The sequence below is a fragment of the Acinetobacter sp. ANC 4648 genome, from assembly GCF_002135345.1.
Lineage (GTDB): Bacteria > Pseudomonadota > Gammaproteobacteria > Pseudomonadales > Moraxellaceae > Acinetobacter.
This window is the reverse complement of sequence record NZ_NEGI01000011.1, coordinates 1-51142: the sequence shown is the minus strand read 5'-3', so window position 1 is coordinate 51142 and position 51142 is coordinate 1. Positions and strand designations below refer to the sequence as shown.

General features: G+C 37.0%; 42 protein-coding genes. 20 read left to right on the top strand and 22 right to left on the bottom strand.

Annotated features, from left to right (window positions below):
• Positions 1–671: 671 nt before the first annotated feature.
• The 4 genes from B9T27_RS14485 to B9T27_RS14470 form a co-directional block, all read right to left on the bottom strand.
• Positions 672–1967, bottom strand: a complete 1296-nt coding sequence (locus tag B9T27_RS14485; protein WP_086207514.1) for a lytic murein transglycosylase — start codon at positions 1965–1967, stop codon at positions 672–674.
• 636 nt (positions 1968–2603) lie between these two features.
• Complete coding sequence (locus B9T27_RS14480) at positions 2604–3725, bottom strand: 5-(carboxyamino)imidazole ribonucleotide synthase (RefSeq protein WP_086207513.1); 1122 nt, start codon at positions 3723–3725, stop codon at positions 2604–2606.
• A gap of 26 nt (positions 3726–3751) precedes the next feature.
• Complete coding sequence (gene purE, locus B9T27_RS14475) at positions 3752–4264, bottom strand: 5-(carboxyamino)imidazole ribonucleotide mutase (RefSeq protein WP_086192221.1); 513 nt, start codon at positions 4262–4264, stop codon at positions 3752–3754.
• A gap of 282 nt (positions 4265–4546) precedes the next feature.
• Positions 4547–4891 (bottom strand): DMT family protein, encoded by a 345-nt coding sequence (locus B9T27_RS14470; RefSeq protein ID WP_086207512.1) that lies wholly within the window; start codon positions 4889–4891, stop codon positions 4547–4549.
• A 379-nt stretch (positions 4892–5270) separates the two neighbouring features.
• Between B9T27_RS14470 and mpl the strand changes: the two genes are divergently transcribed.
• Both mpl and B9T27_RS14460 read left to right on the top strand, forming a co-directional pair.
• Positions 5271–6638: a UDP-N-acetylmuramate:L-alanyl-gamma-D-glutamyl-meso-diaminopimelate ligase gene (mpl, locus tag B9T27_RS14465; RefSeq protein ID WP_086207511.1), complete on the top strand. Its 1368-nt coding sequence runs from the start codon at positions 5271–5273 to the stop codon at positions 6636–6638.
• Between the two features lie 776 nt (positions 6639–7414).
• A complete protein-coding gene (locus B9T27_RS14460) occupies positions 7415–8485 on the top strand; it encodes a zinc-dependent alcohol dehydrogenase family protein (RefSeq protein WP_086207510.1) in 1071 nt (356 codons plus the stop codon).
• Between the two features lie 36 nt (positions 8486–8521).
• On the opposite strand, the gene B9T27_RS14455 is transcribed toward B9T27_RS14460, so the two are convergent.
• Positions 8522–8806, bottom strand: coding sequence for a GNAT family N-acetyltransferase (locus B9T27_RS14455; protein ID WP_086207509.1), 285 nt, complete (start codon positions 8804–8806; stop codon positions 8522–8524).
• 172 nt (positions 8807–8978) lie between these two features.
• On the opposite strand from B9T27_RS14455, the gene B9T27_RS14450 reads away from it, so the two are divergent.
• Together B9T27_RS14450 and B9T27_RS14445 are read left to right on the top strand one after the other, a co-directional pair.
• Complete coding sequence (locus tag B9T27_RS14450) at positions 8979–10169, top strand: sugar transporter (protein WP_086207508.1); 1191 nt, start codon at positions 8979–8981, stop codon at positions 10167–10169.
• Positions 10170–10492: 323 nt separating this feature from the next.
• The gene (locus B9T27_RS14445; RefSeq protein ID WP_086207507.1) at positions 10493–11452 is read left to right on the top strand and encodes a TerC family protein; all 960 of its coding nucleotides are present in this window, start codon (positions 10493–10495) and stop codon (positions 11450–11452) included.
• An 88-nt stretch (positions 11453–11540) separates the two neighbouring features.
• On the opposite strand, the gene B9T27_RS14440 is transcribed toward B9T27_RS14445, so the two are convergent.
• Positions 11541–12119, bottom strand: coding sequence for a nucleotidyltransferase family protein (locus B9T27_RS14440; RefSeq protein WP_086207506.1), 579 nt, complete (start codon positions 12117–12119; stop codon positions 11541–11543).
• Positions 12120–12364: 245 nt separating this feature from the next.
• On the opposite strand from B9T27_RS14440, the gene guaD reads away from it, so the two are divergent.
• The 3 genes from guaD to B9T27_RS14425 all read left to right on the top strand — a co-directional run bounded on the left by guaD (position 12365) and on the right by B9T27_RS14425 (position 14881).
• The gene (gene guaD, locus B9T27_RS14435) at positions 12365–13684 is read left to right on the top strand and encodes a guanine deaminase (protein ID WP_086207505.1); all 1320 of its coding nucleotides are present in this window, start codon (positions 12365–12367) and stop codon (positions 13682–13684) included.
• 226 nt (positions 13685–13910) lie between these two features.
• Complete coding sequence (gene hpt / locus B9T27_RS14430; protein WP_086207504.1) at positions 13911–14438, top strand: hypoxanthine phosphoribosyltransferase; 528 nt, start codon at positions 13911–13913, stop codon at positions 14436–14438.
• Between the two features lie 191 nt (positions 14439–14629).
• Positions 14630–14881, top strand: a complete 252-nt coding sequence (locus B9T27_RS14425) for a GlsB/YeaQ/YmgE family stress response membrane protein (protein ID WP_086207503.1) — start codon at positions 14630–14632, stop codon at positions 14879–14881.
• 47 nt (positions 14882–14928) lie between these two features.
• On the opposite strand, the gene B9T27_RS14420 is transcribed toward B9T27_RS14425, so the two are convergent.
• On the bottom strand, positions 14929–15630 hold the full coding sequence (locus tag B9T27_RS14420) for a DsbC family protein (protein ID WP_086207502.1): 702 nt from the start codon (positions 15628–15630) through the stop codon (positions 14929–14931).
• Positions 15631–15984: 354 nt separating this feature from the next.
• Between B9T27_RS14420 and B9T27_RS14415 the strand changes: the two genes are divergently transcribed.
• Positions 15985–17157, top strand: a complete 1173-nt coding sequence (locus B9T27_RS14415; protein ID WP_086207501.1) for an MFS transporter — start codon at positions 15985–15987, stop codon at positions 17155–17157.
• 47 nt (positions 17158–17204) lie between these two features.
• On the opposite strand, the gene B9T27_RS14410 is transcribed toward B9T27_RS14415, so the two are convergent.
• The 7 genes from B9T27_RS14410 to rpmH all read right to left on the bottom strand — a co-directional run bounded on the left by B9T27_RS14410 (position 17205) and on the right by rpmH (position 24636).
• Positions 17205–17570, bottom strand: a complete 366-nt coding sequence (locus B9T27_RS14410) for a NirD/YgiW/YdeI family stress tolerance protein (RefSeq protein WP_086207500.1) — start codon at positions 17568–17570, stop codon at positions 17205–17207.
• A 399-nt stretch (positions 17571–17969) separates the two neighbouring features.
• A complete protein-coding gene (locus B9T27_RS14405) occupies positions 17970–20174 on the bottom strand; it encodes an OsmC domain/YcaO domain-containing protein (protein ID WP_086207499.1) in 2205 nt (734 codons plus the stop codon).
• A gap of 412 nt (positions 20175–20586) precedes the next feature.
• Positions 20587–21951 carry a tRNA uridine-5-carboxymethylaminomethyl(34) synthesis GTPase MnmE gene (gene mnmE, locus B9T27_RS14400; RefSeq protein WP_086207498.1) on the bottom strand — a complete coding sequence of 455 codons (1365 nt, stop codon included), beginning with the start codon at positions 21949–21951 and terminating at the stop codon, positions 20587–20589.
• A gap of 82 nt (positions 21952–22033) precedes the next feature.
• A complete protein-coding gene (yidC, locus tag B9T27_RS14395) occupies positions 22034–23746 on the bottom strand; it encodes a membrane protein insertase YidC (protein WP_086207497.1) in 1713 nt (570 codons plus the stop codon).
• A gap of 5 nt (positions 23747–23751) precedes the next feature.
• Entirely contained in the window at positions 23752–24072 is a 321-nt protein-coding gene (gene yidD / locus B9T27_RS14390) for a membrane protein insertion efficiency factor YidD (RefSeq protein ID WP_086207496.1), read from the bottom strand.
• A gap of 9 nt (positions 24073–24081) precedes the next feature.
• Positions 24082–24474: a ribonuclease P protein component gene (rnpA, locus tag B9T27_RS14385; protein WP_086207516.1), complete on the bottom strand. Its 393-nt coding sequence runs from the start codon at positions 24472–24474 to the stop codon at positions 24082–24084.
• Between the two features lie 27 nt (positions 24475–24501).
• The gene (gene rpmH / locus B9T27_RS14380) at positions 24502–24636 is read right to left on the bottom strand and encodes a 50S ribosomal protein L34 (protein ID WP_000831329.1); all 135 of its coding nucleotides are present in this window, start codon (positions 24634–24636) and stop codon (positions 24502–24504) included.
• 662 nt (positions 24637–25298) lie between these two features.
• Between rpmH and dnaA the strand changes: the two genes are divergently transcribed.
• The 5 genes from dnaA to B9T27_RS14355 all read left to right on the top strand — a co-directional run bounded on the left by dnaA (position 25299) and on the right by B9T27_RS14355 (position 32115).
• Positions 25299–26690 carry a chromosomal replication initiator protein DnaA gene (gene dnaA / locus B9T27_RS14375; RefSeq protein ID WP_086207495.1) on the top strand — a complete coding sequence of 464 codons (1392 nt, stop codon included), beginning with the start codon at positions 25299–25301 and terminating at the stop codon, positions 26688–26690.
• Positions 26691–26797: 107 nt separating this feature from the next.
• Entirely contained in the window at positions 26798–27946 is a 1149-nt protein-coding gene (gene dnaN, locus B9T27_RS14370) for a DNA polymerase III subunit beta (RefSeq protein ID WP_086207494.1), read from the top strand.
• Between the two features lie 23 nt (positions 27947–27969).
• Positions 27970–29052: a DNA replication/repair protein RecF gene (gene recF, locus B9T27_RS14365; RefSeq protein ID WP_086207493.1), complete on the top strand. Its 1083-nt coding sequence runs from the start codon at positions 27970–27972 to the stop codon at positions 29050–29052.
• Positions 29053–29104: 52 nt separating this feature from the next.
• On the top strand, positions 29105–31576 hold the full coding sequence (gene gyrB, locus B9T27_RS14360) for a DNA topoisomerase (ATP-hydrolyzing) subunit B (RefSeq protein WP_086207492.1): 2472 nt from the start codon (positions 29105–29107) through the stop codon (positions 31574–31576).
• A gap of 170 nt (positions 31577–31746) precedes the next feature.
• On the top strand, positions 31747–32115 hold the full coding sequence (locus tag B9T27_RS14355) for a hypothetical protein (RefSeq protein WP_086207491.1): 369 nt from the start codon (positions 31747–31749) through the stop codon (positions 32113–32115).
• A gap of 1140 nt (positions 32116–33255) precedes the next feature.
• Here B9T27_RS14355 and B9T27_RS14350 read toward each other — a convergent pair.
• Positions 33256–35193: an ATP-binding cassette domain-containing protein gene (locus tag B9T27_RS14350; RefSeq protein ID WP_086207490.1), complete on the bottom strand. Its 1938-nt coding sequence runs from the start codon at positions 35191–35193 to the stop codon at positions 33256–33258.
• Between the two features lie 182 nt (positions 35194–35375).
• On the opposite strand from B9T27_RS14350, the gene B9T27_RS14345 reads away from it, so the two are divergent.
• From B9T27_RS14345 to erpA, 4 genes are all read left to right on the top strand, one after another.
• A complete protein-coding gene (locus B9T27_RS14345; RefSeq protein ID WP_086207489.1) occupies positions 35376–36374 on the top strand; it encodes a putative solute-binding protein in 999 nt (332 codons plus the stop codon).
• 276 nt (positions 36375–36650) lie between these two features.
• A complete protein-coding gene (locus B9T27_RS14340; protein ID WP_086207488.1) occupies positions 36651–37658 on the top strand; it encodes a putative solute-binding protein in 1008 nt (335 codons plus the stop codon).
• A 283-nt stretch (positions 37659–37941) separates the two neighbouring features.
• Complete coding sequence (locus B9T27_RS14335; RefSeq protein WP_086207487.1) at positions 37942–38946, top strand: putative solute-binding protein; 1005 nt, start codon at positions 37942–37944, stop codon at positions 38944–38946.
• 134 nt (positions 38947–39080) lie between these two features.
• Complete coding sequence (gene erpA / locus B9T27_RS14330; RefSeq protein ID WP_086207486.1) at positions 39081–39416, top strand: iron-sulfur cluster insertion protein ErpA; 336 nt, start codon at positions 39081–39083, stop codon at positions 39414–39416.
• A gap of 57 nt (positions 39417–39473) precedes the next feature.
• Here the strand turns inward: erpA and B9T27_RS14325 are convergent, their stop codons facing one another.
• Positions 39474–40313, bottom strand: a complete 840-nt coding sequence (locus B9T27_RS14325; RefSeq protein WP_086207485.1) for an alpha/beta fold hydrolase — start codon at positions 40311–40313, stop codon at positions 39474–39476.
• Between the two features lie 126 nt (positions 40314–40439).
• Positions 40440–41567, bottom strand: coding sequence for an anhydro-N-acetylmuramic acid kinase (locus B9T27_RS14320; protein ID WP_086207484.1), 1128 nt, complete (start codon positions 41565–41567; stop codon positions 40440–40442).
• A gap of 62 nt (positions 41568–41629) precedes the next feature.
• On the opposite strand from B9T27_RS14320, the gene tyrS reads away from it, so the two are divergent.
• A complete protein-coding gene (tyrS, locus tag B9T27_RS14315; RefSeq protein WP_086207483.1) occupies positions 41630–42862 on the top strand; it encodes a tyrosine--tRNA ligase in 1233 nt (410 codons plus the stop codon).
• 632 nt (positions 42863–43494) lie between these two features.
• On the opposite strand, the gene B9T27_RS14310 is transcribed toward tyrS, so the two are convergent.
• From B9T27_RS14310 to B9T27_RS14290, 5 genes are all read right to left on the bottom strand, one after another.
• A complete protein-coding gene (locus tag B9T27_RS14310) occupies positions 43495–43872 on the bottom strand; it encodes a hypothetical protein (protein ID WP_086207482.1) in 378 nt (125 codons plus the stop codon).
• A gap of 115 nt (positions 43873–43987) precedes the next feature.
• On the bottom strand, positions 43988–44893 hold the full coding sequence (locus tag B9T27_RS14305; protein ID WP_228146229.1) for a matrixin family metalloprotease: 906 nt from the start codon (positions 44891–44893) through the stop codon (positions 43988–43990).
• A 220-nt stretch (positions 44894–45113) separates the two neighbouring features.
• Positions 45114–47057 carry a molecular chaperone DnaK gene (gene dnaK / locus B9T27_RS14300; RefSeq protein WP_086207480.1) on the bottom strand — a complete coding sequence of 648 codons (1944 nt, stop codon included), beginning with the start codon at positions 47055–47057 and terminating at the stop codon, positions 45114–45116.
• 119 nt (positions 47058–47176) lie between these two features.
• A complete protein-coding gene (gene grpE / locus B9T27_RS14295; protein WP_086207479.1) occupies positions 47177–47710 on the bottom strand; it encodes a nucleotide exchange factor GrpE in 534 nt (177 codons plus the stop codon).
• Between the two features lie 447 nt (positions 47711–48157).
• On the bottom strand, positions 48158–48580 hold the full coding sequence (locus tag B9T27_RS14290; protein ID WP_228146228.1) for a hypothetical protein: 423 nt from the start codon (positions 48578–48580) through the stop codon (positions 48158–48160).
• A gap of 181 nt (positions 48581–48761) precedes the next feature.
• On the opposite strand from B9T27_RS14290, the gene B9T27_RS14285 reads away from it, so the two are divergent.
• The gene (locus B9T27_RS14285) at positions 48762–49829 is read left to right on the top strand and encodes an alpha/beta hydrolase (RefSeq protein ID WP_086207478.1); all 1068 of its coding nucleotides are present in this window, start codon (positions 48762–48764) and stop codon (positions 49827–49829) included.
• 290 nt (positions 49830–50119) lie between these two features.
• Positions 50120–50686 (top strand): peptidylprolyl isomerase, encoded by a 567-nt coding sequence (locus B9T27_RS14280; protein WP_086207477.1) that lies wholly within the window; start codon positions 50120–50122, stop codon positions 50684–50686.
• The last annotated feature ends 456 nt before the right edge of the window (positions 50687–51142 follow it).

Here is a 51142-nt window from a genome sequence, read left to right as displayed (position 1 = left end):
AACATCACCGCCGATGGATACGCATTATAGGGGAAAAAATTTCCTACGCAACCCCTTTCTTTAATTAATTTATTCAAATGGTGGTTTTTTCTACCATTTCGCTAAAAAACTGCATTTTTATTCTATTTTTTAATCATTTTTATAAAAAAATTTCACATATTTCATATTTCATGCAGCTATTTTCTATCTATATTGCACTTTCAAAGCCAACTTAGCACCACTTACTATTATGTATTAAACAATTTTTTCAATATTGCTAAAAATTATCCTTAAACACTCTAAAAGTACATATTATTTACATAATCTAAATATAAGCAGCATCAAGCCCCTATAGATTTTCCGTACTTATATATAGACAAGACTCCAAATACATCACCTTCTCTAGTTTTCTATATTTAAATATCTCAATAATCTTAAATCCACCATTAAAGCAAAGCTAATTCCTCACAAAAAAGGAAAAAACAAAGGCCTCATCAACATCAATGAATTAAAGCAGTATTTTTCAAACCAAATAAACCACATTCATTAATATAAAAATCGTATTTATTATCGATAACCATATAAAGATATTGAAAAGCTCAGAATATAATGACACCCAACCAACTATATTCTTAAACCCAAAATAAAAAAGGCCGCCTTAAATAGCTGCCCCTTTATAGTACTTAATAAACCTATTTCATTATCTGCTTTGCTGAAGCCTGTCTAAAGACCTGTAAAACTTGCTGTCCTGCTCGCCCAGTGGGACTTAAACCAAGCTTTATCTGCTCCTGACGAATCGCCTGACGGGTTTTATCTCCAATCAATCCATCAGCATCACCAATGTCATAACCTTTTTGCAATAAGAACTTTTGAATTTCACGCCGCTCTGCACGTGAAGTACCTGCATCATCAGTTGGCCAAGCCGTCACAAATGCCCCCTTACCTTGTAAACGATCAGATAAATGTGCGATGGCCAATGCATAACTTTCCGCTGCGTTATAACCATAAATTGCATCAAAATTCTTAAAGACTAAAAATGCAGGACCCGTTGCTCCAGCTGGCATCATCAATCCTGCTTGAGAGCTGCTAGATAAATTACCTTGTATTAAAGGACTGCCATCCACACGGGTAAAACCACGTTCCGACCATGAACCTAATGACTTCTTATTACGACGACTTTCCGCACCCACCGATGTAGCATCAGGAATTTTAACCTCAAAGCCCCATGGCATACCTGTTTGCCACCCACCTTGTTTAAGGAAGTTTGCAGTCGAAGCGAGTGCATCAGCTGTGCTTGAAACTAGATCACGACGACCATCACCATCAAAATCAACCGCTAAACGCTCATAAGTCGATGGCATAAACTGAGTATGTCCAAAAGCACCCGCCCATGAACCCTTGAGCTGATCTTCACGCAAATCACCTCGCTGTAAAATTCGCATGGTGGCAAAAAACTCACCACGGAAATAATTTTGACGGCGCCCCTCACAACTCAAAGTACCCAAGGCTTGTAATAAAGGATATTTTCCTGAAATTTCACCAAAATTACTTTCCACTCCCCATACCGCCACCACAGTTTCTGCAGGAACACCATAAGCTGCTTGCACACGATTAAGTACATCACGATGCTGCGCTAACATTTGTCGACCCTTCTGCACACGCTCTTCATCAACCAACCCAGAAAGATAATCCCAAATAGGAGTTGAAAATTCGGGTTGATAATTCAGCTTTTCAATCACGGAATAATCTGGCGTCAAATTTTGCGTATATCGATCATATATAGCAGCACTCACACCCGAAGTGATTGCTGCTGTACGTAAATTTGCGAGACAACTTTGAAAATTATTATTCGGAGAAAAATCTGTACTCTTAACTGCACTCGGAACTGAAACGACCGAAGGCATTACTGTGCCATTAATAACAAGTTCAGCATGTGTCTGAGTCACTGCCATAAAAAATGAACTGAGGACTAAAGGTAAACGTTTCATAATACCCACAAGATAGTTTTAAATTTAAATTATCTATCCACCTTAACATTGCAAAACAAAAATAACTGAAGCAAAACGTAAAATTTGAATTCATAATCATTCGACTTTAAATTCAAAACGCTTATCTACCCCCACACAAAACAAGTTTTGAATTCAAAAACTCAACCAATAAATTAAATTCAAAGTAGATCTTTTAAATTTAAATATTTATCCACAGCACACCATTTATCAAAACAGAGATGAAATACAATTTAAACCTCAACAACTGTGGATAACTAATGGTTTTTTGATATTTTATTTTTTAAATTCATTTCATCAAAAATTTAAATTTAAAAATTAATCATCCATCTCCATGTGGATAACTTATTTTATCGTTAGTTTCACAACAATTTTTAAATTTAAATACTAGAACCTTGTTTTATATTTCCATCGATCTTTTTATAGGCAATTTTTTATATTTAATATCGTTTTTTCTGCACATAAAGAACTCTAAATGCATTTCTAGGATTGCAAATCACAAGCTCATTCATTCTCAATGAATGAGCCAGTCCTCAGAAGGATGGCAATCATACCGAAATATAGACAATAAAAAAGCGGTCATTGCTATGACCGCTTTTTTAACACTCAAACCTGAGTTTAAATGCTCATTTCTTCACTAAGCGCGAGAGGCTCAGGCAAAATTTTGGCTAATTGACGACATAAAGTCGTAAGTTCAGTGCTGTCATTCGGCATTAAAGTGATATGACCAATTTTACGTCCTGCACGTTCAGATTTATTATACAGGTGTAAATGTGCGCCATTTAAAGCTAAAACATCTTCAGATTTTGGATATTGACCAATAATATTGATCATCACTGTTGGACGAACCACTTCAGTCGAACCTAGTGGTAAACCTGCCACCGCACGAATATGATTTTCGAACTGTGAGCAAATCGCACCTTCAATCGACCAGTGGCCTGAGTTGTGCACACGGGGTGCCATCTCGTTGGCATATAAACCTTGATCGGTTACAAACAATTCAAGCGTCAATACACCAACATAATTCAAATGATTCAGCAAACGAGTGATGTAATCTTGCGCCACAGGCTGTAAATCTGCACTATTCGGTGCTGGTACAATTGAATGCGACAAAATACCATGGTGATGATGATTTTCAGCCAATGGCCAAGTTTTTACGTCACCATTTTGGCCACGTACTGCAATGATCGAAACTTCACGTGAAAAGGTCACGAAACTTTCTGCAATTAAACTTTTGGCTGGACCGAGTTCTGCCCAAGCTTGTTCAATTTGATCTTCAGAGCGAAGGACAAATTGACCTTTACCGTCATAACCGCCCATCACCGTTTTTAAAACAATCGGTAAACCTAGTTCAGCAACAGCCTGCTTTAGACTTTCTAATGAATCAACCGCTCTATACGGTGCAACAGGAATATCTAATTCATCAAATAGTGCTTTTTCTGACAAACGACGTTGTGCAATAGCTAAAGCTTGACGAGGAGGATGTAAATCTTTTTGCTTAGTAAGTACATCTACATCTATTAATGGCGTATTTTCAAACTCAAGGCTGAAAACATCTGCGCTATTGATAAAATCCTGTAAACCATTTTCAGCTTTGCTTGAAATGACTTGGCCTAAGGCAGCCGATGGACAATCTGCATTTTCTTCAAAGAAAGTACATTGAATATTCAGGGGTAGCGCAGCTTGTGCCATCATACGACCCAATTGACCACCACCAAAAATACCGATGGTTTTATCCATAATCTTTATCCCATTTAAGCTTGGCTTTAGATTTGACCCGGAATATTTTTGCTTGCGACTTTTTCAGTTTGCGCAGCACGAAATTCAGCAACATTTTTTGCAATTTCAGGACGTGTGAGACCTAAAATTTGTGCTGCCATAATTGCCGCATTGGTTGCGCCAGCAGGACCAATCGCTAATGTGCCAACTGCAATACCTGCTGGCATTTGCACGATAGAAAGCAATGAATCGACACCATTTAAAATAGACGATTTCACAGGAACGCCCAGTACAGGTAAATCAGTTTTTGCTGCACACATACCTGGTAAATGCGCTGCACCACCTGCACCTGCAATAATTACCTGAATACCACGTTCACGTGCTGTTTCAGCATATTCAAATAAACGGTCAGGCGTACGATGTGCAGACACGACTTCAGCTTCAAAAGGGACACCAAGCTGTTTCAGCATATTGGCAGTGTGTTCTAAAGTTGCCCAATCAGATTGAGAACCCATGATAATTCCAACTAGAGGAGCATCTTGTGCAGCGGCCGCATTCATTGCAAATATTCCATAAACCAATGTAAGGAAGGATAAATCTTGACGATAGCCAAGCTTTAAATGAATCAGAAGCTCAGTATTATAGACTGAAAATTCATCTCACGAAAATTTAACAGATACTGTGCCGCTATATTTTCGATATTTTTTAAAAAAATAATTCATTCGAGCTTTTTTAAAGTATTAATGATGCGATTAAAAAGTGATATGTATCTCAGTGTTGGGTTGTAAATATAATCATGTAGAATTCTCAATGTTTTAAATTTATTCTATTTTGCGTCTTATTTACTGGCTTCTAAAAACAAAATAAATACAGCCAAAAAGACATAATCCGGCCCACACATAATCTAATTTAAATGGCTGTTTAAACAATAAAATCATAAAGGGTACAAACACCAGTAAAGTCACGACTTCTTGAGTAATCTTCATCTGACCCAAAGACCAACCCTGTTGTGCCAATAAACGTGTAGCAGGAATCATAAAACTGTATTCAAGCAGGGCGATTGCCCATCCAAAGAGAATGGCTTGCCACAATGGTGCATTATGTAAAAACTTAAGATGACCGTACCAAGCCAACGTCATAAAGCAATTGGAGAGGATGAGTAAAAATAGAGGAAGGGATAAAGCCATTTTTAAAAGATAAGGAGGAAAACATGGCAATAGATTACACGCTTAGCCTTAAAAAATAATAGAGCAATCGACAATATAAATTTATAGAAAGCCCTGATTAAGGTTAATACAATTCGATCACACCAACAGTATTCTGAACACAAATTAGATATTCCGTTTCAATTTTTTCAAATTAAAATCAGTACAGAGCAAATATTAAATCAGAAAATATTCTTCTTATCTTCACTCATATTTCATGCTCAACGGCATAGCCAAAAACATACCAAGAAAAACTATCTTTTCACGAAAAGCCTTGATATCGTTGCTTTCAAATCAAATTAATCACGACAACAGCACAAAAAATTAAGTGATGTGTCTAAAAAGCAGTGGAGTTAAGTGTATGCATCTGCATATTTTGGGTATTTGTGGCACCTTTATGGGTTCTTTGGCGCTATTAGCACGAGATTTAGGGCACAAAGTGACGGGTTCAGATGCAAACGTCTATCCACCGATGTCAACCCAACTTGAAAATGCAGGCATTACCTTAATGCAAGGCTATGACCGTAGCCATTTACAACCCCATCCTGATTTGGTGATTGTCGGTAATGCAATGAAACGCGGTATTGATGCTGTGGAATATATGCTAAATGAAGGTCTAGCTTATATTTCAGGTCCACAATTCCTCGCTGATCATGTTCTACAAGGCAAGCATGTCCTTGGTGTTGCAGGGACGCATGGTAAAACCACGACCACCACGATGTTGGCTTGGGTACTCGATCAAGCGGGTTTAAATCCAGGCTTCTTGATTGGTGGTGTACCTTTAGGCTTTAAGGAAAGTGCACGTTTAGGTGGTGGCAAATATTTCTGTGTTGAAGCCGATGAATACGATTCTGCATTTTTCGACAAACGCTCTAAGTTCGTACATTACCATCCTAAAACAGCTATATTAAATAATCTTGAATTTGATCATGCCGATATTTTTGATGACTTAGCTGCGATTCAAAAACAATTCCATCATTTAGTCCGTACCATTCCAAGTGAAGGTCGCATTATTGCACCAATTACTGAAAACAATATTGACGAAGTATTAGAAATGGGTTGCTGGACACCTGTAGTTCGTACTTCATTAGATGCTAATGATGCTGCTGAAGTCTATGCAGAACAGTTAGTCGTAGATGGTTCACACTTTAAAGTCCTACAACACGGTGTAGTGAAAGGCGAAGTGAAATGGAACATGACAGGGCAACATAGTGTTGCTAATGCTTTGGCAACCATTGCTGCTGCTGAGCATGTTGGTGTTTCAATTGAAACGGCTTGTGAAGCATTGTCGAATTTTGGTGGCGTAAAACGTCGTATGGAATTACTGGGTACAGTAAATGGTATCGAAGTGTATGATGACTTTGCCCACCATCCAACAGCGATTGATACAACTTTGGAAGGTGCTCGTAAGCGTTTAGCTGAACGTAAACTTTGGGCGATTATTGAACCTCGTTCAAATACCATGCGTATGGGTAGCCATAAAGATGGGTTAGCGTATTCGGCTCGTTTGGCTGATGAAGTCATTTGGTACCAACCAGAAGGCTTAGACTGGGATTTACAACCGGTGATTGATGCTGCAACTAATAAAGCAGTTATTGCCCGGACTTTGGATGACATTATTCAAACGCTAGTGTCACAAGCAGGTGAGGGTGATGCGGTAGTAATTATGTCAAATGGCGGTTTTGGTGGATTACATCAAAAATTAATAACCGCATTAAAAATAAAATAAGTGATTTTAAAGAATGAAGCCCACAATGTGGGCTTTTTTATCATCAAAACAAACATTTTGGGTCATGATATAGCCAATGCTTTTCAGAAAATTAAATTTTGTATGAATGATTAACATCAATTATTGAGTCAATCGAGACTCTATTCCCAAATATTCAAAATCATTTAACTTGAGCCAACCTTCAATAATTTCACTTTCTGAATCCTGACGTTTACTGTAATACATGACATAGATCCATTCTTACTGAGCAACATCTTTATATAAATCATAAGCTGTTACATTATCATCATGAGTAATAAATAAATTTTTAGTGTTACAAAATACATAAGGCGCTGAATAAAAATATACACGTTGCTTAGATTTAACTGCCATTCTCCAGCGAGGAAAAGACTGACTGTCTTCTTTTGAACACACTCATTCAGAACAAAGCAATCAACTGCATAAAGGACACTGGTGCTAGAACATAGAAGAGTGATTAAAACCCATTTGTTTATCATGTTATGTCTTCAAAATTCTATAAAGTATTTCAATAATTCAAAATAAAATAAAAAATCTAAGCATGCTGAACTTAACTTTATATACACAATTCTGAAGTCATTTACTTTAATTTTGAAATATTTTTACACAAAGCTCCACGTAGAACAAAACATTACCAGCACTTTTCCTACTGAGTTTATTTTAACAAAATGATAGCTTAAAAAAACAACCAAAAAGCCTTATGACGAATAAAGTGTTTTACACCACTTTAATTAATAATCACAAGAAGGAACAACAACATGAAAGCAATGGTTTACTACGGTCAAAATGATATTCGCTTTGAAGAACGTCCTCACCCACAAATTATTGAACCATCTGATGCTGTAATACGCGTAACAAAAACCACAATTTGTGGTACAGATCTTGGAATCTGGAAAGGTAAAAATCCAGAAATTGAAGAGCAAGCTATTAAAAAGGCAGGTCAATTCAATGGTCGAATCTTAGGCCATGAAGGTATTGGTATTGTTGAAGAAGTTGGATCTGCTGTTAAAAATTTTAAGAAAGGTGACCGTGTCATTATTTCCTGTGTCAGCCGTTGTGGCACATGTGAAAACTGTCAAAAGCAACTCTACGCACATTGCCGTAATGAAGGTGGCTGGATCATGGGTTATATGATTGATGGTACACATGCAGAATATGTTCGCACTCCATTTGCAGACACTTCACTTTATCTACTCCCTGATGATTTAAACGAAGAAGTCGCGGTATTTTTATCTGATGTATTACCAACAGCGCATGAAATTGGTGTGCAATATGGTGATGTTAAACCTGGAGATAGTATTGCAATTGTTGGTACTGGACCAATTGGAATGGGCTGTTTATTGACAGCACAATTTTATTCACCTGCAACGATTATTGCTATTGATATGGATGATAATCGCTTAAAACTGGCTAAAGAATTAGGTGCGACCCATATTATTAATTCTAGTCGTGAAAATGCCATTCAACGCGTATTAGAAATCACGGAAGATCGTGGTGTAGACTGTGCCATTGAAGCTGTAGGTATTGAAACCACTTGGAATACCTGTCAGCATATTGTCAAAGAAGGCGGACATATTGCGAATGTTGGTGTGCATGGTAAATCAGTAAATTTTGAATTGAATAAACTTTGGATTAAGAACCTCACTATTACCACTGGTTTAGTCAATGCCAATACGACGGGTATGCTGTTAAAAACATGCTGTTCTGGAAAGTTACCATTAGAAAAACTTGCAACCCACCATTTTAAATTTTCAGAATTTGAAAAAGCCTACGATGTGTTTAAACATGCTGCCGATGAAAATGCGATGAAGGTAATTATTAATCACTAATTCAACGCTTCAAAAGCCTCTTTTAAGAGGCTTTTTTTATGCTGCAACATCTGTAAAACTTTTTTCACGTCTAAACATGACATCGACATACGAACAGGTCGGTATAATTTTTAACTTATTTTCACGTGCAAATCTAACCAAAGTATCTAATAACTGACGGGCAACACCTTGACCACGTAAAGAATCATCCACCCATGTATGATCAGCAATAATGTGATTATCTGCACGCCAGACATAGCTAATCTCAGCAATCCTCTGGCCTTGAGCATCATCTAAAAAAAATTCACCTTTTTGCTTATTATCTATATGTTGAAATTGCATTTTCATCTCTTTTAATTTTTAAATATACTCGTACTGTATCAAACCCATTCTCAGATTTCAAAAATCATGACTGTAACTTTTAGATACTCCAGTCATGCAGACATCAGATTAAAACTTAACATCATGCAACTTTAGACTTAAAATTTAAGAGTATTCTTTTAAATTACTGACTATGTCATCTCAATCTTCCGAAATTTCTATACAGCCCACTCGTCAATGGATCAGCGTAATCACTTTAGCTTTTGCAGCGTTTATCTTTAATACCACGGAATTTATTCCCGTGGCATTACTCAGTGATATTGGCAAGAGTTTTAACATGCAAGCGACTGATGTCGGGATCATGATTACGCTCTATGCATGGGTGGTTGCCCCTGTATCACTGCCAATTATGCTTCTCACCAAAAATATTGAACGACGTTTTCTGCTGATAGCTTTATTTATGGTCTTTATTGCCAGTCACATGCTGTCTTATTTTGCTTGGAACTTTAATGTTTTATTGGCGAGTCGGATTGGGATCGCTTTTTCACATGCACTATTTTGGGCAATTACCGCGTCACTCGCCGTTCGTGTTGCACCCAAAGGCAAAGAATTTCAGGCTTTAGGTTTACTGGCTACAGGTACGGCTTTGGCCATGGTTTTAGGCATTCCATTGGGGCGCATGATTGGTGAGATTTATGGCTGGCGCAATACTTTTGCCCTCATTGCCATCTGTGCTGCCATCGTCTGTATCACCTTAGCCAAAACATTACCCTTATTACCCAGTATTAACTCTGGCTCATTAAATAGTTTAAAGCTTTTATTAAAACGCCCCAGCTTGTTGATCGTCTTTGCACTCACTGTCATTATTATCACTGCACAATTTACAGCGTATAGCTATATTGAGCCTTTTACTTTAACCATTGCTCATTTCAGTTCCTCACAAACTACAACCTTATTACTCATCTATGGTGGTGCAGGTTTCATCGGCTCTTATCTGTTTGGAAAGTTTGGGCAAAAATATCCCAAACTGGCGATTCCGTGCAGTAGTGGAATATTAGCAATTTCAATGTTGCTGTTATTACCATTTTCACAAGGCTTTGTCAGTTTAAGTAGCTTAAGTTTATTTTGGGGCATGGCGATCATCTGCTTTAGTCTCGCCATGCAAGCCAAAGCACTCCATCTCGCTTCTGATGCAACAGATGTCGCCATGGCCATTTATTCTGGTTTATATAATGTCGGTATTGGTGGTGGTGCACTTCTAGGTAGTTACGTCAGCGTAAGTTATGGGCTAAATCATATTGGTCTAGTCGGTGGCATTCTGGCTGTATTAGGTACAGTTTTGGCATTACTTTTAGTACAACGCAAAGATTTTATATTGTCATAAGCAGCATACAAAATTTGCACAATTGCAATAAATATGCAATCCTGTGGCTATATTAAGAGATGTAGTACATTTCTTTAAATAAATTCGTTTGAACAAGGGGAGTAGCCTCCTCCAAACAGCAGTGATTTAAGTATCCGTATTTAAATCAATGCTGTGTCAGAATATCGTCATTACACTTTGCAAAAAGTCGGTATCTGAGCATCATCAAAATATAAGATGATGTAGGCAAGACCTTGATCATGTTGAGATAGATGTTTTAATTCATCTGGCAACTGGTCAAGGTTTTTTTATGCCGAATCCACTTGCTAGATGTGGAGATTTTTATGGAATCAATTGGTAATCTATGGCTATATTTAGCATTCTTCGGTTTAGTGACCGTAATGCTACTTATTGACTTTTTAGGCTTTAAACAAAAACAAGGTCAAGATGTCAAACTCAAAACTGCAGCATACTGGAGTATGGCATGGGTTTCAGTGGCCGCTTTATTTGGTGGTGGCTTATGGCTGTATCTACAGCAAACCGCTGGTATCACCATTGCAAATACCAAGGTCATGGAGTATTTTGCAGGTTATTTATTAGAAAAATCACTCGCAATTGATAATGTCTTTGTATGGCTGATGATTTTTGCAGCCTTCGCTATTCCTCCTGCGTTACAGCGTCAAATTCTGCTTTATGGTGTCCTTGGCGCAATTGTACTTAGAACCATTTTTATTTTTATTGGTGCATGGTTCGTACAAGAGTTCTCTTGGGTCTTATATATTTTCGGTGCATTTCTGGTTTATACCGGCTTTAAGTTCTTAAAAGGGCATGAAGAAGATCCAAATATTGAAGATATGCCGATTTTAAAATGGCTACGTAAACACATGCGTATTACACCAAAAATGGAAGGGGATAAGTTTTTTGTTCGTCAAAATGGTGTGCTCTGGGTAACGCCGTTATTTCTGGTTTTAATCTTGGTTGAAGCATCTGACGTCATTTTTGCAGTGGATTCTATTCCTGCAATTTTTGCAGTTACCAGTGATCCCTTTATTGTATTGACTGCAAATTTGATGGCGATTTTAGGTTTACGTGCCATGTTCTTTTTACTGGCTGGGGCTGCGTCGAAGATGCATTACTTACCCTATGGACTCGGTATTATTCTCTTATTCATTGGCTTCAAAATGTTAATGCTTGATGTGTTCCATATGCCAATTTGGATTTCTCTTGGCTTCATTATCGTGACCTTAGCGATTACCGCATGGTTATCAATTCGTTATAACAAAAAGCAAGAATTACAGTCTTAAGTACTGATTATTGCAAAAGCCTTCCGAATCGGAAGGCTTTTTTATGTTTAAAAATAAGTTTAGAATGAATAAAACTAATTTAAAAATATCACACATCGATCAGGTTTAAATCAGGCCATCGCTCTAAAAATCTCTTAGCACTTACACGCTGCATAAAAACCTCGGAGCTGACTAAAGTTTTATTCCAACGTAATTGAAGACCCAATAAATCAGTTAAACCAAACGGTGCAATCACATCAAAATCACCATTTTCAAGCAATCGAACTGCTATGGCTGTTGCGGTTTCGGGCCATAAAGACAAAGCTTCCATAATCGAATGCAATGGTTCAATACACTCGCCACTCTCTAAGCGATACCATTCATGAACAAAAGCTTGATTGGTCACGTCCCATTCTATTTTTGGAAATTTTTGTGAAAGCTGTCGACTTAAATACTGAGCATGGGCTTGATTCAAATCCTCAGGATCATGAAAAATAATATCAATCTCCGTATGTACCAGTGGCCATAATTGCCCATGCAATTTTGCCCAAACTGAATTCCGAATGACTCCAGCACTGACATAAGCCTGTGGTTCTACTTCAAACAGATATTGTAAAACATCCATCAATTCAGTATGACCTCGAATAATAACCTCTAGATCTGCATTTAATTTTTTTGCTTGGTACATTCTTAAATCTCTTATTCATTCATCATTTTTAAGTACTAAGCGTTAGACTCATTCAACTTAAATCACAACTTAAGGTCGCGGTAAAACATGACCTTATGAATTTTCATCGCACAATCTGCCTCAATACAACTGAACTCAATTACAGCCATTTAACAACTCAGCAAAACTGTTTAAATAAAGCAAATACAGTCTAAAACTGTGCTTTCAGGTACAATCAATCGAAAAATAAAATTTGCAGGTTTTCCATGTCTCCGACTCAAACTCAGCGCGCTATCCGTGGTCGCTTTTTAGATATTCAAAGCACTGTTATACAGGCAGCAGATATTGCCAAACAGATTCGCTATTTGGAAGATGGTTTGCTGATCACGCAACACGGTAAAATCACATGGTTTGGGCCATGGAATGAAGGCCAAAAGCACCTGAGTGATACGGTTCAAATCGATCATTATCCTGAACAACTGATTGTTCCCGGATTTATCGATACTCACATTCATTTTCCACAAACAGAAATGGTCGGTGCTTATGGTGAACAGCTTTTAGAGTGGTTAAATACTTATACATTCCCAACTGAAATGCAGTTTAAAGATAAACATTATGCAGATCAGATTGCCCAATTTTTTGTAAATGAATTACTTAAGAATGGTACCACTACAGCATTAGTATTCTGCACAGTGCACTCCGAATCTGTCGATGCTTTATTTGAAGCCGCAGAACAACATCAAATGCGTTTAATTGCAGGTAAAGTGATGATGGATCGTCATGCACCTGAAGAACTAACGGATACCGCTGAAAGCGCATATCGTGATTCCAAAGCTCTGATTGAAAAATGGCATGGTAAAGGCCGTAATTTATATGCCATTACACCGCGTTTTGCGCCTACCTCTACACCTGAACAATTAGAAAGAGCAGGGCAGCTCAAAGCTGAATATCCTGATGTATATGTACACACCCATTTAAGTGAAAACAAAAATGAAATTGCATGGGTTAAAGATTTATTCCCTGAACAAAAAGGCTATTTAGATGTTTATCATCATTATGGCTTAACAGGAGAACGCTCTGTTTTTGCACATTGCGTACATTTAGAAGAGGCTGAATGGGAGTGTATGCATAATACCAACTCTGCAATTGCATTCTGTCCAACCTCAAATTTATTCCTTGGCAGTGGTTTATTTCCATTGGAAAAAACTTGGAAAAAACAGGTGAAAGTGGGTTTAGGTACAGATATTGGGGCAGGCACTTCCTTCTGCCAACTGCAAACCATCAATGAAGCCTACAAAGTTCAACAATTACAAGGCAATAAATTATCTGCTTTTGAATCACTTTATCATGCAACAATTGGTGCCGCAAAAGCACTACATTTAGAAGATCACTTGGGTAACTTTAATGTCGGTAAAGAAGCTGATTTTGTCGTGCTGAATCTAAACGCAACGGCATTACAACAACTGCGCCAACAACGTGCTAAAAATATCGAAGATGCTTTATTTGCACTGTTTACGATGGGTGATGACCGGAATATTCAGGCCACTTATATTTTTGGCGAAAAAGCGTATGAGCAAAAAATCTGAACCCAACAATCGTTCCCGAAGCACAAAGAAGAAAGTGCTTTTAATTACGGCTGTTTTGGTTGTGTGCACATTGCTTTTAAAACGTGATGCACATTAAAAACCACCTATTTACATTTTCAATTATCAAAAATGATGCATATTGAAGTGATATGTTTTAAAATTGCTACATATTTCAGGTGTTGCAGGTCAACGCCTTTTTTTATTTTTTGTTTAGGTATTTATCTCCATGACCATCCAAATGAAAGTGATGATTTCAACTGAAGAGATTCAAGCGAAAGTCAAAGAACTTGGAAAAAAAATTGATGCTCATTATGCCAACAGTGACAAAGAACTCGTTCTGATCGGTTTATTGCGTGGTTCAGTAATTTTCATGGCAGACTTATGTCGCTCAATTCACAAAGAACACGAACTCGATTTTATGACTGTATCGAGTTATGGCGGTGGAACATCATCATCTCGCGATGTCAAAATCTTAAAAGATTTAGACGGTGAAATTCGTGGTAAAGATGTGCTTGTGGTTGAAGATATTATTGACTCTGGAAATACTCTGAGCAAAGTATTGGAAATTTTAGAAACGCGTCAACCCAATTCAATTGAACTCTGTACTTTAGTTAGTAAACCTTCACGTCGTGAAATTGACCTCCATGTTGAATTCCTTGGCTTTGAAGTTGAAGATAAGTTCATTGTCGGTTATGGCTTAGATTACGATCAAAAATATCGCCACCTTCCCTTTATTGGCGAAATTGGTCTTTAATATTGAAGGATGAAAATAATTAAGCGGCGCAAGCCGCTTTTTTATGAGGTGTATGTTGCTTCATCAACATAGGAACAAAAAGGCAACACACTGTAGCAAACCTATACTTTTAAGATTCATTAAAATAATCAAAGATAAAGTATGTTTTCAATTCTTTAACACTAGAAAAGATAAGAAAAAGGAGAACTCTCATGATGGCATTCATTGGTGCAATTATTATTGGTTTTTTTGCAGGTTTAATTGCGCGTGCAATTCATCCTGGCGATGATAAAGCTGGCTTTCTCGTCACCGTTGCCTTAGGTATGATAGGTTCATTAGTGGCAACCTATGGAGGACAATTACTTGGACTCTACCCTAAAGGTGCATCTGCTGGCTTCATTGCATCGATCATTGGTGCAATTGTGGTATTGTTTCTTTATAACTTCATTGCCAAACGTACTTAAAATTAGATGAATTAAAAAAGCACCGGATTACGGTGCTTTTTTAATTCTTAAAGACCGAGATTTATCCAAATCTGCTCAATTTTTTCAGCAGGGTAGGCACCCATAATGGTATAACCCGTTGAAAAAATAATTGCAGGTGTACCCTGTAAGCCTAAACGTTTACCTAGTTCTAAATTACGTTCAATAGGCGTTTCACAGTTTGCAGCAGCAGTAGGTTTTATCCCATTTTGAATTAATTTTTTCCATGCAAATTCTTTGTTTGCTGAACACCAAACTTGCTTAGAGGGTAAAATGGATTGTGCTTTGATTGGATACATAAAAGTATAAATTGTGACATCATTCAGCTGAGCTAAATTGCCTTCAAGAGTCTTGCAATATGGACAATTTGGGTCAGAAAAAATAGCCAGCTGTCGCTTTCCATTCCCCCTTACAGTCTTAATCGCATCATTCAATGGTAATTTTTTAAAGTCGATACGATGCTGTTGAATAGCTAAATCTTTAGTGAGATTCTGCTGATCCTTAAGACGAATCATTGAACCAACAAAAATATGTTGTGCATCTTCATTTACATAAACAATTTGATTGTCTAAAGTGCCACTATACAAACCTTGCATTTCAGTGGTTTTCAAATCATTCACTTTGACATTCGGATATTGCTGCATGAGTTTAGTCTTAACAGTTTCAACACTGGCAAAACTGACACTCATCATTGCTAAACCTAATGTAAAAGCTACCATTCTTTTCAACATAGAAAACTCTTTTTCTAATAGCAATTTTATAACTAGAGATTCTAAACTTAAAAAGAAAATGCAATGTTTTAAATCTGTTTAAAACATCAAAATTTAACGCGTTTCACGTGGAACACTATAAAAGTAATAACTTAATGCCTGATCAAATTTCAAGATGACCTCAGCACTCTTTTTTTAAACGAATAACAGAAAGTTCAAAACTAGAGAATAGATGATTAATCCAGTAATAAAACCAGAATAAGGTTGATCTCACGTTGATTAAGTTTTAATCTACCTCAGTATCTCATTTCCTCCATGCCAATCCTTTACATACATCAGATTGGCATTTTTTATTTGCAGACAAAGTTTTTATTTATGACTCAGCAATCATGGCGACCATTTATTCTGGTCAGCCTAGCCTTGTGTATTGGTACAATTGGTACGGCGTTAGCCAGTCCACTTTATCCAATTTACCAGCAACTTTGGCATCTTCTTCCAAGCCATATTACCTATATATTCGTGGCCTATATGTTCGGATGCATGACTACCTTACTATTTTTAGGGCGTAGCAGTAATAGCATTGGTTTTATTCGTACCTTACAAATTGGATTATTCGTTGCTGTTATCGGTTTAATTTTTTCCGTTTTTGCTACTAATACTTATATATTAGGAGTGGGCCGATTTATTATTGGAATTGCATCTGGCTTAATCAGTACTTCGGCAATGCTCGGCTTAATCTATACCATTCCAGATTCACACAAACAGCATGCTGCACAACTAAGTTCTATTATCACTGTCCTTGGCTTTGGTTTTGGGCCATTGATTGGTGGTAGTATTGCTCAATTTTCAGACTCGCCTTTAGTCACGCCATATTTACCTGTAATCTTTGGTGCCGTACTTAGCTTAATCAGTTTATTCAAGATTAAAGTAGCTCATTTTGAAAAACAAAAATTTTCAATGGCGCCACATTTAGAATTACCAGAACTCCAATATAAAAAACTGTTTTATATTGCAAGTTTTACCGCCTTTTGTGCCTTTGGCTCATTCAGTTTATTTGCCTCACTTGCACCCTCATTTATTCAAGATGTAATTCCTTGGCATGGTCCAATAGTCAGTGGTTTCACTATTGCCAGTATTCTAATGGTTTCAGCTTTCATTCAATTTATTGCGAAATCAATGCCTATGCATAAAACCTTGAATACCGGTTTATTTATGCTGATCTTAAGTTACGTCATATTGAGCATTTGTATGCTCATGCACTGGAGCTGGTTATTTTTTATAAGTGTCATATTGGTCGGAATTGGACATGGTTTAAGCTTGTTGGGTGCATTTGCATTAGTGCATCATATGACTAAAGTGGAGAATCGAGCAGCTGTCGTCTCGACTTATTTATTTCTCGCTTATTTAGGAACGATTGCTCCAATTATTGCGGTGGGTTATTTATCGGATCATTTTGGACTAATGGTGGGTGTACTCAGTTTCTGTTTAGGTATGGGCTTGCTGTGTATTTATCTATTATTGAGTCATCTCAAACTTAAAACCCTATAAAAAATAAAAAAGGCAGCTATTTTCAGCTACCTTTTTTATTTAATCTATTACTTTATAAATTCAACTTTCACAGCATCAATATCCGTTGGTCGATGTTTATGCGTATCAACTTCACCTAAGATTTTAACTTTGGTACCCGCTTTTAGCTGTGCAGCAGTCGCTAACTTTTCATCAATATCAACCACAATTGTGCCTGATGCATCTTTAAGCTCATAATGTTCATGTTTAACTTGACGAACAATCGTTCCTGTAACACTAACAGCCGTTTCATCCCCTAATTTTTTTGCTTGTGCTACCGTCACTGGATGTTTGGCAGCAGCAGCCATGATTCTTTGATCGTCATCATGACCAGCCCAAACATTCGCAGTCACAGCCAGTAAAATACTAGAAAGGATCAGAGGTGATTTTTTCATTATACATTGCTCACTTTTTTTATGAAATTGATCTGACAATAGACAATTTAGAGCGTGAAGTAAAATGAAGTTACTCAATTACAACCCTTTATAAAAAAAGCCAACAATTGTTAGCTTTTAAAATCTATAAATTTTAATAAAAATAATCATTTTCCAGTATAGACTATCATATAAATAATTTATTAATTTAAAATCAATATTTTAAATAAGATACATGCTATTTTATATGCATATCAACGATGCAAAAAATAAACCTAATATTTAAGTCTATTAGGCTTATTTATGATTGAGATTATCCGAGGATAAAAAATGGTAGCATTTGATTTAGATGCATTGACAGCCTATGGCTAAGAGCACCCCAATCCTATTGATAGTTGCTTCTAGCCATAACAAATTATATTAACGAGATTGAGCTACCACTTTAGCACGTGCTGCATGCAATTTTTTGTAGCTATCGACAAGACGTAAATGACGATCAAGACCTTCAAGTTTCATACTTGTTGGTGTTAGACCATAGAAGCGTACACTGCCATCCACTACACCTAACACAGTATCCATGCGCTCATTGCCAAACATACGACGGAAATTAATGACATAATCATCTAGCTCGAGCTCATCATCTAACATTACCTCAAGTATGACATTCAGACACTGATAGAACAATCCGCGCTCAACCGTATTGGTGTTATATTGTAAAAAGGCTTCCACCAAATCTTTAGCTTCTTCAAATTGCTGTAAGGCAAGATAAATCAGCAGTTTTAACTCTAAAACCGTGAGCTGTCCCCAAGCTGTATTGTCATCAAACTCAATACCAATCAACGTTTTGATCTCGGTATAATCGTCTGATTCACAGTCTTCTAGACGTTCAAGTAATGCTTCAAGGCTTTCATCATCCAAGCGATGTAAGTTCAAAATATCTTCACGGAACAACAATGCTTTGTTGGTATTATCCTCGATTAAATCTTCAACTAGATAAATTTCTGAATAATCGGGCACTAAAATACGACAAGCCGTTGCACCTAAATGCTCATACACCGCCATGTAAACTTCTTTACCCATATCTTCGAGAATGCCGAACATCGTTGCAGCTTCTTCAGAATTGGCATCTTTACCTTGGCCAGTAAAATCCCACTCGACAAATTCATGATCTGCTTTCGCACTAAAGAAATGCCATGACACTACACCGCTAGAATCAATAAAGTGTTCAACAAAGTTATTCGGCTCAGTGACTGCATTACTGCTAAAGGTTGGCTGAGGTAAATCATTCAAGCCTTCAAAACTACGACCTTGCAGTAATTCCGTCAAGCTACGCTCTAATGCCACTTCCAATTTTGGATGTGCGCCAAAAGATGCAAATACACCACCCGTTCGCGGATTCATTAAAGTCACACACATCACTGGATACTTTCCACCCAATGAGGCATCTTTAACCAAGACAGGGAAGCCTTGTTCTTCTAAACCTTTAATACCTTCCACAATGCTTGGATATTTCGCCAATATCTCTTGTGGTACATCTGGCAGTGTCATTTCACCTTCTAAAATTTCACGCTTTACCGCACGTTCAAAAATTTCAGATAAACACTGTACTTGAGCTTCGGCCAAGGTATTACCCGCACTCATACCGTTACTTAAATACAAGTTTTCGATTAAATTCGATGGAAAATATACCACCTCACCATCAGAGTGACGCACAAATGGCAATGAGCAAATACCGCGTGCAGTATTTCCTGAATTGGTATCGTACAAATGCGTACCGAGCAGCTCATTTTCAGGATCGTAAATCTCAAGGCAATATTCATCCAAAATTTCTTTTGGTAGTTCACCCTTTGGACCTGGCTTAAACCATTTTTCTTCAGGGTAATGTACAAACTCAGCATTGGCGATTTCTTCACCCCAAAACTGATCGTTATAGAAGAAATTACAGTTTAAACGCTCAATGAATTCACCTAATGCCGAAGCCAATGCGCTTTCTTTGGTCGAGCCTTTACCGTTGGTAAAACACATCGGCGCTTGCGCATCACGAATATGCAATGACCATACATTTGGCACAATGTTACGCCATGAAGCAATTTCAATCTTCATCCCCAAACCAGCCAAAATACTAGACATATTGGCAATGGTTTCTTCTAAAGGCAGATCTTTACCCACAATATAAGTGCTATGTTCTGAAGCCAAACTCGGCATTAACAATGCCTGTGCATCAGCATCAATGCTTTCAACATGTTCAATCACAAACTCTGGTCCAGTTTGTACCACTTTCTTTACGGTACAACGTTCAATCGAACGTAAAATACCTTGGCGATCTTTGTCGGAAATGTCAGCTGGTAACTCGACCTGAATCTTAAAAATTTGCTTATAGCGATTTTCTGGATCAACAATATTATTCTGAGACAGTCGAATGTTATCAGTGGGAATATCGCGACTTTGGCAATATACCTTCACAAAGTAAGCCGCACATAACGCAGAGGAAGCTAAAAAATAGTCGAACGGCCCCGGTGCCGAACCATCGCCCTTATAGCGGATTGGTTGATCGGCGATTACCGTAAAGTCATCGAACTTGGCTTCAAGTCGAAGGTTGTCGAGATAATTGACCTTGATTTCCATGCTGGCACCTAACTAGTCCTATGTATCACCACGGACACATAAGATTCCAAATATTGAAACATAAGCCGAATCACGGATAAGGAATTGACTTAAAAAAGTGACTAGAGCCATGAGTTCAGTGATTATGCCTAACGACTGACTCGAGTCATGATGGCCAATATTATAAAGGTATTTACTTTAATTAATGACTTTTGTCTGTCTTTCTAGATTATTTATAAAAACTCTTAAAACAAGAACAACTTAGATAAAATTTTGACGGGTTTATTACTGATTATTTTAAAATATTGCTGATTGTTATATGGTATAAATAGTCTTAAATCTATATAAGTACAATAAAAAAGCACTAAGTTATTATCACTTAATGCTGTTTAATTAGCTTTAAAATTTATTAAAAAAATGGCTAAATTTGAAATTACTTTCCAATACAAAACGAACCAAAAATCTCACCCAATAAATCATCCGCACTAAAGTCACCGGTAATTTCAGCTAAAGCATTTTGCGCTAGACGTAACGACTCAGCAACCAACTCACCAGCATGATAAACAGTCAGCTGTTCATGTGCTTCCGCCAGATACTGCTGCGTGCGCTTCATTGCATCTAGATGACGAGTTCGTGCAATAAAGGTATCTTCTTCAGGCTGGAAACCCGCATGTACTGTTACAGCGTCTATAAGCACTTGCACACCCATTTCTTGCTTCGCTGAAACAGTAATATGGCGTAAGCCCTGAAAATCAGTTAACTGAGGCTTTTGATCGGTTAAATCACATTTATTTCCAATTAACATTAAACGTTTTGGCTCAAGATGTTCAGCAAAATAATTTTTAGCAAGTTCGAGTGGATCTTCCCCTTGGCTTAAATCATAGACCAAGAGCAACAAGTCAGCTTGTTCAATTTCTTGAATTGCACGACGAATCCCTTCTTTCTCGACAATATCACCAGTTTCACGCAAACCAGCAGTATCTGTTAAAGTGATCGGCAAGCCATTTAAGGTTATTTTTTCATGTAAAACATCACGAGTTGTACCTGCAATATCAGTCACAATGGCACGATCAACCCCAGCTAAAGCATTCAATAAGCTAGACTTACCTGCATTGGGTTTACCTGCAATTACCACCTGTAAGCCTTCACGCAATAACTGCCCTTGACGAGCAGATTGCTGAACTGAAGTCACCGAAGATTGTACATCTTCAAGTAATGCTAGAATTTTTCCATCCGCTAAAAAATCGATTTCTTCTTCTGGAAAATCAATCGCAGCTTCAACATGTAAACGTAGATGAATCAATTTTTCTAAAACGGTATTTACCCGCGTTGAGAAAGCACCTTGCAATGAACGTACAGCAGAACGTGCAGCCGCTTGAGAAGTTGCATCAATCAAATCAGCAATGGCTTCTGCTTGAACTAAATCCATTTTGCCATTTTCAAAGGCACGCATGGAAAACTCACCTGCTTTTGCCGCAATTGCCCCAAGTTCCAATAAGCGCCCTAACAATGCATTTTGAATCACAGGCCCACCATGCCCTTGCAACTCCACGACATCCTCACCAGTAAAGGAGTGCGGATTCGGAAAGCAAATCGCTAAACCTTCATCCATGACTTCGCTATGCTCATCATAAAATTGACGAAAACCTGCAAAGCGCGCTTTGGGTAAAGTTTTTTGTGTTAAAGCCTCAGCAATTGCATAAGCCTTAGGTCCAGATAGACGAATCACGCCCACACCCCCACGACCAGGTGGAGTCGCAATTGCAGCAATCGTGGTTTGAGTCGCTAAACTGGTCATTCAAATTTCTCTATTTCAAAACAATAAAAAATCCGCCTAAGATTACCATCTTAAGCGGATTTATTCAGCTATTCAGTTAAGACTAATCAGCCGAAGTTACATCTTTCTTCAAACGCGCTTTTTCAACACTTTTGTTAATAAAGCTTTGTTGCAAAATCGTGATTGAGTTGTTCACAATCCAGTATAAAACTAAGCCAGCAGGGAAGAACAGCATAAATACTGTAAACATAATTGGCATAATTTTGAACACTTTGGCTTGCATTGGATCAGCAGGTTGCGGATTCAACGATTGCTGAATAAACATGGTTAAACCCATGATCAACGGCAAAATAAACCACGGATCCATTGCAGACAAATCTTGAATCCAAAGCATCCATGGTGCATGACGAAGTTCTACAGATTCCATCAATACCCAATACAATGCTAAGAAAATTGGCATTTGAATCAATAATGGTAAACAACCTGAAAGCGGATTAACTTGTTCACGTTTATAAAGTGCCATCATTTCTTGAGAGAAACGCATGCGGTCTTCACCGAATTCTTCTTTCATGCGTTGCATTTCAGGTGCAATCACACGCATTTTTGCCATAGAGCGATAGCTCTTAGACGACAATGGCCAAAGAATCAGTTTCACTAAAATAGTCAATAAAATAATTGACCAGCCCCAGTTACCTACAATGTTATGGAAAAACTGTAAGCCCATAAACAATAATTTAGCAATCGGCCATAACCAACCATAATCAACAGTTTGGTTTAAACCTACAGCCAAATCTTTCAATTCAGACTGAACTTTTGGACCTGAATAGAAAGTTGCATCAATCGCCATTGAAGTACCTGCGGGTACATTAATCGCAGGAGAAGTGAAACCAATCACATTTAAATTATTATCTTTATTCGATTCAAGAGTCGCTTTAAATGGTTGACCATTAAAGTCTCCAGGAATCCAAGCGCTTACAAAATAATGCTGAACAATTGCAACCCAACCACCTTGAGCTTCTTTATGCAATTTTTCATCACTAAAATTCGCAAATTTTAATTTATTGTAAGGCTCTTCAGGCGTACCCCAAGCACCACCTAAATAAGTGCCTAAAGTGAAAATACCTTGATCAGACTTACCAGGATCCTCTGAATTATCGCGAACAATATTGCCATACAACTGACCTTGCCATAGTTGTGGACTACGGTTAATCACTTGATGATTGACAGAAATTGGATACGCACCTTGTTTAAAGGTAAACGTTTTAATCACTTCAACATTATCATTAGTTTTATATACTAATGGTACTGAAATGATTTTCTCTTCTTGACCGTCTTTATTCTTAACTAATTTAGCATCAGTTAAATTATATACCGTTTTTTCTACTTCATATAAAGGTCGAGCATTCGGATTATTATCCGTACCATTTAAACCTTTAAAACCAGTCTGCGCGATATATTTACGTGTCGAATCATTTTCGAGCATCACAAAAGATTGATCACTATCTTTGCTTTGATCATGATTCAGTAATTCAACACGTTCTATATCACCACCTTTGGGATTAATAGAAATATTGTAAAGATCTGTCTTAACAGTAATCAATTTTTGTTGAGCAACAGTATTCGCCGTTTGAGCTGCAACATCTGCCTTAGCAGGATCAGAAGCAATATGTGCTTGTGAGGTATTTTGCGAAACGACTGCCGCTGGTTGCTGCACAGCATTACTGGAGTGACCGTAGTCTTTTTGCCAAGCTAAAATTAATAAATAGGCAGTGACAAACATGGCCCCGAGAATTGCAAACCTGGCCCATTGTTGCATAACAATTACCCCAAATGGTTAGAGTGATTTTGGTTCATAAAACGTTCACGCAAGGGTACAACAACATGAAGCGTTTGAGAATCTATTTGCTGAAATGAAATAAAACGAATTGCTTTCTTAGGTACAGGATCATAACCATGTCCACCCCAAGGATGACAACGACATAATCGCTTAGTTGCTAACCAACCACCTTTAAATGCGCCATAAGCATGAATTGCTTCCAATGAATATTGAGAACAAGTTGGAATATAACGACAACGAGGACCAATTAAAGGACTAATCGCAATTTGATAAAAACGAATTAACCAATGCAGTAAACGAACCATTGGTTATCTCTAATTTTGAGAGGAAGAAGTAACTGTTTTATGGTGCTTTTTAACAAGGCGTTGCAATTTTTGCCACGCAAATTGTAACTGCTGATGTAACTCAGCATTAGAAACTGCATCTGCACCTATTTTAGGCATCACTACAATATCTAATAATTCAATTTGTTGTTGATGTAAGCGAAAGCTTTCACGTGCAATCCGTTTTATTCGATTTCTTTCATGCGCACGGCGCACTTTTTTCTTAGCAACGACTAAACCCAAACGACTTTTCGGTTGTTCGGTAAATTTTGCAAGAAATAAAAAGTGGGGTTGATGCACTTTAAAAAGCGCATCATCAAACACACCTTTGTAGTCTGCAGCACAGCGGAGTCTCACCTCTGGACTGAAACTATAAAGTGGCATAACACCCAAGTCGGTCATGAGCTCTACTTATACAGTTAAGCTATGACGACCTTTTGCACGACGACGAGCTAAAACTTGACGACCAGCTTTAGTTGCCATACGAGCGCGAAAACCATGAACACGCTTACGCTTTAATTCAGAAGGTTGGAAAGTACGTTTCATATCGAAACTCCAAAAATGATCTTTGTATAAAGGTTCGCGATTTTATTGCGCATTGTTTGTTCTGTCAATGTATAACTGGTTTTAGTTACATATAAGTTCCAATTTTAGCCAAAAATATGAAATCCAATAATTAATGTGCAAAAATCTATAAATATATATATTCACATGCTAACTCTTTATTTTATAATGTTAATATAAGTTACTCACAACCATATCAACAAAGTTATCCATAAAAACAAGTATGCTTTTGAATTTGGATTGTGTTTTAAATTTAAATTCAAAACCTGCTGGTTATCCACAGATGAGCTTCCTCCTTATAAATAAATTCAAATTTAAAATTTATATTTATTATTATTAGGGTCTTGTTTTTCTGTTGATAACACATTTTTTAACTTATTTTACAGTGGTTTAATTTGTGGGTAAGTGTGGTTTAATCACCTTGATGGATTGTGGATAAGTTTGTGTTGGAATTTATCCACAGGCTCCTGTTAGGGTTATCCACAAAGGCTTTGAATTTAAATTTTAAAAAGTAATTTTATTTTTTGAACTAATTTAGCTGAATTAGTCATGACAGATGTGGATAACTTGGTTAGAATGGCGACCCCCTATATTGGGTGGTTATTGTTTTTAAATTTAAAACGGAATTGAATAAGGGGTTTCACATGCTTTGGACGGACTGCTTAACTCGCTTGCGACAAGAGCTCTCTGATAATGTCTATGCAATGTGGATTCGTCCTTTGGTTGCAGAAGAAGTTGGAGAGACATTACGACTTTATGCGCCTAATCCATATTGGACACGCTACATTCAAGAGCATCATTTGGAATTAATTTCTATTTTGGCAGAACAATTGTCTGAAGGGCGTGTTCGTAAAGTTGAAATTACAGTTGATTCACGACCTGGTGCAATTTTATCTGCAGCTGAGCAACCTGCAACGACCGCTGCTGCGTTAGAATCCTCATCATCTCAAATCACTATTGCTAAACCAAAAAAAGACAAAGAACACGAAACAGTATCGCCTAAAAATTCTAAAAAACGATTGCTCAATCCATTATTTAATTTTGCTTTATTTGTTGAAGGCCGTTCGAACCAAATGGCAGCAGAAACTTGTCGAAAAGTTTTAACCCAACTGGGTGAGTCTCAACATAATCCATTGTTTTTATATGGACCGACAGGTTTAGGTAAAACTCATTTGATGCAAGCAGTAGGCAATGCATTGTTACAAGCAAAACCAAATGCACGTGTGATGTACATGACTGCTGAAAGTTTTGTCCAAGATTTTGTAAGTTCATTACAAAAAGGTAAAGTTGAAGAATTTAAGAAAAATTGCCGTTCTTTGGATTTACTGTTGGTCGATGATATTCATCTTTTGGCTGGAAAAGAAGCAAGTTTGGTTGAGTTTTTCTATACTTTTAATGCATTACTTGATGAATCTAAACAGATTATTTTAACTTCTGATCGTTATCCTAAAGAATTAACTGAGCTTGATCCGCGTTTAGTATCGCGTTTTTCTTGGGGATTGTCAGTCGGTGTTGAACCACCGGACATTGAAACGCGAATCGAAATTTTACTGAAAAAAGCAGAAAGTAGTGGTATTGATTTGCCACGTAACTGTGCTTTATTTATTGCACAACAAGTGGTTGCCAATGTTCGTGAGCTTGAGGGTGCATTGAATAAAGTGGTCGCTATTTCACGTTTTAAAGGTACTTCAATCGATTTAGAAGTGGTTCGGGAATCGCTTAAAGATGTTTTAGCGATTCGTGCACGAACCATCAGTACTGAAAACATTCAGCGTGTGGTGAGTGAATATTTCCGTATTCCTTTGAAAGAATTAGTCGGTCCAAAACGGACACGAATTTATGCACGTCCACGCCAATTGGCCATGGGTTTGGCCCGTGAATTAACGGGAGATAGTTTCCCTGAAATTGGTATGGCCTTCGGTGGTCGTGATCATAGTACGGTGATGCATGCTTGTGAAAAAGTGCAAAGTTTACGTGGCGAAGATCCAATCTTTAATGAAGATTATAAGAACTTATTACGCTTACTACAAAGCTAGTTTTTGATCAAATTCTGTTCTTGCAATGCGGCATAATCTGCCGCATAGTACACAGCTAAAAAATAAATTTACCCGTCTCCCATTACCTAGTTTTAGAGGAATCCATCGTGCGTTTGAAAATCGCTAAAGAGAGCTTAGTCAATGTTTTATCCCATGTGGTTGGAGCAGTTGAACGTCGCCACACTTTGAACATCCTTTCAAACGTAAAAATTCAAGCGACAAATCAAGCTTTAACCATTACAGGTTCTGATTTAGAAGTTGAGTTGGTGGCTAGTACAACCTTAAATGACGGTGCATGTATTCAAGCGGGGGAGACGACTGTTCCCGCACGTAAATTGATGGATATTTGTAAGTCTTTACCTACGGCTGCGCTGATTGATCTACAAATTACGGAAGATCAGCGTTGTATCTTAAAGTCAGGTAATAGCCGTTTTGTTTTAGGGACCTTACCTGCTGAGGATTATCCATTACTAACTACTGAAAATAGTCAAGGTACTCAAGTTCAGGTGACTGAACGTGAATTAAAACGTTTATTTGAAAAAACAGCATTTGCTATGGCTGTACAAGATGTACGTTTTTACTTAACTGGTACTTTGTTAGAAATTGATGATAATCGCTTACGTGCAGTGACAACGGATGGGCATCGTTTAGCTTTGTGTGAAACGAAGGCTTCTTCATCCGCAACACAAGCTATTCAAGCGATTGTTCCGCGTAAAGCCGTGGCTGAATTACAGCGTTTATTAAGTATCGATGATGAGCAATTAACTTTATTGATTGGTCGTGAGCTTTTAAATGTCACAATTCAAACCCCAAGTCGCGATAAGGAACAAGGTGATATTACTGTACGTTTTACCACAAAGTTGATTGATGGTAAGTTCCCTGATTATCGTCGTGTAATTCCACGTGGTGGTGATAAGGTGGTGACTATTGCGCATGATGTGTTTAAACAATCATTGCAGCGTGTAGCAATTTTAAGTAATGAAAAGTTACGTGGCGTATTCTTAAATTTTAATGCTGATTCTTTACAGCTTCGTGCCAATAATCCTGAGCAAGATGAAGCGATTGAGGATTTAGCTATTCAGTATGCAAATACTCCAATGGAAATGTCATTTAATGCGCAGTATCTTCTAGAGGTATTAAGTGTTTTAGATGGTGATGACGTTGCTATGACGATGACGGAAGCAAATCAATCCGTATTGGTTCAAGATCCAACACAGCAGGATCAAATCTATGTCGTAATGCCAATGCGTGTTTAATTGATTATTTATTTAGATTAACTATGCATATTACGCGTTTAAATATCCAACGTGTTCGAAATTTAAAAACGGTTGCACTGCATGGCTTGCAACCGTTTAATATTTTTTATGGACAAAATGGTTCAGGTAAAACATCAATTTTAGAAGCTATTCATTTGTTGGCGACGGGTCGTTCTTTCCGTACGCATATACCTAAAAACTACATTCAAAATGAAACTACAGATGCGATTGTATTTGCACAATCGCTCACTGAAAAAATTGGTATGCAGAAACTGTCATCGGGTGAGCAGCTAATAAAAGTTAATGGCGACACTGTTGCCACGCAAGGACAACTTGCCAAACTTTTACCATTACAGCTGATTGATCCACTTAGTACCGATATTATTGATCATGGTGCTAAGCCACGTAGGCAACTTTTAGATTGGCTGATGTTTCACGTGGAACCTGAGTTTTACCATGCTTGGCAGTATTATTCGCGTGCGTTAAAACAACGCAATAGTTTGCTTAAATCGCAACGCAACTTAAGCCTGTTAGATTTAGAACCGTGGAACAAAATGCTCAGCGATTATGGTGAAATTTTACATTCACAACGCGTTGAAATTGTTGAGCAATGGAAAATCTATTTGCAGAATGATTTAGCCCAGCTGTTACCCGATTTAAGTATTGAATTGGAATATAGTGCAGGATTTCATGTTGAGTGTGGTTTAGCCAATGATCTGATTAATTATCATCAAAAAGATTTAGATAGACGCTATACCGAGTATGGTCCACATCGAGCAGATTTACGCTTTAAAACCCCTCTGGGAGATGCCGATGTGGTACTTTCAAGAGGGCAAAAAAAATTATTGATTATGGCGCTAAAGCTATCACAAATTGCCATGTTACATGCTTGTAATAGGGAAACTGTGGTACTATTAGATGATGTGACAGCAGAATTAGATTTAACTGCACAGCGCCGTTTAATTGCGCAATTAAGCCAACTTGGTAGTCAAGTTTTTATGACTACTTTAGACCATGAATCAGTAAAAAAACATTTACATGATTTGTCTATTTCCTACCAATTATTTAATGTCGATCACGGTCAAGTTCAAGTTGTTGTGCCATGATTTTAGATTTTAGCCATCTTTGGATAGAGCTATTTTTCACTAGGGAGAAACCATGAGTTCAGAAGATCAAGCAGCTTCTCAAGTAGAACCAATTATTGAAAAAGCTTATGACTCCTCTAGTATCAAAGTATTACGTGGTCTAGATGCGGTTCGTAAACGCCCAGGCATGTATATTGGTGATACTGACGATGGTTCAGGTTTACACCATATGGTGTTTGAAGTGGTCGATAATGCGATTGATGAAGCATTAGCGGGACACTGTGATGAAATTATTGTGACCATTCATGAGGATGAGTCAGTTAGTGTTTCTGATAATGGTCGTGGTATTCCTACTGATATTCATCCTGAGGAAGGTGTATCTGCAGCAGAAGTAATCTTAACGATTCTACATGCAGGTGGTAAATTTGATGACAATAGTTATAAAGTTTCAGGTGGTTTGCATGGTGTTGGTGTTTCAGTAGTCAATGCTTTATCAAGTAAATTACTATTAAACATTCGTCGTGCTGGTAAAGTTTTTGAACAAGAATATTGCCATGGCGATCCAGTCTATAAATTACGTGAAATTGGTGAGACCACTGAATCGGGTACGACGGTGCGTTTCTACCCAAGTGAATTAACATTCTCTCAAACAATTTTCAATGTGGATATTTTAGCGCGTCGTTTACGTGAGCTTTCATTCTTAAACGCGGGTGTTCGCATTGTACTTCGTGATGAGCGTATCGATGCTGAACACATCTTTGATTATGAAGGTGGATTGGCTGAGTTTGTTAAATATATTAACCAAGGCAAAACTCACCTGAATGATATCTTCCACTTCACCACTGAATCTACTGAAACGGGTATTACGGTAGAAGTTGCATTGCAATGGAATGATAGTTATCAGGAAAATGTACGCTGCTTTACCAATAATATTCCACAAAAAGATGGTGGTACGCATTTAGCAGGTTTCCGTGCAGCATTAACTCGTGGTTTAAATCAATATCTCGATAGCGAAAATATTCTCAAGAAAGAGAAAGTTGCTGTGACGGGTGATGATGCTCGTGAAGGCTTAACTGCGATTGTGTCAGTGAAAGTACCTGATCCAAAATTTTCTTCGCAAACCAAAGAAAAATTGGTATCGAGTGAAGTAAAAACTGCTGTAGAGCAGGCAATGAATAAGTCGTTCTCTGAATATTTATTAGAAAATCCACAAGCTGCAAAATCGATTGCGGGTAAAATTATTGACGCAGCCCGTGCGCGTGATGCTGCACGAAAAGCGCGTGAATTAACCCGTCGTAAAAGTGTGTTAGATATCGCGGGTCTGCCAGGGAAACTGGCGGATTGCCAAGAAAAAGATCCAGCACTTTCTGAGCTTTATTTGGTCGAAGGTGACTCTGCGGGTGGTTCTGCAAAGCAGGGACGTAACCGTAAGATGCAAGCGATTTTACCACTGAAAGGTAAAATCCTAAACGTGGAACGTGCGCGTTTTGACAAGATGATTTCTTCGCAAGAAGTAGGTACGCTAATTACTGCACTCGGTTGTGGTATTGGTCGTGAAGAATACAACCCTGATAAATTACGTTACCATAAAATCATCATCATGACCGATGCTGACGTAGATGGTTCACATATCCGTACTTTATTATTAACCTTCTTCTTCCGTCAAATGCCTGAATTGGTAGAGCGCGGTTATATTTATATTGCACAACCACCATTGTATAAATTGAAGAAAGGTAAGCAAGAGCAATATCTGAAAGATAATGATGCTTTGGAAACCTACTTAATTTCGAATGCCATTGATGAACTAAATCTACATATCAGCGCAGATGCACCGGCCATTCGTGGTGAGGCTTTGGCGCGTGTGATTGCAGATTATCAAACGTCACAAAAAAGCTTGAATCGTTTAACGCTTCGTTATCCTGCAAGTTTACTTGATGCTTTATTGGGTCTAGAAGCATTTAAGCTTGATCAAAACCATGATCAAGCATATGTGCAACAGTGGTCTGAACAATTGCGTGCTGCAATTGAGGCATATCAGCCAAGTTTACGTCCTGAGATTACTTTAGAAGCATTTGAGAAAGAGCATGCAGATGGCGAGAAAGTGACGCATTATTGGCCGCGTGTGACGGTCTATGTGCATAACTTACCGCATCATTATCTGCTTGATTCTGGTTTGTTGGCTTCAGGTGAATATAAGCGCTTACTACAAAACTCTAAGAGTTGGTTTACTTTACTTGAAGATGGTGCGTATTTACAGAAAGGTGAGCGTAAAATTAACGTCACAACTTTCCATCAAGTGTGGCAACATATTTTATCTGACTCGCGTCGTGGCATGATGATTCAGCGCTACAAGGGTCTGGGTGAGATGAATGCGGAACAGCTTTGGGAAACTACCATGGATCCTGAAAACCGTAATATGTTACAAGTGACGATTAATGATGCCATTGAAGCAGATCGTATGTTCTCTTGCTTAATGGGCGATGATGTAGAACCACGTCGTGCCTTTATTGAAGAAAATGCACTCAATGCCGATATTGATGCTTAATTAATTTCAAAATATAAAAAAGCACCTTTTGAGGTGCTTTTTTATTCGGTAAAATTTTATCTAAAATGATATGTTCTTTGTATATTTTCAATTATTTTATAAAACTGACTTATTACTGTGCCAAGATTAGATTAATTCTCTAATTTTATATAAAACAAGAGGCTATAATTATGGATAGGCAATTAGAACAAACACGTGATAGTTGGGTAAATGCTTTTTTTACTGGAAATTATGATGTTTTAGCAGCACATGAAGATCAGAGTTTTAAAGTAATTAATGAAAAAGAAGGGATTAGTGAAAGCAGTTTAATGCGCTATGAAAAAATTGCACATGCAGTCAAAAATGGTGTTTGGAAACCGCAAAAACCGAATGTATTAAGTGAAGAATTTGAGTTTGATCATGATTTGACTGAATGTAAGATTACGATTTCCTTAGAAAATGAAGCAACCATCATTCAAGAATTATGGGTCTTTAAAGAAGACTGGAAAATTGTAGAACTTAGATTTTGCAAAGTAAATCAGAGAGTTAAAATAGATTAAAGTTATGTCTATTTAATTGATTTTTAATGCATTACTATTTGAATTAAAATTTTTGGTTTTCAGTATTTTAAAATAATAATGCATTAAGGCAAGAGAATATAATCATGGAACGCAGTACAATTGAGTTATGTTAATATTTTGATGAGTTTAATTAGGAGAGTGAATGTAGTAACAAATATTCAGTATATTCATGCTTAAAGGTGATTTAATGGATTCGATTGACTCAAATTGCAGTTATCTAAGATAATTATATATTTAACTTTATTAAAAATAAGCTTAGGTTATGGTTGAGCGTATGAATACAAAGAGTCTGCTAAAAATAACAAAATCAATGTAAAGATTTAACCTCAAAGGCTTAAATATATCCATCCAATTAGAAAATAACGGCCAATTTCTATTTAAATTTTCGCAAGTAGAATCGAATAAAATTAAGAATAAAAATCTTGAAATATCAATTTAAAGCTCAGTATGAATCAAGTTTTTAGTGGTGATGATGGCTAATATGGTACAGCATATTGCTATTTAAAGTATTTAGCTCGTCTGAATTCACTTAAACTGGATAAAAAATAAACTAAAATTATTATGATTTTTTGTGGATAACTTTTTTCGCGAGCCTAGTATTTCATGCAATGATAGAATAATTTACAAAAAATAAGCGCTTAAAATTTATTTTAATGCAGATTAGTGTAAAAATTATGTGTCAAAAGTCATTTATCCACAATATTTTTCTTAAAAAATAGTTTTTGTGATTTAAATTCGAAAAGTAGTTTTGCTACATATGTGGATAAGTATTTGTACGCAGTAAATAATTTAATGCTTTAATGTTGATTATTATTCCTTTATTCGAAGAATTAAGTATTGTTTAAATTAAGTTAATGTGTTCCACGGTGGGGGTTATTTAATCATAACTAAAAGTTATGTGTTAAAAATATTACTATTTTTTAATAACTTATAGTTTTTATTTTTTAATTAAGCCGGTGGAAATATGAAAACCAGTTTTATCTATGGATCAATAGAGTAAAAGCTGAGTTGAGGTCTTTAAGGTGTTTATTTCTAAATCAGCTTTAATCTTGCGCATGATCTTTATCTAGAAGATAAAAAACTGCCCTCGAAAAGGCAGTTCTTATTTAAAATAATGGATTAGTCAGCAGAAGCCTCTAATTCTTCTAATGCCATCATGAATTCAAGTATTTGTTCTTCTGCTTGTGCTAATTTTACTTTAAGTTCAGTTTGCTCATTCATTAGTTTGAGTAAATCATCCTTACGATTAGCCTCATATAGCGTGCTATCACCTAATAAAACTTCTATTTCTGCTAAACGAAGTTGAGTTTTAGTGATTTGAGCTTCATTTTTCTCAATATTCTTGCGGATAGGGCGACTCAATTCACGCTGACGAGCAGCTTCTTTGCGTTGTCCTTCTTTATCAAGCTTTGAAATACTTGGTTTTATTTCAACTTTTGATTTTACAGGTGCAGCAGGTTGCTTCCCACCATTTTTGATCATGTCGATACGTGCTTGGCGTAACCAATCTGCATAAGCAACCAAGTCACCATCAAATTCGCGACTTTCACCACCATGAACGAGGATCAGTTCATCGCAAACACTGGCAACCAATTGGCGTTCATGCGATACAAGAACCACAGCTCCTTCAAAATCAGTCAAAGCCATAGTCAAAGCATGACGCATATCTAAGTCTAAATGGTTGGTTGGTTCGTCTAGAATTAATACGTTTGGACGTTGCCATACAATTAAAGCCAAGGCTAAACGTGCACGTTCACCCCCTGAAAAGCTTTCACTTGGTGTATCCATACGTTCGCCAGAAAAACCAAAGCTACCTAAGAATGAACGTAAGCTTGCTTCACTGACTTTTTTCTCTGCAATACGTGCCAATTGTAACATTGGGCTAGCATTGCCATCCAGAGCATCCATTTGGTGCTGTGCAAAGTAACCGACATTGAGTAGTTCAGAATCTTTACGTTCACCTTGGAGTAATTGCAAATCACCAACCAATGATTTAATCACGGTCGACTTACCAGCACCATTCATACCGAGTAAACCAATACGACTGGTTGGGGTGATTTGTAGGTTCACATTGGTCACAATAATTTTGTCACCATAGCCGATATCTGCATTTTCAAGTTCAAGTAACGGTGAACTCATTTTACTTGGTTCACGGAAACTGAAGGTAAATGGTGTATCCACATGTGCAGCAGATAATTCCTGCATCCGCTCAAGTTGTTTAATCCGGCTTTGTGCTTGCTTGGCTTTGGTTGCTTGTGCTTTAAAACGGTCAATATATTTCTGTAAATGTGCACGTGTTTCTAATTGCTTTTCATAGGCTTGTTGTTGTTGTGCTAAGCGTTCACTACGGGTACGTTCGAAAGTCGAATAGTTACCGGTATACATGATCAATTCTTGATTTTCGATATGTAAAATATGGTCGGTAATCGCATCTAAGAAATCACGGTCATGCGAGATTAGGATGAGTGTACCTTCATACGCTTTCAACCAATCTTCTAACCATAGAATGGCATCTAAGTCTAAATGGTTGGTTGGCTCATCGAGAAGCAATAGATCTGAACGACTCATCAATGTACGTGCAAGGTTCAGACGCATACGCCATCCCCCTGAGAAGCTTGAAACATCAAGTTGAGACTGATGTTCAAAGAAACCCAAACCTGCCATCAATTGCGATGCTTTTGAGGGTGCTGAATAACCATTGATTTCGTCAAAACGACCGTATAGATGCGCAAGTTCATCATCGCTTAATGTATCAGGTTGATCTAATTTATGTTGAATATCCCAAAACTCTTCATCACCTGAAAGTACGAAATCAATTGCTTTCATATCCAATGCTTTGATTTCTTGTGCCATATGCGCAACAGTCCAGACTGCCGGACGAGTTAATGAGCCACTATCTGACTCCATGCCACCAAGGAGTGCATTGAATAAGGTTGATTTACCTGCGCCATTTACGCCAGTTAAGCCAATTTTCCAACCGGGATGGAGTTGCATTGACGCTTTTTGAAATAAAACACGTCCACCGCGACGTATAGAAAGTTGTTCTAACTGAATCATTGATGATCTAACTATGAAATACAGGATGGCGTATTTTAAAGGATAAACACGCTCATAACACAAAATAATGAATTATTAAAAAATATGATTTTTATCGGATTTAGAGTTTTAGCTCTATTTTTGTTCAGTAAAGCAAATTATATTAGATTATACAAAGTTGTACGTGAGTATAAGGATTTACCATGATAAAAAAGTTACTTGCACTAACAGTGTGTATTTGTTCAGGGGCAGCTCAAGCGAAGCAAGATATCTGTGTATTTGATTTACTTGGCAAAGCAGGCGAATCTTATAAAATGATGGAGGAGTGGGCACTGGCTGCAAAAGTATGGAATGCTGATGTTCGACTAATCGCTTATCAAAATGAAGAAAAAGCGGATAATGATTTTAAAAATGGCAAATGCTCAGCAATTTATATGACCACCATGCGTGCACGTGCATATAATAAATTTGCTGGTTCTATCGATGCTTTAGGTGGCGTTCCGAGTAATGCAATTGCCAACAAAGCTATTGTTTATGTTCTGGATAAAAGAAATATTAAAAGATTAAAAACCAATATTGATAATGTAGAGTATGAAGTCGGCGGTATTGGACAAATTGGACCAGCCTATATTTTTGTTAAAGATCGCAGTATTAATACTATTGAAAAAGGGGCTGGTAAAAAATTTGCTGTTTTAGAATATGATAAAGCTCAAATTGCAATGGTGAAACGTGTCGGTGCGATTCCTGTACTTTCAGATGTTTCTGATTTTGTAAGCAAGTTTAATAAAGGACAAGTTGAGATGGTTGGCGCACCAGCCTATGCATTTAAACCCTTAGAAATGGAAAAAGGTTTAGGTGCGAATGGTGCACTATTTAATTTTCCAGTGCTGAATGTCACAGCTGATTTAATTTTTAATACAGATAAATTCCCTAGCAATTTTGGCACGCAATCAAGAGATTGGTTTATTAAACAATTACCGCGCCAATTTTCGATGGTTAAACGTTTAGAAGATAGCATTCCAGCAAAATATCGAATGAATTTGTCTAAAGAAGAAAGAGAAAAATATCAAAAATTGTTAAGAGATGGTCGTATCGAGTTAACGAAACAAGGTGTTTATGATGCAACCATGATGTCTGTTCTAAAAAAAGCCCGTTGTGCTGTGGAAAGAACTAACTTTGAATGTTCAATCAGTGGTGAATAAGACTGTTGAGTTTACTGGATAGAAGAATCTTTAGATCAATATTGTTGTTTGAATAGTAAGTTTATATGCAACATTAATGTGATTTTATCTATAAAACTATATTAAAATGTAAAATTGAACAGATAGTTCAAAATATAAATATATGAAATATAATAAGTTAAAAATAATTATTAAAAAAGTGGAGTAAAAGCTCTATTTTTTTTCAATTAAGCTGATTAATATTGCATGCATGGAAAGATACTTATTATTAATCATAAAATCGATAAGGATGTAATTATGAAAAAAATGACTTTAGCAATCGCTGCAACTTCAATTGTAGGTTTATCTTCAACCGCACAAGCAGCTGTGAATATTTGTGTTTTTGACTTATTAGGAAAATCTGGTGAATCATTCCAAATGGCGCAAGAATGGGCATTAGCATCGAAAGGTTGGGGTGCAGATGTTAATCTACTGCCTAAACAAGATGAATCAGTTGCAGACAATGATTTTAAAGCAGGAAAATGTGACGGCGTATTTATGACGGCAATGCGCGCTCGCCAATATAATAAATTTGTGGGATCAATTGACTCACTCGGTGGTGCACCAAGCAATGCGATTGCACAAAAGGCAATTACTTTTGCACTAGATGGCCGTAATGCCGCAAAAATGACTACCAATCTTGGGGGTAAAAAATATGAAGTCGCAGGTGTTGCACCTTTAGGTTCAGCCTTTATTTTCGTTCGTGATAAAGGAATTAACTCAATAGAAAAAGCGGCAGGTAAAAAGTTTGCTGTACTTAGCTATGATGATGCACAAAAAATTATGGTGCAGCGTGTGGGTGCTCAAGCAGTTCCATCTGATGTGACGAACTTTGTGGCTAAATTTAATAATGGTCAGGTCGATATGGTGGGTGCACCAGCATATGCATATAAACCTTTAGAAATTTATAAAGGGTTAGGCAAAAATGGTGCTATGTTTAACTTCCCTGTATTGCAGGTAACCGCAGATTTAATAATCCGTCCAGAAAAATTTCCAGCAGGTTTTGGTCAGAAATCACGTGATTATTTTGTGAAAAATTTACCAAAAAGTTTTTCAATGATTAATCGTTTAGAAGCAGGTATTCCTGCAAATTATAAAATGAACTTAACACCAGATGATAAACTTAAATATCAAAAACTTATGCGTGATGGTCGTTTAGAACTGACCAAAATGGGCATTTATGATGCGAGTATGATGTCTGTATTGAAAAAAGCGCGTTGTTCTGTCGATAAGGCCAATTTTGAATGTTCATTAGGCGGAGAATAATTTAAAATTTCAAACACTTAGCCCAGAATTCGTTCTGGGTTTTTTTGATTTCATGTCATGTTATTTGCGCCATTGAAATACCAAGGTAATTCCGTATCCTAGTGAAAAGAGTCATTATACAATTTAAGTTGAAATTAAACTGAGATTAAATTTTGAGTTCTTGTTTTAAAAATAAAAAAGTGCTCGTGCAGTATTCAATTTTTAAAGTGGAATGCTGCTATTGAATTAATAATAACTCTATTTAGATGTGTACACATCTGTAAATTGGCAATGGAAAATTAAAATGAAATGCTCTAAGTCGCTTTTATTATTGATAGGTTTAATGGCTACTGCTTCAGCAACTCAAGCCAAGCAAGTCATGTGTGTATTTGATTTAGTAGGTAAAAATGGTGATGTATTTACTTTGATGAAAGATTATCAGCTCGCTGCTAAAAATTGGGGTGCAGATATTGAGTTGAAAGTTGGCCAGAATGAAGCCGTTATTGCTGAAGATTTTAAAGCGGGTAAGTGTGACGCGGTAAGCATTACAGGGATGCGTGGACGACAATTTAATAATTTCACGGGCTCTTTAGATGCTATTGGTGCGATACCCGATGTTGGTCTTGCAGTAAAAATTATGCAAGGGTTAGCCAATCCTACTTTTGCCAAGTTTATGACACATGGAAAGTATGAAGTTGTTGGGGTGATTCCAGTTGGTGATGCTTTTTTAATGGTGAATGATCGAAATATTAATACTGTGGCGAAAGCTGCAGGTAAAAAAATAGCAGTTTTAGATTATGATCAAGCGCAAAAAATTATGGTACAGCAAATTGGTGCTCAAGCTGTCAGTGCAGATGTCACTAATTTTGGTAGTAAGTTTAATAATGGCCAAGTTGATATTATTGGTGCACCCGCAGCAGTTTTTAAACCATTAGAATTACACAAAGGGTTAGGTGCCAAAGGTGCAATTGTGAATTATCCATTACTACAAGTAACGGGTAATTTAATTATTCGCCCAGATAGTTTTCCAGCAGGTTTTGGTCAGCAATCACGAGATTGGGTCAAGAGCCAATTGCCCCGTGCCAATTCAATTTTAGGTAAAATGAAAGCAGATATTCCAGCAAAATATTGGATGCAAGTTCCAGCTGGAGACAAACCTGGTTATCAAAAGATGATGCGTGAATCTCGGATTAGTTTAACCAAACAAGGGGTTTATGATCGCCGTATGATGAAATTGTTATGGCAGTTCCGTTGCAAGAATGAACCACAAAACTTTGAATGTGCTTTACAAGATGAGAACTATAAATAATTTGAATTAATTCCGAGAGAATTACTCTGAATAAACTTTAAAGTTCTCAAACTGACCATATATTGAGTATGCTATACTGAATATATGGTTTTTTATGTTCAAAACCGACCAAATTTGTTTGAGGAAAATCCGCCATGAATGCCCAAGTGCTTGAGATGACTGATAATGCTGCTAAAAAAGTTCGTCAACTTCGTGACAGTGAAGGAAATCAAGACCTGATGTTACGTGTATATGTGACAGGTGGGGGCTGTTCTGGTTTTTCTTATGGTTTTAATTTCGCTGAAAGTGTGAATGAAGATGATGCTAAATTTGAGAATGGTGATGTTACCATGTTAGTGGATTCTCTCAGTTATCAATATCTCATTGGCTCTAAAGTAGATTATCTTGAAGGGCTAGAAGGTTCGCGTTTTATTGTTGATAATCCCAATGCAACAACGACTTGTGGTTGTGGTTCATCCTTTTCAATCTAATCTATTCTAGATTTTTAAAAGCCCTCTTTATAAAAGAGGGCTTTTTTATGTATGCCTCTAATGGATCGTATCTAAAATAATTTTACTGAGTTGTTTTGCATTCTGCACAGGAATCCAGTGCGTCGCATTCATAATGACTTCTTTATAGGGTGCATTTACATATTGTTTATTGAGCTCCACACTTTTAGCCCCAATCGCTGCATCATATTTTCCCCAAATAAATAAGGTTGGGACTTGGATAGCTTGAGCTAAATGCTTATTTGAACTAAATGGAATTGCTCGATACCAATTTAAGGCGCTACTTAAACGTTTTTCCTGCACGATATCTTGGCGGAAATCTTGTAACTGTTGCTCCGTCATACCTGAGTTTTTTAAAAGTGCCTCTCCAATTTTTGGAAATTTTTCAAATAATAATTCAGGAATAATAGGGAGTTGAAATAAGCCCATGTAATAAGACTTGAGTAATTGATTGCTGCTCAGCATCGAGCGTATAAAAGCAGCTTTATGTGGAACAGAAATAGTAATGAGATGTTTAATTTTTTGAGGATATTTTTGTGCAAGCTCCCAAGCGACTACAGCACCCCAATCATGGCCAACCAAATAAACAGGTTGCTGGATGATTTCCAATAGAGCATTAATATCTTCAACTAAAGCAGAACTACGATAGGCTGATCGTGCTTGAGGTTGAGCCTTTAAGCTATAACCGCGTTGATTGATGGCAAAGGTTCGAAAACCTTGTGCATTTAAAATTCGACTGGTTTCTTGCCAGCTTCTGTTGGTTTCAGGAAAGCCATGTAAAAGTACAAAGGCTTGACCTTCTAATGGTCCAGAATCAATGACCTCAAAATTTAAGCCATCTCGTTGATAGTGCTCTAATCGTTGTATGGTTAAATTCATTTTTATCTCAACTTAATTTTTCTTTATATTGTGAGTTTTATTAAAAATTTTTAACAGCAAAACAGGACAGTCTTAGGGATGAAAAGGTCGAACATTGTTCTACAATCTTCGACCAAAGCTTAAGTACTAGATTGCTGTTATGGTGCCTAAAACTCTAAAACCTTGCGCACCAGTCACAGCCGGTAAATTACCACTGAGTTGATGCATAAAGCGCATTGCTAACCATGCAAAAGCAGTTGCTTCCACCCATGTTGGCGATAAACCCAGAACCTGAGTGGTTTGAACCGTCCAGTGATGTTTACGTAAGCGCCAGCGTAATTGTTCTAATAAATATGAATTATAAGCACCACCACCACAAACATAGACTTCACCCGTATCTAATTCTGAGCGATAAATAGCTTTTTTAATGGCACGTGTAGTGAGTTTTAACAGTGTTGCTTGCACATTTTCTGGCGTATCTTCTAATTCACTATATTCCAAATCATTACGCCAATCGGCCAGTTGTTCATCTAACCGTTCTAGATTGAAATCTTCACGACCTGTACTTTTTGGAGGTTCTTTAGAAAAATATTCATGGGCTTGTAAACGGTCTAATAAAGAACGAATTGGTTGTCCATAAGCAGCCCAATTGCCATTATCATCATAAGGTTGTCCAGTGTAACGATGGCACCAAGCATCCATGAGAATATTGGCTGGGCCAGTATCAAAACCATAAACACCCTCAGCATCACCCGCAGGGAGCATGCTGACATTGGCAATACCCCCCAAATTTAAAATCACACGATGGATACTCGAATGTTGAAACAGTGCTTGATGAAATGCAGGGACAAGCGGGGCACCTTGACCACCAGCAGCCATATCACGCCGACGAAAATCTGAAATCACAGGGATTTGGGTGATTTCAGTAATAATATTGGGATCACCAATTTGTAAAGTAAAACCATGTTCAGGACGATGACGAATGGTTTGGCCATGTGAGCCAATTGCTTTAATTTGAGTTCTATCTAAATTATTGTCTTGTATCAGTTGATTAATACTCTGACCAATCATGGTTGCCAGTGCAACATCGGCTTTACCCATACGATCAATTTCATTATCGTCAGGTAAAGTTAAAGCCATGAGCTCATCACGTAAATGCGGATCAAATGCAACTGTTAGGGTGGCATGAACTTGTAATGGGTCAAATGAAGCTGCAACAAAATCGACGCCGTCCATGCTGGTTCCAGTCATTACGCCAATATAGATTGTTGTCATGAAGATACTTCGCCTGCATTATGCTGAAAAAATGTTAGTATATCGTACAAATTGAACAACTGATGTATTTGGGTTTTGTGATGTCAAATTTCCTGCCAGCTGAAGAACAACTTGCCCTCATTCAACGAGGCACTCATGAAATTATCTCTGAAGAGGATCTGCTTAAGAAACTTAAAGAGAATAGACCTTTAAAGGTTAAGGCGGGTTTCGATCCGACTGCACCTGATTTACATTTAGGTCATACTGTACTAATTAATAAATTAAAAACTTTCCAAGATTTGGGTCATGAAGTAATTTTCCTAATTGGGGATTACACGGCCATGATTGGTGACCCAACGGGTAAAAGTGCGACGCGTCCACCTTTATCTCGTGAACAAATTTTAGAAAATGCTAAAACTTATCAAGAACAAGTATTTAAAATTTTAGATCCCAATAAAACAAAAGTGCGTTTTAATTCAGAATGGTTTGCAGAAAAAACTGCAGCTGACTTAATTCAATTGGCATCGCAGCAAACTGTGGCACGTATGTTAGAGCGTGATGATTTCACTAAGCGTTATAACAACCATCAGCCCATTGCGATTCATGAATTTTTGTATCCATTGGTACAAGGCTATGATTCAATTGCCTTGGAAGCAGATGTTGAATTGGGTGGTACAGACCAAACTTTTAACTTGTTAATGGGACGAACTTTACAAGGTCGTTATGATCAAGAAGCGCAGGTTTGCATTACTGTACCTATTCTTGAAGGTTTAGATGGCGTGAATAAAATGTCTAAGTCTTTAGGCAATTATATTGGCGTATTTGATGCACCTGGTGCGATGTATCAAAAAGTACTGTCGATGCCAGATAGTTTAATTGAACGTTATTTTGATTTACTGAGTTTTAAATCTCTAGATGAAATTTTGGGTCTTCTTAAAGAAATTGAAGAAGGGCGTAATCCGCAAGAGATTAAGAAAATTTTAGCTGTAGAGCTTGTGGAACGTTTCCATGGTAGTGATGCTGCTGCCAATGCACATAAAGGTGCAGGAAATATTATTACTGAAGGTGAATTACCTGAAGGTACGCCTGAGGTGACGATTTCACGGGGTGAGTTTGGTGGTGAAATGTTTATTGCCTCTATTCTACGCTCTGCGGGATTAACCAAAAATGCGGCTCAAGCCAAAGATGCTGTAGCACGTGGTGCTGTGAAAGTCGATTGGGAAGTGGTTGATGCCAATTTTTCTGTAAATGAGAACAAAACCTACATTATTCAGGCGGGTAAAAAAGCGATTGCTCAAGTGACCTTCATTGATTAATGATAACGCTTTGATATATAAAAAAAGCCATCATTATTGATGGCTTTTTTTTCACTATAAATTATCTTTAGCACTAAATAGCATATAGAAATTAAAAAAACTTCTATAAAAACATATGTTAATTTTTTCTATTTATATTGATTTAAATATCAAATATGCTTATATTCAGTGTTGTAAATTTTAGCGTTTATCACATTTTTAGATATGTGAGATGAAAATAATAAGCGAAATAAAATTATAATATTGAAACAATATAATCGGTCTTATGACTGTATTAACTCCAAGGAGAAAAGATTTTGGGAGAGATCTTTTCTCCTTTTTTATGTATATAATTTTAAATGAAGTAATGATAAAAAATTTAATCAGACTGAAATAAACCGTATGATTTACTTCTAAAAAAATGGGCATCTTGGAGTAAAGTTAATAATTCAAATAAACGAGGTTCCACGTGAAACCAAGATCAATTGGGATAGGTTTAGGTTCACATTAATTATAGTGTGATATTTCGCTATTTTTGTGATGAGTGTCGGGCTGCTTAATAGATAGTATGAATTGCTTAAAGTAGACTAGTAGACTGAGTTGTAATACGTAGGGCATTTGACCATGTTATATCTGGTCAAATGCCCTTTTATTTATTCAATTTCAGAGAGATCTAATTTTACTGCCTCTAAAATATCTAAAACCACAGCAGTTACATCTTGGCATAAATCTCGATCATTAAAGATTTCATAGGCGCTAATGGTGATATCGGTATCACTTGGTAATTGTTTTTGCTCTTCTTCAATTAGGTGCTGAATCGGTAATAAAGTTTGCTTAATCGAGAGGTGTAAAACATCTTTAAATTCGATATTTTCATCCTCAAACTCAAGTGTCTGTTCATTATAAAAAGGCAATAGAATTGCATGGAGATAGGGTTGAATCTCGGTAATATCAAATATTTCAATATCGCGAGTTTGTTCAATTGTGCTGATATGATCATTTACTTCAAGAATAATATGATAATAGCTCACGGCGATCTCCTTTAAGTTTTATCATTCGACAATAACACGAAGTTGTAGATAAATAATTCAAATAGATATAAATCCATATGTAAATTATGTGTTTTATTGTCTGTTTTTAACATTGTTAATGTCTTGAGTTTAACAGCTCTAAGTCAGAATTCGTTAATTTAAAGTTTTTCAAATCTTGTTCTTTCATTACGGGGTACATCAGGGCTTTGGGGTCTTGGTTGTGGTTTAGCCCCAAGGCATGACCAAATTCGTGTGCGATAGTGAGTCGTAAATCTTCATCTGATTCAAATTCATAAATATTAATTTCTTGGCCATTAAAGAGTCCTTTATCAAATTGGCGTGCGTGGAAACGATGATTGAATTGATCAACAGATTGATTGAATTGCTGATTCATTATATTAACATTGTCGACTTGTTGGTTTAGCTGGCTAACTTTTAGGTTGAACTCATTAATACGCTGTTGTAATTCAAATTGTTCTTGTTGTAGTTGCTGTTTTTGCAAATTTAATTGCTGGCGAGTAGTATCGCTTAAAGTGTGCTGTGTTTGATTAAAGTCTTGAATTATTTGGTTGTATTGCTCAACTTTCGTTTGATAATTAACTTGATAAATATTAAGTTCATGTTTGGCTTGTTCAAGTTGTGAATCTAAGTGTGTTACTTTTTCATGTTCTGAATCTGTGTATTGTCGGCTATTTTCAATGATCCGTATTTCTTGTTTACGTTGATCTGATTCAGCTTGGCGATCATCATAAATTAAATTGATACTGAGCTTTGCATTAGGATCATAGATAAATTGGTTTTTTATCGTGCCTTGTTGCCAAATTGCTGCCGCCTGTTGGGTCAATTGCTGAAGTTGTTCAGTGGATAGGTTAAAGCGAGGATCAATGCTTCCAATACGATAACGTAGCCGAGTATCTAAGGGATGTTGAATCCGATCTAGGAGAGAGTTGTAGGTGAGTTGAGGATGGATTCTGCATTGAATCGTAAAATAAGCGGTTGCTATAACTAAAATAAAAATCATCCAAATACGCATTTTTTATATTTTTAAATAGTCTAAATATTAATAATTTATACAAAAACGAATAATTGGCAAGCATATATTTAATCGTACCTCTTTATCTTTTTTATCTTAAGCTTTAATCGCTATACGGACTTTATGTAATCAAGAAAAATATTCATTTTTAAACATAAAAAAACCGCGCTTTCGCGCGGTTTTTTTAAAACTCAATTAAAGCGATAAATTATTTTTTATCATCTTTAACTTCAGTGAACTCTGCATCTACAACGCCATCATCAGCTTTTTGCTGTTGTTGACCTGCATCACCACCGAACTGGTTAGGATCGAAACCTTCAGCTCCGCCTTGACCTTGAGCAGCTTCATAAGCACGTTGGCTGATCGGCATAATGATGTTTTGTAAAGCTTCAGTTTTCGCCTTAATGTCATCTACATCATTTTCTTTGGTTGCAGCTTCAAGCTCAGTAACAGCCGTTTCAATTGCTGTTTTTTCATCAGCAGTGACTTGCTCACCAAGATCTTTCACTGCTTTTTGCGAGCTAGAAACTAAAGCATCTGCTTCGTTACGTGCTTTCGCAAGTTCTTCAAATTTACGATCTTCTTCAGCATTTGCTTCAGCATCTTTGATCATCGCTTCAATTTCAGCATCGCTCAAACCAGAGTTTGCTTTAATTTGAATCGATTGCTCTTTACCTGTGCTCTTGTCTTTAGCAGACACTTTCAAGATACCATCAGCATTGATGTCGAAAGATACTTCAATTTGTGGCACACCACGTGGAGCAGGTGGAATGTCACCCAATTGGAAGTTACCTAACAATTTATTTTGCTGCGCCATTTTACGTTCACCTTGGAACACAGAAATGTCTACAGCAGGTTGGTTGTCAGCAGCAGTTGAGAATACTTGAGATTTCTTCGCAGGAATCGTCGTATTTTTCTCAATGATTGCAGTTAACACACCGCCCATTGTTTCGATACCAAGTGTCAATGGAGTAACGTCAAGTAAAAGTACGTCAGTTTTGTCACCAGACAATACTGCACCTTGAATCGCTGCACCCATTGCAACAGCTTCGTCAGGGTTCACATCTTTACGAGGCTCTTTACCAAAGAATTCCTGTACTTTCTGTTGAACCATTGGCATACGTGACTGACCACCTACCAAGATTACGTCAGAGATGTCAGAAGTCGAAAGACCTGCATCTTTAAGCGCAATACGACAAGGCTCAATCGTACGAGCAACTAAATCGGCAACTAAACCTTCAAGTTTCGCACGTGTTACGTTGATCACTAAGTGTTTAGGGCCAGTCGCATCTGCCGTGATGTACGGAAGATTAATTTCAGTTGCATTCGAAGAAGAAAGCTCGATTTTTGCTTTTTCAGCTGCTTCTTTCAAACGTTGTAATGCAAGTGGATCTTGCTTCAAGTTGAAGTTTTGTTCTTTCTTGAACTCTTCAACTAAGTATTCGATTAACGCATTATCAAAGTCTTCACCACCAAGGAATGTATCACCATTGGTCGACAATACTTCAATCTGTTGGTCGCCATCTAGATCTGCGATTTCAATGATTGATACGTCAAAAGTACCACCACCTAAGTCATAAACCGCAATTTTACGATCGCCTTCTTTTTTGTCCATACCGAACGCAAGTGCAGCAGCAGTTGGTTCGTTGATGATACGTTTAACTTCTAAACCAGCGATTTTACCCGCATCTTTCGTTGCTTGACGTTGTGCATCATTAAAGTAAGCAGGAACGGTAATAACAGCTTCAGTTACTGTTTCACCTAAATAGTCTTCAGCTGTTTTTTTCATCTTTTTCAAGATTTCAGCTGAAACTTGTTGTGGTGCCAATTTTTTATCATTGACTTCAACCCAAGCATCACCATTGTCTGCTTTGATGATTTTGTACGGTACTAAACCGATGTCTTTTTGAACCGCTTGGTCTTGATACTTACGACCAATTAAACGTTTGATTGCATACAATGTATTTTTTGGATTAGTGACTGCTTGACGTTTTGCAGATTGACCCACAAGAATTTCGCCATCTTTGTATGCAACAATTGATGGTGTAGTACGCGTACCTTCTGCGTTTTCAATTACTTTAACTTTGTCGCCTTCTAATACAGCAACACATGAGTTAGTTGTACCTAAATCAATACCGATAATTTTAGCCATTGATATTTTTCCTCTTAATTTTTTGCAATAGTTTATGCTTGTTATCCGATATGAGAGCCTTTCAAAATTTTTCAAGTAAAATTCTTGAAAATATTTTATAAACTCTCGAATTTATTACTTTATTGACCGACTAAGACCATTGCTGGACGAAGTAAACGGTTATTTAAGGTATAGCCTTTTTGTAATACGGTGCCAATTTCATTGGCTTTTGCCTCTGGATCGATACCTACTGCCTGATGAAGCTCAGCATTGAAGCCATTTGCTGTATTTGCTTCTTGTACACCAAATTTTTCTAAAGTGGTGAGTAAAGACTTTAAGGTGAGTTTGATCCCTTCAACGACTGCATTTTCTTCATCACCCGCAGCTTGAATAGCACGTTCTAAATTGTCGACTGATTCAAGCAGTTCTTTAGAAAATTTTTCAAGCACAGTCTCTTTGTGTTTTTCAGATTCACGTTGAATACGTTCAACACTTTTTTGTGCTTCGTAAACTGCATTTGCAGTACGTACTTTTTCAAGTTTTAAGCTTTCTTCAAGTTTTTGAATTTGAGTTTGTAAATCTTCAACACTAACGACAGCTTGAGTTTGATCATTTTGCTGTTCAGCTTGCTCTGGTTGAATGTCTTGAGCTTGTTCAGTTTGCTCATTAGCCATTGATGATCTCCGTTTAAATGGGTTCTTAAACATGTACAGTCCTTTGGCTTCAGTAATCACTGGAGTAATCCTGAACTGCCATGATTGTTTAATTCACTATGGACTAAAGTGTGGGCGAGCAGCAAAAATTCAAGTTTTTAGCGATATAATTTAAAATTATTCAGCTTTTAAAGATGTTTTAGCTGAAAAAGATCGATTTTTTCTAAATAATGACGTCATATGCTTTAATTCACTGAATTTTTAATACTCATTGGTTTTCTAAATATGTGTTCAGAGCTTGTTAAAGAACATCATATGAACTGAGTCTATATGTAAAAGTCTTAACCGAATAACGTATGAGTATTATGATATTGTCTAGATTATGTATCCCAAATTCAGTTTAAAACTAAAAACTGTTTATTTATAAAAAAGTCATTAATTCTGATTTTGGGGATTATGCTCAGCCGATTATCTATCATCAGCTTTATTTTTGCGGTTATTCCGCTTGTCCCATTTTTGCCCGTGGGGTTTATTTTGATCCCAATGGTGATTTTGATTTTGTTCCAGATGGTATTGGTGTTGTTGCCATTGCTGTTTTTTGATTTGATCGAGTTGCCATTGTTGACGATGCTCTTGTTCAATTCGTATTTGTTTTAAACGATAAGCTCTTTCTCTTTCCCAGCGAGCACGTTCATAGCGATCATTACGATTGTTATAATGACGATCATAGTGATCATCATAAGTTCGATAAACACCAGATGGATAACTACTATTGTAATTGTAATAAGGTCGATCATTTGGAAAGGAAACACAACCCACTGCCAAGAAAGCAATGCTGAGTGAAAGCAAAGTTGTTTTAATCGCCATAGCTGTAATCTCAGTTTTATCCATCAGAAATAGCAAAAAAAATCCTGATTTATAAATAAATAGTCAATGACATCAATATCAACTCAGATTAGCGTATCTAAGATTCGTATTTGTATATTGATTGCTAGACTTATATAAGAATATAGTCAATCAAAGCCTGATCATGTAGAAAATATGAAGATATTAAAATGGGAAGGGATGTTGAATGGTTGCTTTTAATAAGAATCTCCAAGAATTAATAGAAAAAGCACAGGGTACAGCCGGGCGTTCACTGGATCGATTGCCACGGTTTGCGCAAGAATCATTGGTCAAAGTTCTAGGCTATCCTTATCAATATCCTCAGCTGGATAGTTTTACCAAATGTTTGATGGCTGCGCAGTTGAAGCAAGGTAAGCTTGGCTTTATTGGTGATGATGTTATTCATTCGCGCAAGCAGTTTGAAGTACAAATGCACTCTATCATTCATAAGCCGACACCTATTCAGTTTGTGGAAGATATTCGTCTGCCTTTACAGAGTGGCAGTATTTACGCACGTCATTACCATCCTGCACCGAATAAAAAGTTACCCATGATTGTATTTTATCATGGGGGGGGCTTTGTGGTGGGAAGTGTGGATACGCATGATGAAGTTTGTCGCTTAATCGCAATCCATGCCAAAGCACAGGTGTTGAGTATTGAATATCCACTGGCACCAGAGGTTGGGCCACGGGATGTGATCCAGTCATGTGAAGATGCGCTGGCTTGGGTCTATCAAAACCGTCGCCATTTTAAAATTTTGAAAAATAGAATTGCAGTAGCAGGAGATAGCGCTGGTGGAAATATTAGTGCTGTGGTTGCTCAGCGTACGGTCAATGCCGTATATGCACCACATGCACAATTCTTAATTTATCCGGCAGTCGACTTTAAAAGCCGCCATCCTTCTTTTTATGCTTATAAAGATGGTTTGGTACTGACAGGTACCGATATTGATCATGTAACTGACTATTATGCGGATCGTTATAAGGTTGCGATGGATGATAGTATTATTTCACCGACTTATGGGAATTTAAGAAAACTAGCACCTGCATATGTTATTACGGCTGGACATGATGTATTGCATGATGAAGGCAAGATTTACGCATATAAGCTTCGTCAAAATGGTGTTAAAGTTGATTACCATGATTATGAAGATCAAACCCATGGCTTCATTAATCTGACCCCTGTTTCTAAAAAAGCTAAAAAATACCTTATCGAAATGAGTAAAGATTTTAGAAAATTTTGGGATAAACAGTAATACATATATAAGTAGTCTAAAAAAGCTGAATTTTAAGTGAAATTCAGCTTTTTACTTTTATAGAGCTAAAGTGTAGTTGTATACATTAAATAAAGTGTATTGCTTCACAATAAAAACAATCCAACTGATTTCAGTTTAAAAGAGTCATCCACAGCAGGCGCATGATTTATTGGAATCTGTGTGCTATTTAGAAACACAGGTTTTGAAAGATAAAGATAACAGTATTAATTATGCTGAATCACGAATATAAATAGACATAACTTTTAATGGTAACTTTCTGAGAGGAAAAGATGTTGAAAAAAGCATGTATGGCATTGTCTTTAATTGTGGCGAGTGCAGGTGTATTTGCAAATACCAATATGCAGATTAAAACCAATATGGGGAATATTGATATTGAGCTGTATGATGATAAAGCACCAATCTCTACTAAGAACTTTCAACACTATGTAAAAAGTAATTTTTATAATGGCACGATTTTCCATCGAGTTATTCCAGGCTTTATGATTCAGGGTGGTGGCTTTGATAGCAATATGAAAGAAAAGCCAACACAAGCAGCCATTAAGAATGAAGCAAATAATGGCTTGAAGAATACACGTGGCACATTAGCCATGGCTCGCACTAATGATCCAAACTCTGCAACCAGCCAATTCTTTATTAATGTGGCGAATAATGACTTTCTTAATCAAGCACCAATGAATCCTGGTTATGCGGTCTTTGGTAAAGTCACGAAAGGCATGGATATTGTCGATAAAATTGTCAAAGTACCGACTACAAATTACGGAGTGTTTGAAAATGTACCTAAACAAACCGTAAAAATACTCAGTATCCAAACTATAGCAACCAATACTCAGAAATAATGAAAAATTAAAGCAGAAATAATTCAATCATATTTCTGCTTTATAATCAGAGCCTTACATGATAACGGCACAAAAATGAACCAATATAGTGCATAAAAATACAACACTCAATAAAACAATCAGTTAAAAGAGCTTGCACGTGTAGGAAATTCCCCTATACTGTGCTCATCCCGACGCGATACAGCGAAACGAACGAAGCACGAAGTGTTAAGTTGTTAAGTTAATCGTGTTAGATCTTGTCTCTGATGAGGAGCAAGAAGATCATTAAGAGCTTATGAAGAACAACTTGTGTGGATTTTTACTGGTTGATCGATCGAAATTATTTTCATTGATTGATGGTAGAAATTACTCGAAGTTTATTTGAGAAATATTTGTCAGAAAATTGATGAGCCAAGATTGGTAGCCTTTAAGCTACTACTGATTTTAAACTGAAGAGTTTGATCATGGCTCAGATTG

Excerpts from the sequence above, each read along its gene's own strand:
- B9T27_RS14425 (WP_086207503.1), top strand. The coding sequence starts at position 14,630 with ATGATGGCATTCATTGGTGCAATTATTATTGGTTTTTTTGCAGGTTTA.
- purE (WP_086192221.1), bottom strand. The coding sequence starts at position 4,264 with ATGAATGCGGCCGCTGCACAAGATGCTCCTCTAGTTGGAATTATCATG.
- hpt (WP_086207504.1), top strand. The coding sequence starts at position 13,911 with ATGACCATCCAAATGAAAGTGATGATTTCAACTGAAGAGATTCAAGCG.
- B9T27_RS14285 (WP_086207478.1), top strand. The coding sequence starts at position 48,762 with ATGGTTGCTTTTAATAAGAATCTCCAAGAATTAATAGAAAAAGCACAG.
- B9T27_RS14280 (WP_086207477.1), top strand. The coding sequence starts at position 50,120 with ATGTTGAAAAAAGCATGTATGGCATTGTCTTTAATTGTGGCGAGTGCA.
- rpmH (WP_000831329.1), bottom strand. The coding sequence starts at position 24,636 with ATGAAACGTACTTTCCAACCTTCTGAATTAAAGCGTAAGCGTGTTCAT.
- B9T27_RS14325 (WP_086207485.1), bottom strand. The coding sequence starts at position 40,313 with ATGAATTTAACCATACAACGATTAGAGCACTATCAACGAGATGGCTTA.
- B9T27_RS14290 (WP_228146228.1), bottom strand. The coding sequence starts at position 48,580 with ATGGATAAAACTGAGATTACAGCTATGGCGATTAAAACAACTTTGCTT.
- erpA (WP_086207486.1), top strand. The coding sequence starts at position 39,081 with ATGAATGCCCAAGTGCTTGAGATGACTGATAATGCTGCTAAAAAAGTT.
- B9T27_RS14460 (WP_086207510.1), top strand. The coding sequence starts at position 7,415 with ATGAAAGCAATGGTTTACTACGGTCAAAATGATATTCGCTTTGAAGAA.
- mnmE (WP_086207498.1), bottom strand. The coding sequence starts at position 21,951 with ATGACCAGTTTAGCGACTCAAACCACGATTGCTGCAATTGCGACTCCA.
- yidC (WP_086207497.1), bottom strand. The coding sequence starts at position 23,746 with ATGCAACAATGGGCCAGGTTTGCAATTCTCGGGGCCATGTTTGTCACT.
- B9T27_RS14420 (WP_086207502.1), bottom strand. The coding sequence starts at position 15,630 with ATGTTGAAAAGAATGGTAGCTTTTACATTAGGTTTAGCAATGATGAGT.
- dnaK (WP_086207480.1), bottom strand. The coding sequence starts at position 47,057 with ATGGCTAAAATTATCGGTATTGATTTAGGTACAACTAACTCATGTGTT.
- B9T27_RS14480 (WP_086207513.1), bottom strand. The coding sequence starts at position 3,725 with ATGGATAAAACCATCGGTATTTTTGGTGGTGGTCAATTGGGTCGTATG.
- B9T27_RS14440 (WP_086207506.1), bottom strand. The coding sequence starts at position 12,119 with ATGTACCAAGCAAAAAAATTAAATGCAGATCTAGAGGTTATTATTCGA.
- grpE (WP_086207479.1), bottom strand. The coding sequence starts at position 47,710 with ATGGCTAATGAGCAAACTGAACAAGCTCAAGACATTCAACCAGAGCAA.
- dnaA (WP_086207495.1), top strand. The coding sequence starts at position 25,299 with ATGCTTTGGACGGACTGCTTAACTCGCTTGCGACAAGAGCTCTCTGAT.
- B9T27_RS14445 (WP_086207507.1), top strand. The coding sequence starts at position 10,493 with ATGGAATCAATTGGTAATCTATGGCTATATTTAGCATTCTTCGGTTTA.
- B9T27_RS14450 (WP_086207508.1), top strand. The coding sequence starts at position 8,979 with ATGTCATCTCAATCTTCCGAAATTTCTATACAGCCCACTCGTCAATGG.
- B9T27_RS14455 (WP_086207509.1), bottom strand. The coding sequence starts at position 8,806 with ATGCAATTTCAACATATAGATAATAAGCAAAAAGGTGAATTTTTTTTA.
- B9T27_RS14485 (WP_086207514.1), bottom strand. The coding sequence starts at position 1,967 with ATGAAACGTTTACCTTTAGTCCTCAGTTCATTTTTTATGGCAGTGACT.
- tyrS (WP_086207483.1), top strand. The coding sequence starts at position 41,630 with ATGTATTTGGGTTTTGTGATGTCAAATTTCCTGCCAGCTGAAGAACAA.
- B9T27_RS14345 (WP_086207489.1), top strand. The coding sequence starts at position 35,376 with ATGATAAAAAAGTTACTTGCACTAACAGTGTGTATTTGTTCAGGGGCA.
- B9T27_RS14350 (WP_086207490.1), bottom strand. The coding sequence starts at position 35,193 with ATGATTCAGTTAGAACAACTTTCTATACGTCGCGGTGGACGTGTTTTA.
- mpl (WP_086207511.1), top strand. The coding sequence starts at position 5,271 with ATGCATCTGCATATTTTGGGTATTTGTGGCACCTTTATGGGTTCTTTG.
- B9T27_RS14305 (WP_228146229.1), bottom strand. The coding sequence starts at position 44,893 with ATGATTTTTATTTTAGTTATAGCAACCGCTTATTTTACGATTCAATGC.
- guaD (WP_086207505.1), top strand. The coding sequence starts at position 12,365 with ATGTCTCCGACTCAAACTCAGCGCGCTATCCGTGGTCGCTTTTTAGAT.
- B9T27_RS14415 (WP_086207501.1), top strand. The coding sequence starts at position 15,985 with ATGACTCAGCAATCATGGCGACCATTTATTCTGGTCAGCCTAGCCTTG.
- B9T27_RS14335 (WP_086207487.1), top strand. The coding sequence starts at position 37,942 with ATGAAATGCTCTAAGTCGCTTTTATTATTGATAGGTTTAATGGCTACT.
- B9T27_RS14410 (WP_086207500.1), bottom strand. The coding sequence starts at position 17,570 with ATGAAAAAATCACCTCTGATCCTTTCTAGTATTTTACTGGCTGTGACT.
- rnpA (WP_086207516.1), bottom strand. The coding sequence starts at position 24,474 with ATGCCACTTTATAGTTTCAGTCCAGAGGTGAGACTCCGCTGTGCTGCA.
- B9T27_RS14340 (WP_086207488.1), top strand. The coding sequence starts at position 36,651 with ATGAAAAAAATGACTTTAGCAATCGCTGCAACTTCAATTGTAGGTTTA.
- gyrB (WP_086207492.1), top strand. The coding sequence starts at position 29,105 with ATGAGTTCAGAAGATCAAGCAGCTTCTCAAGTAGAACCAATTATTGAA.
- recF (WP_086207493.1), top strand. The coding sequence starts at position 27,970 with ATGCATATTACGCGTTTAAATATCCAACGTGTTCGAAATTTAAAAACG.
- B9T27_RS14405 (WP_086207499.1), bottom strand. The coding sequence starts at position 20,174 with ATGGAAATCAAGGTCAATTATCTCGACAACCTTCGACTTGAAGCCAAG.
- yidD (WP_086207496.1), bottom strand. The coding sequence starts at position 24,072 with ATGGTTCGTTTACTGCATTGGTTAATTCGTTTTTATCAAATTGCGATT.
- B9T27_RS14470 (WP_086207512.1), bottom strand. The coding sequence starts at position 4,891 with ATGGCTTTATCCCTTCCTCTATTTTTACTCATCCTCTCCAATTGCTTT.
- B9T27_RS14320 (WP_086207484.1), bottom strand. The coding sequence starts at position 41,567 with ATGACAACAATCTATATTGGCGTAATGACTGGAACCAGCATGGACGGC.
- B9T27_RS14355 (WP_086207491.1), top strand. The coding sequence starts at position 31,747 with ATGGATAGGCAATTAGAACAAACACGTGATAGTTGGGTAAATGCTTTT.